55 protein-coding genes, 2 rRNA genes and 1 riboswitch are annotated in these 57,671 nt (G+C 39.0%); of the genes, 12 read left to right on the top strand and 45 right to left on the bottom strand.

Annotated elements, in window-relative coordinates:
- The first annotated feature begins 223 nt into the window (after positions 1-223).
- The 4 genes from ACFYKT_RS12280 (at position 224) to ACFYKT_RS12265 (ending at position 2,853) form a co-directional block, all read left to right on the top strand.
- Positions 224-718 carry a TetR/AcrR family transcriptional regulator gene (locus ACFYKT_RS12280; protein WP_389220327.1) on the top strand — a complete coding sequence of 165 codons (495 nt, stop codon included), beginning with the start codon at positions 224-226 and terminating at the stop codon, positions 716-718.
- 792 nt (positions 719-1,510) lie between these two features.
- Positions 1,511-1,678, top strand: coding sequence for a helix-turn-helix domain-containing protein (locus ACFYKT_RS12275; RefSeq protein WP_009790653.1), 168 nt, complete (start codon positions 1,511-1,513; stop codon positions 1,676-1,678).
- Positions 1,675-1,941 carry a hypothetical protein gene (locus ACFYKT_RS12270; RefSeq protein ID WP_009790652.1) on the top strand — a complete coding sequence of 89 codons (267 nt, stop codon included), beginning with the start codon at positions 1,675-1,677 and terminating at the stop codon, positions 1,939-1,941. The genes ACFYKT_RS12275 and ACFYKT_RS12270 overlap by 4 nt, the downstream gene beginning before the upstream one ends.
- A gap of 93 nt (positions 1,942-2,034) precedes the next feature.
- Positions 2,035-2,853, top strand: coding sequence for a hypothetical protein (locus ACFYKT_RS12265; RefSeq protein ID WP_035400728.1), 819 nt, complete (start codon positions 2,035-2,037; stop codon positions 2,851-2,853).
- Between the two features lie 360 nt (positions 2,854-3,213).
- Here ACFYKT_RS12265 and ant(6) read toward each other — a convergent pair whose 3' ends face one another.
- Positions 3,214-4,074 carry an aminoglycoside 6-adenylyltransferase gene (ant(6), locus tag ACFYKT_RS12260; protein WP_035400726.1) on the bottom strand — a complete coding sequence of 287 codons (861 nt, stop codon included), beginning with the start codon at positions 4,072-4,074 and terminating at the stop codon, positions 3,214-3,216.
- 106 nt (positions 4,075-4,180) lie between these two features.
- Here ant(6) and ACFYKT_RS12255 point away from each other — a divergent pair, with 106 nt between their 5' ends.
- On the top strand, positions 4,181-4,330 hold the full coding sequence (locus tag ACFYKT_RS12255) for a hypothetical protein (RefSeq protein WP_009790649.1): 150 nt from the start codon (positions 4,181-4,183) through the stop codon (positions 4,328-4,330).
- Entirely contained in the window at positions 4,330-5,820 is a 1,491-nt protein-coding gene (locus ACFYKT_RS12250) for a recombinase family protein (protein ID WP_009790648.1), read from the top strand. The genes ACFYKT_RS12255 and ACFYKT_RS12250 overlap by 1 nt, the downstream gene beginning before the upstream one ends.
- Positions 5,821-5,826: 6 nt before the next feature.
- On the opposite strand, the gene rlmD is transcribed toward ACFYKT_RS12250, so the two are convergent.
- The 7 genes from rlmD to ACFYKT_RS12215 form a co-directional block, all read right to left on the bottom strand.
- Positions 5,827-7,203, bottom strand: coding sequence for a 23S rRNA (uracil(1939)-C(5))-methyltransferase RlmD (rlmD, locus tag ACFYKT_RS12245; protein ID WP_389219858.1), 1,377 nt, complete (start codon positions 7,201-7,203; stop codon positions 5,827-5,829).
- A 310-nt stretch (positions 7,204-7,513) separates the two neighbouring features.
- Positions 7,514-8,458 carry a diacylglycerol kinase gene (locus ACFYKT_RS12240; protein ID WP_389219856.1) on the bottom strand — a complete coding sequence of 315 codons (945 nt, stop codon included), beginning with the start codon at positions 8,456-8,458 and terminating at the stop codon, positions 7,514-7,516.
- Between the two features lie 188 nt (positions 8,459-8,646).
- Entirely contained in the window at positions 8,647-9,564 is a 918-nt protein-coding gene (locus tag ACFYKT_RS12235) for a hypothetical protein (protein ID WP_389219854.1), read from the bottom strand.
- 48 nt (positions 9,565-9,612) lie between these two features.
- Entirely contained in the window at positions 9,613-10,692 is a 1,080-nt protein-coding gene (locus ACFYKT_RS12230) for a hypothetical protein (RefSeq protein ID WP_389219852.1), read from the bottom strand.
- Positions 10,692-11,165, bottom strand: coding sequence for a hypothetical protein (locus ACFYKT_RS12225; RefSeq protein ID WP_389219850.1), 474 nt, complete (start codon positions 11,163-11,165; stop codon positions 10,692-10,694). The genes ACFYKT_RS12230 and ACFYKT_RS12225 overlap by 1 nt, the downstream gene beginning before the upstream one ends.
- The gene (locus tag ACFYKT_RS12220; protein WP_389220324.1) at positions 11,162-11,737 is read right to left on the bottom strand and encodes an RNA polymerase sigma factor; all 576 of its coding nucleotides are present in this window, start codon (positions 11,735-11,737) and stop codon (positions 11,162-11,164) included. Before ACFYKT_RS12220 ends, ACFYKT_RS12225 begins: the two co-directional genes overlap by 4 nt.
- A 162-nt stretch (positions 11,738-11,899) precedes the next feature.
- Complete coding sequence (locus tag ACFYKT_RS12215; protein WP_389219848.1) at positions 11,900-12,091, bottom strand: hypothetical protein; 192 nt, start codon at positions 12,089-12,091, stop codon at positions 11,900-11,902.
- Positions 12,092-12,215: 124 nt separating this feature from the next.
- Between ACFYKT_RS12215 and plsY the strand changes: the two genes are divergently transcribed.
- Positions 12,216-12,842 (top strand): glycerol-3-phosphate 1-O-acyltransferase PlsY, encoded by a 627-nt coding sequence (plsY, locus tag ACFYKT_RS12210; RefSeq protein ID WP_389219846.1) that lies wholly within the window; start codon positions 12,216-12,218, stop codon positions 12,840-12,842.
- A gap of 39 nt (positions 12,843-12,881) precedes the next feature.
- Here the strand turns inward: plsY and ACFYKT_RS12205 are convergent, their stop codons facing one another.
- Positions 12,882-13,637 carry a metallophosphoesterase family protein gene (locus tag ACFYKT_RS12205; protein WP_389219844.1) on the bottom strand — a complete coding sequence of 252 codons (756 nt, stop codon included), beginning with the start codon at positions 13,635-13,637 and terminating at the stop codon, positions 12,882-12,884.
- Between the two features lie 260 nt (positions 13,638-13,897).
- On the opposite strand from ACFYKT_RS12205, the gene ACFYKT_RS12200 reads away from it, so the two are divergent.
- A complete protein-coding gene (locus ACFYKT_RS12200; RefSeq protein WP_389219843.1) occupies positions 13,898-14,830 on the top strand; it encodes a manganese-dependent inorganic pyrophosphatase in 933 nt (310 codons plus the stop codon).
- Positions 14,831-14,989: 159 nt separating this feature from the next.
- Complete coding sequence (locus tag ACFYKT_RS12195) at positions 14,990-15,511, top strand: DIP1984 family protein (protein WP_389219841.1); 522 nt, start codon at positions 14,990-14,992, stop codon at positions 15,509-15,511.
- A gap of 227 nt (positions 15,512-15,738) precedes the next feature.
- On the opposite strand, the gene ACFYKT_RS12190 is transcribed toward ACFYKT_RS12195, so the two are convergent.
- From ACFYKT_RS12190 to ACFYKT_RS12095, 20 genes are all read right to left on the bottom strand, one after another.
- The gene (locus tag ACFYKT_RS12190) at positions 15,739-16,791 is read right to left on the bottom strand and encodes an NAD(P)H-dependent flavin oxidoreductase (protein ID WP_389219839.1); all 1,053 of its coding nucleotides are present in this window, start codon (positions 16,789-16,791) and stop codon (positions 15,739-15,741) included.
- A gap of 24 nt (positions 16,792-16,815) precedes the next feature.
- The gene (locus tag ACFYKT_RS12185; protein ID WP_389219837.1) at positions 16,816-17,370 is read right to left on the bottom strand and encodes a thioredoxin family protein; all 555 of its coding nucleotides are present in this window, start codon (positions 17,368-17,370) and stop codon (positions 16,816-16,818) included.
- Between the two features lie 307 nt (positions 17,371-17,677).
- Entirely contained in the window at positions 17,678-18,385 is a 708-nt protein-coding gene (locus ACFYKT_RS12180; RefSeq protein ID WP_389219835.1) for an ABC transporter permease, read from the bottom strand.
- A complete protein-coding gene (locus tag ACFYKT_RS12175; RefSeq protein WP_389219833.1) occupies positions 18,382-19,230 on the bottom strand; it encodes an ABC transporter ATP-binding protein in 849 nt (282 codons plus the stop codon). Before ACFYKT_RS12175 ends, ACFYKT_RS12180 begins: the two co-directional genes overlap by 4 nt.
- Before the next feature lie 178 nt (positions 19,231-19,408).
- Positions 19,409-20,473: a LytTR family transcriptional regulator DNA-binding domain-containing protein gene (locus ACFYKT_RS12170; protein WP_389219831.1), complete on the bottom strand. Its 1,065-nt coding sequence runs from the start codon at positions 20,471-20,473 to the stop codon at positions 19,409-19,411.
- Between the two features lie 231 nt (positions 20,474-20,704).
- A complete protein-coding gene (gene gatB, locus ACFYKT_RS12165; protein ID WP_389219829.1) occupies positions 20,705-22,132 on the bottom strand; it encodes an Asp-tRNA(Asn)/Glu-tRNA(Gln) amidotransferase subunit GatB in 1,428 nt (475 codons plus the stop codon).
- A gap of 13 nt (positions 22,133-22,145) precedes the next feature.
- Positions 22,146-23,603 (bottom strand): Asp-tRNA(Asn)/Glu-tRNA(Gln) amidotransferase subunit GatA, encoded by a 1,458-nt coding sequence (gene gatA, locus ACFYKT_RS12160; RefSeq protein ID WP_389219827.1) that lies wholly within the window; start codon positions 23,601-23,603, stop codon positions 22,146-22,148.
- A 13-nt stretch (positions 23,604-23,616) separates the two neighbouring features.
- Positions 23,617-23,907 (bottom strand): Asp-tRNA(Asn)/Glu-tRNA(Gln) amidotransferase subunit GatC, encoded by a 291-nt coding sequence (gene gatC / locus ACFYKT_RS12155; RefSeq protein ID WP_389219825.1) that lies wholly within the window; start codon positions 23,905-23,907, stop codon positions 23,617-23,619.
- Positions 23,908-24,189: 282 nt separating this feature from the next.
- Entirely contained in the window at positions 24,190-25,014 is an 825-nt protein-coding gene (locus ACFYKT_RS12150) for a VanW family protein (RefSeq protein WP_389219823.1), read from the bottom strand.
- Positions 25,015-25,210: 196 nt separating this feature from the next.
- Positions 25,211-25,663 (bottom strand): YueI family protein, encoded by a 453-nt coding sequence (locus ACFYKT_RS12145; RefSeq protein WP_389219822.1) that lies wholly within the window; start codon positions 25,661-25,663, stop codon positions 25,211-25,213.
- Between the two features lie 352 nt (positions 25,664-26,015).
- A complete protein-coding gene (gene aceA / locus ACFYKT_RS12140) occupies positions 26,016-27,308 on the bottom strand; it encodes an isocitrate lyase (RefSeq protein WP_389219820.1) in 1,293 nt (430 codons plus the stop codon).
- A 499-nt stretch (positions 27,309-27,807) separates the two neighbouring features.
- Positions 27,808-29,355, bottom strand: a complete 1,548-nt coding sequence (gene pruA / locus ACFYKT_RS12135) for an L-glutamate gamma-semialdehyde dehydrogenase (RefSeq protein WP_389219819.1) — start codon at positions 29,353-29,355, stop codon at positions 27,808-27,810.
- A gap of 219 nt (positions 29,356-29,574) precedes the next feature.
- Positions 29,575-30,723 (bottom strand): CamS family sex pheromone protein, encoded by a 1,149-nt coding sequence (locus ACFYKT_RS12130; protein ID WP_389219817.1) that lies wholly within the window; start codon positions 30,721-30,723, stop codon positions 29,575-29,577.
- Positions 30,724-30,736: 13 nt separating this feature from the next.
- Entirely contained in the window at positions 30,737-32,743 is a 2,007-nt protein-coding gene (ligA, locus tag ACFYKT_RS12125; RefSeq protein ID WP_389219815.1) for an NAD-dependent DNA ligase LigA, read from the bottom strand.
- A 282-nt stretch (positions 32,744-33,025) separates the two neighbouring features.
- Complete coding sequence (gene pcrA, locus ACFYKT_RS12120; protein ID WP_389219814.1) at positions 33,026-35,251, bottom strand: DNA helicase PcrA; 2,226 nt, start codon at positions 35,249-35,251, stop codon at positions 33,026-33,028.
- Positions 35,252-35,380: 129 nt separating this feature from the next.
- A complete protein-coding gene (locus ACFYKT_RS12115) occupies positions 35,381-36,064 on the bottom strand; it encodes a heptaprenylglyceryl phosphate synthase (RefSeq protein WP_389219812.1) in 684 nt (227 codons plus the stop codon).
- 268 nt (positions 36,065-36,332) lie between these two features.
- Positions 36,333-36,722 carry a hypothetical protein gene (locus ACFYKT_RS12110; protein ID WP_389219810.1) on the bottom strand — a complete coding sequence of 130 codons (390 nt, stop codon included), beginning with the start codon at positions 36,720-36,722 and terminating at the stop codon, positions 36,333-36,335.
- A gap of 133 nt (positions 36,723-36,855) precedes the next feature.
- Positions 36,856-37,167, bottom strand: a complete 312-nt coding sequence (locus tag ACFYKT_RS12105; protein WP_389219808.1) for a YerC/YecD family TrpR-related protein — start codon at positions 37,165-37,167, stop codon at positions 36,856-36,858.
- Between the two features lie 27 nt (positions 37,168-37,194).
- Entirely contained in the window at positions 37,195-38,259 is a 1,065-nt protein-coding gene (locus tag ACFYKT_RS12100; protein ID WP_389219806.1) for a DUF3048 domain-containing protein, read from the bottom strand.
- A gap of 99 nt (positions 38,260-38,358) precedes the next feature.
- Positions 38,359-40,101: an adenine deaminase C-terminal domain-containing protein gene (locus ACFYKT_RS12095; protein ID WP_389219804.1), complete on the bottom strand. Its 1,743-nt coding sequence runs from the start codon at positions 40,099-40,101 to the stop codon at positions 38,359-38,361.
- Positions 40,102-40,267: 166 nt separating this feature from the next.
- On the opposite strand from ACFYKT_RS12095, the gene ACFYKT_RS12090 reads away from it, so the two are divergent.
- Together ACFYKT_RS12090 and ACFYKT_RS12085 are read left to right on the top strand one after the other, a co-directional pair.
- Positions 40,268-40,549, top strand: a complete 282-nt coding sequence (locus tag ACFYKT_RS12090) for a YgaP family membrane protein (RefSeq protein WP_389219802.1) — start codon at positions 40,268-40,270, stop codon at positions 40,547-40,549.
- A 66-nt stretch (positions 40,550-40,615) separates the two neighbouring features.
- Positions 40,616-40,729 (top strand): EYxxD motif small membrane protein, encoded by a 114-nt coding sequence (locus ACFYKT_RS12085; RefSeq protein ID WP_389219800.1) that lies wholly within the window; start codon positions 40,616-40,618, stop codon positions 40,727-40,729.
- Here ACFYKT_RS12085 and purD read toward each other — a convergent pair.
- From purD to ACFYKT_RS12015, 14 genes are all read right to left on the bottom strand, one after another.
- Positions 40,707-41,978, bottom strand: a complete 1,272-nt coding sequence (gene purD / locus ACFYKT_RS12080; RefSeq protein WP_389219798.1) for a phosphoribosylamine--glycine ligase — start codon at positions 41,976-41,978, stop codon at positions 40,707-40,709. The two genes, ACFYKT_RS12085 and purD, sit on opposite strands and share 23 nt — an antisense overlap.
- A gap of 33 nt (positions 41,979-42,011) precedes the next feature.
- A complete protein-coding gene (gene purH, locus ACFYKT_RS12075) occupies positions 42,012-43,547 on the bottom strand; it encodes a bifunctional phosphoribosylaminoimidazolecarboxamide formyltransferase/IMP cyclohydrolase (protein WP_389219796.1) in 1,536 nt (511 codons plus the stop codon).
- A 35-nt stretch (positions 43,548-43,582) separates the two neighbouring features.
- Complete coding sequence (gene purN / locus ACFYKT_RS12070; protein ID WP_389219794.1) at positions 43,583-44,152, bottom strand: phosphoribosylglycinamide formyltransferase; 570 nt, start codon at positions 44,150-44,152, stop codon at positions 43,583-43,585.
- Complete coding sequence (gene purM / locus ACFYKT_RS12065) at positions 44,149-45,186, bottom strand: phosphoribosylformylglycinamidine cyclo-ligase (protein ID WP_389219792.1); 1,038 nt, start codon at positions 45,184-45,186, stop codon at positions 44,149-44,151. Before purM ends, purN begins: the two co-directional genes overlap by 4 nt.
- Positions 45,187-45,295: 109 nt before the next feature.
- Positions 45,296-46,711: an amidophosphoribosyltransferase gene (purF, locus tag ACFYKT_RS12060; protein ID WP_389219790.1), complete on the bottom strand. Its 1,416-nt coding sequence runs from the start codon at positions 46,709-46,711 to the stop codon at positions 45,296-45,298.
- Positions 46,696-48,912 carry a phosphoribosylformylglycinamidine synthase subunit PurL gene (gene purL / locus ACFYKT_RS12055; protein WP_389219788.1) on the bottom strand — a complete coding sequence of 739 codons (2,217 nt, stop codon included), beginning with the start codon at positions 48,910-48,912 and terminating at the stop codon, positions 46,696-46,698. Before purL ends, purF begins: the two co-directional genes overlap by 16 nt.
- The gene (purQ, locus tag ACFYKT_RS12050; protein ID WP_389219786.1) at positions 48,896-49,582 is read right to left on the bottom strand and encodes a phosphoribosylformylglycinamidine synthase subunit PurQ; all 687 of its coding nucleotides are present in this window, start codon (positions 49,580-49,582) and stop codon (positions 48,896-48,898) included. The genes purL and purQ overlap by 17 nt, the downstream gene beginning before the upstream one ends.
- Positions 49,579-49,833 (bottom strand): phosphoribosylformylglycinamidine synthase subunit PurS, encoded by a 255-nt coding sequence (gene purS, locus ACFYKT_RS12045; RefSeq protein ID WP_389219784.1) that lies wholly within the window; start codon positions 49,831-49,833, stop codon positions 49,579-49,581. The genes purQ and purS overlap by 4 nt, the downstream gene beginning before the upstream one ends.
- Entirely contained in the window at positions 49,821-50,546 is a 726-nt protein-coding gene (gene purC / locus ACFYKT_RS12040) for a phosphoribosylaminoimidazolesuccinocarboxamide synthase (RefSeq protein WP_389219782.1), read from the bottom strand. The genes purS and purC overlap by 13 nt, the downstream gene beginning before the upstream one ends.
- A 106-nt stretch (positions 50,547-50,652) precedes the next feature.
- Entirely contained in the window at positions 50,653-51,945 is a 1,293-nt protein-coding gene (gene purB, locus ACFYKT_RS12035; protein ID WP_389219780.1) for an adenylosuccinate lyase, read from the bottom strand.
- 3 nt (positions 51,946-51,948) lie between these two features.
- Entirely contained in the window at positions 51,949-53,103 is a 1,155-nt protein-coding gene (gene purK, locus ACFYKT_RS12030) for a 5-(carboxyamino)imidazole ribonucleotide synthase (protein ID WP_389220321.1), read from the bottom strand.
- Positions 53,090-53,578, bottom strand: a complete 489-nt coding sequence (purE, locus tag ACFYKT_RS12025; RefSeq protein WP_389219778.1) for a 5-(carboxyamino)imidazole ribonucleotide mutase — start codon at positions 53,576-53,578, stop codon at positions 53,090-53,092. The genes purK and purE overlap by 14 nt, the downstream gene beginning before the upstream one ends.
- 178 nt (positions 53,579-53,756) lie before the next feature.
- Positions 53,757-53,858, bottom strand: a riboswitch (purine riboswitch).
- 90 nt (positions 53,859-53,948) lie between these two features.
- On the bottom strand, positions 53,949-54,155 hold the full coding sequence (locus ACFYKT_RS12020) for an NETI motif-containing protein (RefSeq protein WP_389219776.1): 207 nt from the start codon (positions 54,153-54,155) through the stop codon (positions 53,949-53,951).
- Positions 54,148-54,693 carry a DUF2179 domain-containing protein gene (locus ACFYKT_RS12015; protein ID WP_389219775.1) on the bottom strand — a complete coding sequence of 182 codons (546 nt, stop codon included), beginning with the start codon at positions 54,691-54,693 and terminating at the stop codon, positions 54,148-54,150. Before ACFYKT_RS12015 ends, ACFYKT_RS12020 begins: the two co-directional genes overlap by 8 nt.
- 351 nt (positions 54,694-55,044) lie before the next feature.
- On the opposite strand from ACFYKT_RS12015, the gene ACFYKT_RS12010 reads away from it, so the two are divergent.
- On the top strand, positions 55,045-56,868 hold the full coding sequence (locus tag ACFYKT_RS12010; protein ID WP_389219773.1) for a dihydroorotate dehydrogenase: 1,824 nt from the start codon (positions 55,045-55,047) through the stop codon (positions 56,866-56,868).
- 311 nt (positions 56,869-57,179) lie between these two features.
- On the opposite strand, the gene rrf is transcribed toward ACFYKT_RS12010, so the two are convergent.
- Positions 57,180-57,296, bottom strand: a 5S ribosomal RNA gene (gene rrf, locus ACFYKT_RS12005).
- A 202-nt stretch (positions 57,297-57,498) separates the two neighbouring features.
- Positions 57,499-57,671: ribosomal RNA gene (locus ACFYKT_RS12000) — 23S ribosomal RNA — on the bottom strand; the annotation flags it as partial.

The following is a 57,671-nucleotide window of genomic DNA, read 5'->3' as shown; positions in this document are numbered from 1 at the left end:
CAGTCGGTTTTATTTAAAATGATAAATTGTCGATTTCATAAATTCAAAAATTGGTTGTTATATGGAATAGAACGTTTTAATGTTTAAGAAATCCCTTCTAGAGTTCAAGAGGGATTTTTTTGCGCATAAAACTTGTATGTATGTATATTTTAGTATTAACCACTTTGGTCATTGTTTGTTAGAATAAAAATGACCAAAGTGGTCAAATTATCGACGGAAGGAGATTACGGTCATTAATCCAAGTTTCGATAAATTAAAAGCAGAGAAGAAAGAGCTTATTATTAACGCAGCCATTAAGGAGTTTGTCCAAAGCGAATTTGACAAAGCATCAACGACTGACATTGTAAGAGAGGCAAACATATCGAAAGGTTCACTATTTAATTATTTTAATAATAAGAAAGAGCTATACTTATACTTAATCGAATACAGTATTCAAATTATTGAAAGTCTATATGAACAATTTGATCTGAATGAAAAGGATATATTTAAAAGAATTGAAAATATTGGTTTACAGAAATTGCATATTCATCAAAAGTTCCCACTCGTATTTGATTTCCTCGCTACTTCTATTCATGAGGAATCGATAGAAGTGAAAGTTACGATTAAGCATAAAGTGAATACCATCTATGCTCAGCAGCTTCCCATAATCGTTTTTCAATACTTCCAATGTTTTCCATGCACATATACGCCTTATTTATGTAATTACTCTTGCTCTTAAAGTTATTGTATGTTACGTCTATTGTACCATAAATAAATAACCGGAAAATTTTGTTAAGATGTAACAGCCAAAAACTTTAGACCTGACTTTCAACCATTTATTTCCGCGTAAAATTTAGACCCCGGGGGTCAAAAAATCCCTCGAACCATTCGTCCGAGGGAACATAAAACACACTTCAATTTTCTGTTAAACACCACAAAACCTATTGATACCACGCTATTTTAACTCTATCAACGCTACGCACTCAACATGTGTTGTGTACTTTTAACAGACAAAAAAAACAATATTGGTGACTATACTACTTAACCTGTGGGGCGGTAAACATGAACCGCTCCATTTAATTTTAGAACTAAAAGACATCAAACTCACCTTTATAACCATACCCACTACCGAATGAATTGGTTATTTTCTAATCAATAACCGTAACCCTTGTTCCCTCCGCACCAAATTTTTACAAACTTGTTCTGTACGTCATCCCCTCACTATCTCAGTTAAAACCTTTAAAATAGGTGTCCCTTTTCTCTTCTATTCATTTTTTTCCAACTATCCTTTTTTGTTCCGCTAGTATCTATAAAGAAATATGCTTAGATACCTTCATTCTTCTTTATAAAATACCTACATTCGCCCTGCCCCAACGCCTAAAATATATTTTCTTATGACGTACAACTGACCTTATCAAGGCTAATTTTATCAGAATTAGGAAAATATATTCCGTTTTACGTACTTTGTTAGATTTTTTTATTTCTTTCTTATATTGATATTGAAGAAATAAAACTAGGAAGGTGAATTATTATGAAAATTCTAACCGTAAGCGAAGTCGCTGAACTACTCAAACTATCAAAATGTAAAGTCTATGCACTTGCTAAAAGCGGAGAAATTCCAACTAAAAAAGTTGGTGGGTCTATCAGAGTTGTTCAGGAAGAACTAGAGAACTTTTTAAAAGGTGGTGAGGTTAAATGACTATAAAAAATTTATCTCATACTCTTACCCTTGAACAAGCTGCGAGAGTTCTTGAGAAGTTTAGGATTGTTTTCACTGTCGAGGGGGTTAAGACAAAGATACAACTACAACAACTGACCGCCATTTCTAAACCATATGAGGATAGGAGATATTCAGGCTATCCTTATTTAGTTCTAATCAGTTCTTTAGTAGATTACCTGAAAGATAAAGGCTATACAGATGAGGATATAATGGACGCTTTACCTGATGGTATAGAAATCTAATCTCCCACCCTTTCGGTGGGTTTTTTTATGCAACAACTAGGACTCATGCAACGATTACTAAAAGGACTTCGACAATCACAGGAGGTTTTTGAAATGAGTATTCCAATGATAAACACAATTACAGGTGAGACGGTTAACGTAGCGACTTATTTGACAGAAGAAGGTAAAAGGGAAAGGGAGGAAAGACAAAGAAAAACCGCTTATAGGAATAATAAAGTTATTCCTTTTGTAGCATGTTATCTTGACCCTATCAAAGAGGTTACGCAACATCTATCATTAATCGAAGGTGGAGCGGTTATGAAACTTCTTCACTATTTAAAGCAAAATGGGAAAGGAAAGCTATCTAGAGAAGGTAAACTCTTAAATCAAAAAGACCTACAAACAATACTAGGTAGGGGAGCAACGCAGACAAAACAAATAGTAAAAAGGCTTGAATACCTTTCTATACTAATTCCAATAAAAGAAGGACGTTCCAAAGTCTTTTACATTAATGAAAACTTCCATTGTATGGGTAAACTATTAAATAAGCCCTTTACAAAGCTACTTAAAGGGCGGTTAAGTACGATTGTTGATAGGTTACCACTAAATCAATTAGGTTTTCTTTATAAGATTTTGCCCTATTTCCACTTTGAAAAATGCTTTCTTTGTCATAACCCTAACGAAGAGGACTTTAGTGTCATCAGGAAAATGAACAGAAGTGATTTAGCTAAAGCTATTAACCACGACCCTGATGAACTTACTAAAATTGTAAAGAGCCTGGCAAAAGAAGGGTTGATTATGACTACTGAAAGTCGTGGTAGTTTAATGTATTATGTACATCCTGACCTAATGTATAGAAAGGATAGTGACGGACAGGACGACTATACAAGCTGTTTAAGGGGAATGTTTGAGGAACATTTTAAAAATGAATAACCCTATAAAACAGGGTTCTGTACGTACGAGGAAAACCGACTGTATTAGGCATTCTATACAGGAAAAACCGCCCCTATTAAACTATGTAAAAACGTTTATTTGACCTAGAGCCACAAGGGGTTCTAGGTTTTTCTTTTTAACATAGACTCTTAATTCTTAGAAGGATAAAGGTAATAGGTTAAACTTGTGTGTATCCCTCCGCTTTGCTACGTGGATACACACCAATAATTAACAGGGTCGCTCCGCTCCCCTAATAATAAAGACTATTTTATTTTTCATATAGATAAAATAATTAGGGCACGAACGTAGTGAGTGACCTGTGCACCTTGACCGTAGCGTAGCGGAGGGGAAGTGCACCAATTAAAATTGAGTATATTTTTTACGTATACTTTCTATGTACATGCTCACTTTTTCATCATAATTAGGATATTTAAAACCAAATGTTTCTGCAATAAAGTGGGATGTTTCTCTAAATAATTCAATACTAGTATTAAGTGCTTCCCACATTTTTTTATAAGAGCCCATATCGTAAGTAGATAAAACTTTATTCCACATGTCTTCAGAAATATATTCTTTCAAGAACTTATCAGATTTTCCTATGCTTAAAGAAAAACCTGTTTCCATTCCAACTTTCCAACGCAACATGGTGTGCAAACTTGGACGAAATGCATTATTCATGATATCAATAGCAAAGAGAATTTCCCTTCTCGCAAGACCTTTTACAACATATGTAGATGTCATCCAAAACTCATTACAACAGTCATCAAATGATTGTTCGCTTGGTTTTTGAATGTGGTACATGCTATCTGTCGGAATAACTGAATTTTGAATTAGATTATCTTTATCCAATAACACTTCAACTAGTCCATCGCTATTTTTGAAATAGTCTTCATATTCATTAAGTGGAATAAGTGTTAGGTCAATTTTCGTACCGTCTTCAAAAATCATTAGATACGAGTACCAATTACCTAGTTCTGGAGGATACAATTCCATTGCTTCTGGTTTTTGCATAATTATCCTTTCACCAAAAGAACTTAACCAATCGTCACTTTTTTTGAAATAATCCATATCTGTAACAAAATAACTAAAATCATAATCTTGAAATTCGTCCTTCGGAATATTTGTATTTGTTAGTGAACCCTCAAGAGTAAAGAGTCTAATTTTTTCACAATTAAGAGCAAAATTCATTCCTAAGTCCATCATTTCTTTCTTACTTCTCAATATAATCACCTCAATAGATTGTTATTAAAATTATAATGCATTAAAAAAATTTATCGCAACTCTTTCAACCCATAGAACGATTGCTAGGGCGAAAGGAGAGATAACAATGAACATTCAAAGAGTGTATAAAGGGACACAAGACTTTAAATCTTTAATCATTAGCCAATTAGAAAAAGAAATTGAAAAACTGGTGGCTGCCGCTTACAATGATAGACAAGTAGATATAGTCGCCATTAATAATGGAGGGCGACAATAATGAAAATAGCGGGATACATTCGTGTTTCAACTAACAATGAGGGTCAAAAAGAGTCACCTGAAAACCAAAGGCATATGATTTTAGACTATATTACTGAAAATCAACATGACCTATATGACTTCTACACGGATATTCAAACAGGAACTACTGACAATCGTGAGGGGTTAAAAAGACTCATACAAGACGCTGAAAACAGGGAATTTGATGTCATTGTAGCAAAGGAATTAAGTAGATTAGGTCGTAATGTAGAGTTACTTTATCAACTAAAGCGAGTTGCCGACACTAAAGGAGTTCGCTTAATCACTTTAGATGGTAAAGTTGATACACAAGACTTTTCAAAACAAGCAATGTTCGGTCTTTATGCTTGGATTTATGAAAGTGAGAGCCAACGAATAAGTGACCGTATCAAGTCTGTTTATCATATGAAGTACAAAAGCGGGAAATTCATGGGGAGTATTGCTCCTTATGGTTATAAACTTCATAAAGGTAAACTATTTCTCAGAAATGATTACACCGTAGATATTGTTCGTGACATCTTTGACAGGTATCTAGAAGGTTGGGGTCATGACAAGATAGCAAGGTATCTCACTAATAGAGATATTCCGACGCCTTCACGAGTTGTAGGGAAAGCTAATGCAGGTTTGTATTGGCAAGGTTCTACTGTTAAGAAGATTTTACAGAACCCCCATTATATAGGAAACCTTGTACAAGGCAGAGAAACCACCATGAACGTGACAAATAAGACACGTAAGGTAAATGACCAAAACGAATGGATTACAATTCCTGACGCTCATGAACCTATCATTTCAAGGGATGTGTTTGAACAGGTACAGAGGTTACTTGAACAAAAAGCTAGAAGAGGTAGGGGCGGTACTAGAAAGAAGAAACACCTTTTTACAAATATCGCTTATTGTTCTGAATGTGGGAATGGCATGTGGTATCGTGCTAACCGCAAAGGATACATTTGTGGAACATATGCTAAACATGGTAATAAAGCGTGTTCTAATCATGCAGTTAAGGAACTAGAACTAACTGAAATAATCCTTGATGACCTCAAAAATATGTCTAGTAGATTAGACCATCCAAACCTAGAAAGTAAGATTGAAAAAAAGGTCAAGGCTACCACAAAAAAGAACGAGTCTAGACTAGAGTCTATTGAAAAACAAGTTCATAAACAAATGGAACTAAAGCGGAACGCCTTACAGAAGTTTATTAGCGAGGATATATCTAAACAGGATTATGATGACTTTGTAAGTATTGTACAAGAAAAGCTGCAACAACTAGAATTAGAAAAAGTAGAGATAAAGAAGGAGATGGCAGAAAGCCACGAAACAAGTAAAATCTCTGCCATCATAGAACAACTTAAAGGGTTTTTACAGTTCAATCAGTTAACATCCGAGATGTTACTACGTTTTGTTGATAAAATCGAAGTAACCGAAAACAAAGATGTTAAGATTTACTACAAGTTTGCACAGGTTGAGGGGTTATAATCCCCCTCAATCATTTTTTAAAACTAACTGTGAAATGCACTCCACATGCATGGTTTGCGGAAACATATCTACCGGCTGCACCTCAACCGTCCGATACCCGCCATCCTCCAATATCCGCAAATCCCTGGCCAATGTCCCTGGATTACAGCTGACATAAACAACTTTTTTCGGCTTCATATCAATTATCGTTTGCAAAAGAGCTTCATCACAGCCTTTTCGCGGCGGGTCAACGACTAGTACGTCGGCTGAATTGCCTTCGTTATACCATTTAGGAATGACTACTTCCGCCTCTCCAACAGCAAACTCAGCATTTGTGATGCCGTTGAGTGCTGCATTTCTTTTTGCATCCTCAATGGCTTCTGGGACGATTTCAACACCGAATACTTTTTTTGCTTTTTGTGCGAGGAATAGAGAAATCGTGCCGATTCCGCAGTAGGCGTCGATGACATTTTCTTCTCCGTTTAGGTTAGCGTACTCCAAGGCTTTTTCGTATAATACTTTTGTCTGTTCTAGGTTGACCTGATAGAAGGAACGTGCAGAAATGGCAAATTTAATGTCCCCGATGAAATCGTAAATGACTTCTTCTCCCCACAGAACTTTCGTTTCGTCACCGAAGATGACATTTGTTTTTTTCGAATTGATGTTTTGGCAAATCGATTTTACTCCTTGAATACGGGAGGCAATTTCTTCAATAATCTTATTTTTATTCGGCAAATCCTTTGTTCTTGTAACAAGGACGATCATTACTTCTCCTGTTACAAGTCCATAGCGAGCCATTATATGACGCAGGTCGCCTTTATTTCTTCCTTCATCATAGGCACGTACGCCATAACGGCCGCAAATTTCCTTCACTTCTTGGACAACCTCATCATTCTTTTCCTGTTGGATGAGGCATTCCTTCATATCGATAATTTGATGGGAACGCTGCTGGTAAAATCCACCGATTAGTCCACCTTCATGCTCTCCTACAGGTACTTGTGCTTTGTTGCGGTAGCGCCAAGGTTCCTGCATGCCTAGCACAGGATGAACTTTGACGTTCTCGAGCTTGCCTATGCGTATCAACACATCTCTTACCTGCTTTTCCTTTGCTTTCAGCTGTCCTTCATAGCTTAGATGCTGGAGCTGGCAGCCGCCACATTCTTTGTAAATGGGACACGGTGCCTCAACACGATAAGGACTTTCCTCGTACATTTCAATAAGCCGTCCAAAGCCATAGCCTTTATTAGCCTTAATGACTTTAATCTTTGCTTTTTCTCCCGGGAGGCCATTCGGTATGAATAATGGATAACCATCAACCTTCGCTACGCCTGCCCCTTCATGGGTTAGATCTTCAAACACAACATCTATATAATCGTTTTTTTGAACTGGTATAGTTTTATTCATTATTTTCTTCCTTTGCTGATAAATGACTAGAAAAAGTGTATCACAAATTGGGTAGGAATACGAAATGCCGTTAAAATTCCTCTCTATTATTTGGAGCATTTTATCATTTGCAAGTATATTTAATAATTTGCAAAAAAGTATCAACCTTTTGCAAGAAAAATATATTTTATGCAAAATTGCTTAGGTTTTTACAAAATAAAGTCTCCTTTTTGCAAAAATAGCTTAAATTGCCCGTTTTTTTGTAAATAAACGCTGCGTTTTTACAAAGTTTTGCAAACAAATATTGTTTTTTACAATGAAAAACTCGCTCCTACTCGGAGCGAGCTTCGTCTATTTTCCAATCGGCAGGGATGTCTTGCTCACGAATTTTATTAATCGGAACGTAGACATCTAAATGTCTGTACAGATTTACGAATTCTGCAGGCAGTAGTCCACCGAATTCACCATCCAAATTGAGCTGTACCTTTTCGTTGGATTGTACTTTAATCCGGTTTGCCTGGGTGTAGATGACATGAGGATCATTCACATGCTCCCCGCGTATTGCTAATGTAGCAATTCGAATAAAATCAGCTAGATTTGTCTTTTTTAATATTAACAGTGAGAACAGCCCATCATTGATCGAGGAATCAGGAGCCAGTTTTTCAAAGCCACCGATTGAGTTCGTTAACCCGACAAGGAAAAGCATCGCTTCTCCTTCAAATAATTTTCCATCATATTCGATACTCACCTCTGTTGAGCGAAAGGACGGAAGCATCTCAATCCCCTTTAAATAATAGGCGAGCTGGCCTAGCATCGTTTTCAGCTTGCTTGGCACTTCATAAGTAAGCTCGGTTATCCTGCCACCGCCTGCAATATTAATAAAGTATTTGTCATTAATCCGTCCAATATCTACAGGAATGGTATCTCCCTGAACAATTATTTCTGTTGCTGCTACAACATCTCTCGGTATGTGAAGTGCTCTCGCAAAGTCGTTTGTTGTTCCTGTAGGGATAATCCCAAGCTTCGGACGGTATTTCTGTTCAGCAAGTCCATTGACCACCTCATTGATCGTTCCGTCTCCCCCTGCTGCAATGACAAGATCATACCTTCGTTCTACCGCAACACGAGCTGCCTCTGTTGCATCCCCTTCACATGTCGTTGCATGACAAGAAGCTTCATACCCCGCGATCTCCAGCTTTTGCAAAACTTCTGGCAAATGTTTCTTAAACAGCTCGCGACCTGAAGTTGGATTATAAATTATTCTTGCTCTTTTCATCGCCCATCATCCTATTACTCATCTTAATGTTTTTCTTCAATACCGTTTTCCCATCATTTAACATCATAACGAAATGGCATGAACTTATCAATTCATATGCTATTTGGCCATAAAGAGAATTATACCCCAAATCGCCGCAAAAAAAACTCATTAGAAAATACCCGAATCTACATCCGGGTACCTCTCTGCTAATCAACTGTACTAAAGCTCAACTGATAACTATTTGTGATAGTCAGGTTATGCTCACCTTTACCTGTTTGGAATGTACCAAGCTTAATGACAGGCACTTCGCTATGTGGTTCTTCTGTCATCTGCCACTTTTCACGGTTGCCTTGAAAATCTTGTATCTCTGTCGCTGTCACTTTCACATCACTGCTGTTCGGAAGCTGTACAGACAGATGAGATGTTTGATCAATAGTCCAATCGCTTATAAGCGTACGAGGCTTAAGGGTGATTGAATTATCATTCCCATTAACTTCGAGCTTTACATCACTCGGGACGAGTAGTGTAGCAGATAGATCAGCATATCGATCAAAAGGTCCAGCCACTTCATTCGGCAATCCTTTTACTTTCACATAAATGGTGTCGCCCTTCTCATGAATGGATACATACTCTTCAGCATTCGTTAGTAACGTTTCCTTTTTCCCTAATAAAGCTCTGTATGTTCCAAACATCGTCATTTCTTTCGTTGATGTGCCTTCAATCGTGAGCGGATAGTGTCCAGTATCTACCACTACTCTTTTCACTTCATCGCTCAATTGCTTTTCTAAAGATGGCAGATCTATCGTACGCTCTTCACGTTTTAACACATTATCCATCTTGTCCATAATACCTGTTGAACTAAGTATTGCAAAGCCAATGCCAATGGTACCGATAATGCCGACAAAGAAAATGCTAAGAAAATCATATTTTAAAAATGGCTTTTCCTGCCGAGACAGAAATAAGAAAACTAATATTTCAATCCCGAGTACAATCAATATAATTGGCCACCAGGAAATCATTACGTGCATTAGGTCCATTCCGAAAAGTTGAGATAAGAGAAGAAAAATACCGAGAAAAAGGAGCGAAGCCCCCATAGAAAACGTCCCGACACGCCATGTCCTCATGATAATACCGCCTTTCTATATTCAAATAACCCGCCTACGTTCAAAGCCCTACTCATCTTGTAATTCCACTTCCTTCTCCCGCTTGCCAAGAAGAAGCTTTAAGCCCCCGCCAATTAGGAGAATACAAACGACACCCGTTTGGAAGTAACGATCAAACCAATATCTTATATCAATATCAATCATGTCATAAACCATTGGTGAAATAACTGGCAGCAAAATACTTGTTGTTAAATAATATAATCCAAGCAGCACAAGTCCGATGCCAATCCATTTTTGCTGGTTGATAAAATAAGAGATAATTGGTGTATCATCCATCGGCTCATCACCGTATTTTGAAGCTTTCTGCAAGCCATCAAAGAAGCTATAGAACCAAATGATAGGAATTAAGAACAAGAAAATCCCTAAACGCAATATATCTAATATATAAATTGAGAATAGAAAAGCTGCCATTAATTGAATGCCACGGCGCTGCAGCCCAAGATAAAGATGACCGGCTCCAGGGAAAATCGATAAGAACGTCGCAATTGCTTTGCTTTTCTTGCCATCCTCTCTTCGTGTTTCAAAGTCGTCAAGGATCGTACGGTCAATAAGCGTTTCCCCTAGCTGCTTGCGATTCAATTGCTGCATGGCATCGAAGAAGCCATATACCCAAATGACTGGGAGGATTGCTAGAAATACTAAGAATTCTCCACGATGAGTTAAAGCCGTTACAAATAGTACCATAACACCTAAACCAAGGAATGCAGTCAGCAAAGTCATCCCGCGATTCAACAGTCCTAATTGGAAGTGTCCAATTCCCGGAATAAATGATAGGAGCAGCGTACGGAATCTTTCATATTCGAAATCATCTGCTGGTACCGCACTTGGTTCTGTCAGCACAGTTTTATTTTGTAGAAGCTTCGAGGCAGTAATGCCTGTATCAACTAAATTAATAATATAGAGAACTACTCCTAATATAAAAATGGCAAATCCAGCTTCCCCCTCTCCATTTGCAAATGCTAAAAAGAAAGCGGTGATCAGGATAAATTCCCCGAACATATAAGCAATTCCACGTAAGATCTTCCTTAAATAGAGCAGCCCGCCACCTGGGAAAAATGCCAATAAAAATGCGATAATTGGATTTTTCATTATTTATCTACCTCCTTCTTTTTTCCTTCTAAAGAATCCATCCAAGCAAAGGTTTTATCAACTAATCCTTCTGTTAAAGAAGTTCTCTGCTCCTGAAGATTTGGATTTTGTACATTCTCAGCATATTGTGTAATGGACTGAAATACGCCCGTCGTCATTAATAGAATTGTCACTGCTGCTGCAATTGAATAATGGAAAAAGGCTGATTGATAGATGGATTTTTTCTTCTTCCCTATCTTTTGCTTTTGTGGTTTATCCTTCTTTGTCTCTGCAATTTGAGCCATGACAAGATTAGTAAAGTCAACCTCATTTGAAATCACTGGCAACTCCGCTTCCTCCACCTCAACCGCCATTAGATAAACTTCCAGACATTGGTCACAGCTATAAAGATGGTCCTCATACTCCTCCCGGACATCTTTATCCAACTCATTCTTCACATATTTCATCCACTCTTGCTCTGAATAATGCATCATGAAAAGTCGTCCTCCTTCCAATGCTTTTTCATCCATAAACGGGCACGGTATAGCTTCGTCTCTATCGTTTTGATTCCAACATTTTGTTCCTCGGCCATTTGCTGATAACTCTTTTCAGCAATATAGAAATCATAGATCACATTTCGATAATTGACAGGGAGCTCATTTAGCTTTTGATGAACAAGCCTTCGTCTTTCTTTATGAATAAGCTCAGTTTCCACACTAACACTCTCGCTGTCCTGAAAATCGTATTCTACTGTTTCCAATGTATCTTCTTGCCTTCGATCACGTTTTCTTTTCACATCTATCGCATGATTGACAGCAATCCTTGTTATCCATGTCTTAAAGCCTTGATCCTCATATTGGGGGAGAGAGGTATAGATCTTTAAAAACACTTCTTGTGCAGCATCTTCCGCTTCTTTTTGGTCTCTTAGTACAGCATAAATCGTCCGGAACAAATCATTGCGATACTTTTCAACCAGCAAGCGAAAGGCATGGTCGTTGCCACTCTTTACTTTTTGGATAAGAACTTGGTCGCTAATCTCTCTCTCCCCCTTTCTAACAGCTTCCACCCTAATAGACGAAAGAACTCTCAACAATCCCTACACAAAAAAAGTAGTTTTTTTATTTTTTTGCTTTAAACAGCAAAAAACGCTTGGAATCAGATATTCCTAAGCGCTCATAAAAAGCAATAGTCAAAGGGAGGATCGATGCGATCAAAACTTTTCAACCTACTATGTCAACCAAATGTAAAAACCTAAGGCAATTAATGATATTATTATTACTACGACATATATTAGAGAAAGATTTGTTGTATTTCTTTTTGAGTCATTCCCGTAGTTCTCATCACCTTTACCCATAAATATAAGAGTAAACACAACTGCAAGAACCGTCAAAAGGATCACTAATATAATTGCTGCACGCATAGCTTCACCTCTTAATATTTATATTTTAATCTTTATTATAGTAGTAAGTTTCCATTAAAGAAAGGTTATCTGATGTTAAATCTTACCTATTCCATATATTACTCTTAACTGAAAGGATGATAGGATGACGTTATTACTCTTTCTGCTAGCTTATTTAATTGGTTCGATCCCTACTGCACTTCTTGTAGGAAAATTTGCCTTTCATATCGATATTCGTGAGCATGGCAGCAATAATCCTGGTGCCACGAATACATTAAGGGTACTTGGGAAGAAAGCTGCAATTATTGTCCTGCTTGTTGATGTCAGCAAAGGGGTTCTAGCCGCTTCCCTTCCTAGCTTGATGGGAATAGATATCGATCCTCTATTCCCTGGACTAATCGCTGTTATTGGTCACTGCTTCCCCATTTTCGCAGGTTTTCGCGGCGGAAAAGCAATTGCAACAACTGCTGGTGTACTTCTAGCCACGAATATCGGGATGTTCCTAGCTGCTTATCTTGCCTTTATTTTTATTATCTATGTAACAAAATATGTTTTTTACGGATCATTAACAGTTGGTCTTACCATGCTTATTTATTCATTTTTTACACCAGGTCGCGAAGAGGAACTTATATTTTCTATCTTTCTTTTATTATTAATTTTTCTGCACCGCTCTAATATTATCAATTATATTCATCATATGGAGCCCAAGATTAATGACAAGAGCCTTAAAGATGACCGAATCCCACCGAAAAATAAGGCTAGACGAGCTTAATCTGCGCCCGAATATTGGACAGCCAGTATTCGGGTTTCTTTATTCTTTTGCCTTATAAGCCCCTCGGTATTTAGCTTCACGCAGTTCGAACGCATATGCTTCCCAGTTCGGTAAACCCATTTCTTTTGCAATCCTTAGTTCTTTTTCTACATCATAAGGAACCCGGACAATTTCAATTGAAAAAGGGGCAGGGTCAACCGACAAGTATGTCCCATGCAAAATGGCATAAGTCGCCTCCGGAATATCAAGTGAATTTCCTACACTTCCAACATTGAACAGCGTTTTTTGCGGATGAATCGGTTCAATCAATGCAGCATGGATATCCCCATACCCCACAACATCAGGTGTCTTCCCCTCTTTACTTTCCGTAATCCACTCTGTATTTTCAAACATCACTCGTTTTTCTTCGTAAGAATCTCTCATCGGTACAACCCGGTGATAGATGCTTTTCGCAGATGCATGAAATAATCTTACATATTTCCCACTCATATGAAAATCATAATGAAACGGGAGTGTCCCTAAATAAGCTAAAGATTCTTCACTTAACTGATCCTGATGCCACTTTACTTCTTCAAACTCTACTGGCTTCTGAATAAAGTCATCCCAATTGCCAAGAACCACGACCTTACATGTTTCTCTTATTCGTTCAACTGATTTTTGCGAATTGGGGCCCTTTCCAACAAGATCTCCAAGACAAATAATTGTTTGGATTCCTCGTGCTTTCGTATCTTCTAAAACAGTCTCCAACGCAGTCATATTTCCATGAATATCTGAAATTACAGCGATACTATCCATCTTTTTTTCCTCCCCGCCTTTTCCTTATATCTTCTCTATTTACATACTCACTCCCTTTATTTTCTCTATAAAACAAAGGGCTGGTCTGATTAATTGGACAATCCTATAGGCAGGCCGACATTTACATAATAAGTTGTGAGCATACGCTCATGATTATTTTAGTGAAAGAATAGGAAAAGTTGATTTTTTCTAGTATGGTATATATGGTAAAATAACAACAGGCTTTTTTGCCCTATTCTATTTATTCAAGGAGAAGGATTATGTCAAAAGTATTTATATTCGGTCATAAAAACCCTGACACAGATTCCATTTGTTCAGCCATTGCTTATGCAGAATTAAAAATGAAACTAAGCGTGGACGCAGAACCTATTCGCTTAGGACAAATAAATGGAGAAACAAACTATGCTTTAGAATACTTCCAAAAAGAGGCACCACGTTTCGTTGAGGCTGTTTCTACAGAGGTTAGTGAAGTTATTCTAGTAGACCATAATGAATTCCAGCAAAGTGCAGATGATATCCGTGATGTAAAGATTCTTGAAGTCATTGACCATCACCGCATCGCAAACTTTGAAACAAGCGATCCGTTATATTACCGCGCAGAGCCAGTAGGCTGTACGGCTACCATTTTGAAAAAGATGTATAAAGAAAATGGAGTGGAAATTAGTAAAGAGACAGCTGGATTAATGCTTTCTGCTATCATCTCTGATTCCCTGCTATTCAAATCGCCAACATGTACAGAAGAAGACGTGGCTGCTGCTCGTGAGCTTGCTGAAATTGCTGGTGTAAATGCGGATGAGTACGGATTAGCCATGCTTAAAGCAGGTGCTGACCTTAGCGACAAGACTCTTGAACAGCTTATTTCTCTAGATGCCAAGGAATTCCAAATGGGCAGCTACAAAACAGAGATCGCTCAAGTAAATGCGATTGATTTAAATGATGTATTAAGCCGTAAAGAAGAACTTGAATCCATTCTTTCAGAAGTAGTAGCTAAGAAAGAATTAGATCTATTCTTATTTGTTCTAACTGATATCCTTAACAGCGATTCTGTTGTTATCGCTATCGGAAACGAAACGAAGGCAGTAGAAGAAGCTTATCAAGTAACGCTTGAAAATAATAGTGCTCTATTAAGAGGCGTCGTGTCCCGTAAGAAACAAATTGTTCCCGTTCTTACGAAAGTATTGTCTGAAAAGTAATAGACAAAGGAAGAAATCGTCGAACACTAAGAAACGCATGGATAATTATATACATCCATGCGTTTTTAATTTGATTGTTTTCTTTAAGTAAGAAACTATCAAGTAATTTCAAATATATGTTAAGATAGTTCATATGGTTTTGATGAAAGGATTGATTGTATGAAAATAACATTAGCACAAGCTATTAATCTTCTTTCTAGTCTTCATAAAAAAGTTGGAGAATTACAGGGCGAATTTTTTAATGTTCATGTAATTGAGATTCCAAAAGGAGAAACATACACACCATATGAAATCACCGTTGAGACTGTGTTGGAAGAGTTATCAGAAGTTCAACGTGACATATTAGATTTAAAAGAAATCATCCAACAAGCTAATTTAATTAATTTGGTTGAATGGGATGGTGGCTCAATCTCGATGATTCGCGCGATTGAAACAGCTAAGCAGCTACGAGAACGACATAATCTTCTCAAAACGCTTGCGACTACTAAAAAACGAGAATACAATGTGCATCATCACTCAGGCACAATAATGGAACAAATTGCTTTATTTGACCCTGCTGAATTCAAAAAACAGGCTGCTAAAATAATTCGTCAAGTTGAATTATTATCTAGCCGTATTGATAAAGTAAATTATACCGTTGAAATTGAAGTTCCGCTTGCAAATAAGTATTTAGAGGCATAAGTAGCTTTGAGGGTATTATCTAGATACCTTCATGGGTGCTTATGCACCAAAAATGAGTTGGGAAGTGTTAGCGCCCCTTTGCTTTGTGGGTAACAAAGTATTTAAATTCTTCCAATTAGTGTAGCGAACGGTTTCGCTTTACGCTTTTCGATCTAACGACTAACAAATAACGAACGGAATATATAGATAACTCAAATAAATGCTACGTTCCCAAACTCATTTCATTTCTATTTTCCCTCTATAAGTTCCTGCATCAATTGCTTGACTGTTGTTTCCTTCACCATTCTTATCCCTTGTCCTGCCCATAGCGACATAAAATCTGACTGCTTCTGTATTGCGGCTTTTTTTCTAATCGAAGTTGTCAGATCATTTTGAAGCGGAAAAGGTATAGTCGTCTGTTGGGCCATTTCTCTAATAAACCGATTGCTAATTCCTCTTGCAAGCTTTCCTGAAAAAGCCTTAGTGAAAGCAGTTTGCTCTTCTGAGCTATTAAGGAGCATTTGTTTATAAATTTCAGCTGCTCCACTCTCTTGACATGTAAGAAAAGCCGTTCCAAGCTGAGCACCTTTCGCTCCAAGAGCCACTGCAGCAGCAATTCCACGTGCATCCATGATACCCCCCGCTGCAACAACAGGTATGCGGACCGCATCAGCTACTTGAGGAATGAGTGCCATAGAACCGATCAAACCACTTTCTTCCTTGTGAAAGGTCCCGCGGTGCCCCCCTGCTTCACTCCCCTGTGCCACTATAATATCCACACCACTCTCTTCAAGCTCCAATGCTTCTTTTACATTTGTGGCTGTCCCGATAATAGTCGAGCTTTGCTTCCGAAGTTCCTTTATAACCTCTACATTTGGAATGCCAAATGTAAAACTTACTACTGGCACCTTTTCTCTGAGGACTACCTCTATTTGTTTTTCAAATAGGGCCTTGTAGTTCTTTTCTTGAATGACTATTGGTTCTTCAATCCCTAGTTCTTTTTCGTATTTACTTAACGTATTCGTCATTTCTATTAAATCTTTTTCATCGGAGTAGACTTCGCTCCCATTTGGAATAAATAAGTTCACTCCGAATGGGTTATTTGTTAAGCTTCTAATCTGTCTAATTGCTTCCTTAATTTCCTCAGGACCCATATACCCTGCACCAAGATTGCCTAGTCCGCCACAGTTAGATGTTTCGCTTATTAACTCAGGTGTTGTGATTCCTCCTGCCATCGGTGCTTGAAAAATGGGATAAGGAATTTTCAGCATTTCCGTCACTTCATTTTGCTGCCAGACCAATGAATACACACCTCACAACTTGAATTATTTCACTAATTTTTCACAGATACTATTTGCTACCATATGCCATAGATTTTCATCGACCTTATAAGAGTCTACTAAACTTTTGTACATTGCCTTTTGTTTGTCATTGAAATCAGGATCATCCTGTGAAGGAAGCTTGCTCCGTTCTTGAACGACAAGGTCTTGAAGCTGTTGCGCCCGCGGTCCCCATACAGCCAGTTCTTCTCCGTCCTTGTTAAGGAAAACATAAATCGGAATTGCCCGTGACGTTCCATTTGTTAAGTATTGATCCATTAATTCAAGATTTTGATCTCTTAGTAAAAATCGAACTTCCATTCCAATTTCATCTGCCATTTTTAATAGGATTGGATTGTTTAAAAGCGCATCTCCACACCAGTCCTCTGATAAAGCAATAACCTTTAATCCCTTACCCTTAAGGGGAGCTAATCTTTCCTTTTCTTCAGTTGATAAAGAAAATTGTTCAAGAATCTGATTCATTGATGCTTGATTTACACTCATTCCAGAAATATATTGATCAGCTGTTAAGCCCTTTTCAAACCATTGATTTAAGTTCATTAATAGCCCTCCATTTCGAATATGTATCACTTCCTTATTATTACATATTCCTTTTCTTAAAGCGAAGGATCGAACCCTAATAAATTCAATTATGACCTTGTCGAAAAACACTGTCCTTTCCTAGGAAATAAAAGGATATAATGGAAAATAACAAAATAATAGTCGAAAGGCTGATGAAAGGATCCATCAGCCTAATTTATCTATTTAATCATTAAATTGTATGACACAAGGAATAATCAGCGCAGAGAAGTATGTCAGTCAACATTTACAAACTTTATTTTAAATAGATACCTATGCTTATTGCATATTAATCTGTCATCCGTTTTCGATAAACAACAACGACAATTACATATATAACCGCTATCCATGCAAGAATGACTGCTAGCTGAAACCAAACATCTAGTAAACTAGCACCCATTTGTACATCATTTGCTAAATGAATCAGCTGTGCATTTGGCATGTACTCTGCCGCTTTTAGAACTGGATACTTATCTGCCAAAACAGTTAAATATGAACCGAATGAGAAGATACCCATGAATGGCAAGATAACAACGGATGCTTCCATGACTGATTTTGTTACAAGACCAAGCACCGTGCCCAACCCGATATAAAAAACAGCAGACAGTGCAATAGCAACAGAAATCACAAGAATGTTTTCTGGCTTATATTCTACTAAAATTGCAGCAAAAGCAATAACGAGGATGGTGCCAATAAAGCTTAATAGACTTTTTCCTGTGAGAATTTCTAGTGTGCTTGCTGGTGAAAGCATCAGCCCACGTAACGTATTTTTCTCTTTTTCTTCTGCAATAAGCGAACATTGCACAAAAGCAGCAACTAAACAAAAGGTCATATTGAAAACAAGATACTGCTCATTAATCGTTTCAACCCCCATTCTTCCATAGAGGGCAGCCATAATTAACGGCATGAAAACTGATGAACCCACAAATAAATTTTTTGAAACATCTTTATAATCCTTTTGTAGAATCGCAATCGAACGTTTGATTGAAAATGTCATGATAATTTCCTCCCTGTTACCTCTACAAAAATATCTCCAAGTGTAGGTTCGTTCGAATAAATAGAAACGACTTGATTTTCTGACATATAATTATACATTGCTTGTGCACCTTCTGGACCGCAATCAACAATTTCCTTGGTGCCATCCGCAAGTTCGACTGTTAAAGTGTGATCAGCATATTTTTGCCTCAATGCTTTTGGCGAATCGAGCAGCTGGATCGTTCCTTCATTTAAAAAAGCCACGCGGTCACACAGTGTTTCTGCTTCATTCATATCATGTGTCGTTAAGAATATAGTTGTCCCTTGCTCCTTAAGTTTTTCCAATCCCTTATATATATGCTTTGTATTGACTGGATCAAGTGCAGATGTTGGTTCATCTAAGAACAGCAGCTCAGGCTTGTGCAAAAATGCCCGTGCTAATGTAACACGCTGCAGCATCCCTTTTGAAAGCTTGGAAACAGCCTTTTTCCTCGCATCCTTTAGATTCACCATGTCTAGCACTTCATCTATACGTGTATATTGAACTTCGTAGAGGTCACAGTATAGTTTTAAATTATCGAAAATGGTCAGACGAGTATAAAGTCCGCTATTATCTGTCAGCACACCGATCTTTTTACGATAACTGGCTTCCTTTAACTTTGAAGCTGGCACGCCAAAGATGGTGGCATCTCCATCTGTCTGGGTTAATTGTGCAGTTAAAATTTTTATCGTTGTTGTTTTACCGGACCCACTTGGTCCTAGAAATCCAAATGTCTCCCCTTTTTTCACTTTAAAGGAAACATCTTTTAATGCTGGTTGATTTGCAAACATTTTCGCTAATCCGCTTACCTCAATAATATTCTCCATTTTCATCCTCCACACCTATTTGATTTGTTTGTTGTCATGTTTTTCTTCAGCCTCTATTAAGATGCCTTCGCTTTCTTATGACCTAATCTTATGAAACAAATCATGGCCGCGCATTATTATTTGGATGAAAAGAGAATACATCAGGGTGAATGGTGCGTTATTTACATGGAATGGAGCATTATTTAAGGCCCAACATCCCTTTTAATTCTGCCATTTTCGTTTTCGATAACGGAATAGAAGATTTTTTCGCATCAGCCAATACTAAAGTAAAGCTATTTCTTGTCCAGGTGACAACCTCACGGACCTTTTGAAGATTGACAATGTAAGAACGGTGACATCTGAAGAACCCATAAGGATGCAGGCGATGTTCCAGCTCCACCATTGTAAACACACTTGGATAAGCTTCTCCCTTAATATAAATAGTGGACTGCCCTTCGTTACTCTCTATGTAATCAATTTCTGTCGGATCAAATAAAACGATTTTATCATTTACCTTTGTTGGGATCTTTTCAAAACGAACAGGCTGCACAATCACTTCATCTTCATTCATTTGATCCTCTGATTTAAGCTCTCCTTCTGATAGTGCATCCGCAGATTCTTCGTCAGAAACGACATCAAGTATATGCAATCCTGTTTCATCTAAGCGAAAAACCTTATTTGTTACAGCAAGTGCACTTTCCATGTTTCCAGTTAGAATGATAACACCTTTGCCTTTTTCACTCAGTTTTCTAACAAGCTTCAAAAATACACGTTTTGTTTCTAAATCTGCATTTTGATCTGGCTCTTCAAATAGAAGCAGGGCTGGATTTTGAAAAAGCAATCGTCCAAAATGAACTCTTCTCTTTTCAGATGCGGTTAGTCTGCTAATCGGTACATTTCGTTTAGCCTCGAGCTGAGTCATGCTCAATCCCTCATCAATTGATAGCCCTGAGCTGTACAATTTTTTGTAAAAAGAAAAATGATCCTTCACACTCAGCCTTTCATATAATCCATCGTTCAAAAGGAATAAGCCAACTTGGGAGAAATAAGCCTGTTTAGACTTTGTAACTACTTGCTCATTAATACGTATTTCCCCGCTTGAAGCAGAAAGCTCCCCTAGAAAAAGCTTTAATAATGAAGCCATTACGTTCGTACTCGAATGTATAGCAATCACATCCTTTTCCAATACTTCAAGGCTAAATGCTGGAAAAACTACTGAATGCTCCTCATGTTTTTCTAACTCATTGATTTTCAATATGCTCACTGAGATCACCTAAAGTTCAAATTATATTATTTAAAATCAATTATAAAAATACAAAAAAGATATATCTTTGCCATTTTAATGTTAAACCTTATTATACAACATTCCACTATTATCCTATTAATTACTATTCCTTTTCATACATATTTTGTAGAATGCTATCTTTTCCTAGGAAATATAAAGAGAAATTGTCGAAAAAGAGCTGGTGGGAGTATCCACCAGCTCTTTACACATTTATCTTTTCTTAATTTCTTCCATTAGTATTTTGTTTACCAATGGCGGGTTAGCTTGCCCTTTTGTTGCTTTCATGATTTGACCAACTAGGGAGCCCGCTGCTTTTTCTTTTCCATTTTTATAATCCTCAATGATTTTTGGATTATTATCTAATACTTCTGTGACAATTTTTAAAAGTGCGCCTTCATCTGAAATTTGGACAAGACCTTTTTCCTTTACAATCTTCTCCGCATCTCCGCCGTTCTCGATGAGCTCTTTTAACACTTTCTTAGCAATATTAGAAGAAATTGTTCCGTTTTCAATCAGCTTGATCATTCCAGAGAGTCCCTCAGGTGTCAATGCTGTTTCTACTAGCTCTTTTTGTACAGTTTTCAAGTAAGCGGAAACTTCGCCCATTATCCAGTTTGATGCCTGCTTAGCATCTGCACCGTTATGAACTGTTGCTTCAAAGAAATCAGCTGTTTCCTTTGTCACTGTTAGAATCGCAGCATCATAAGCAGGCAAACCAAGTTCTTCAACATAACGTTTCTTCCGCTCATCAGGAAGCTCAGGAATTTCAGCACGAATGCGCGCTTTCCATTCCTCATCAATATGAATATCTAATAGGTCAGGCTCTGGAAAATAACGATAATCATCCGAACCTTCTTTTACCCGCATAAGAATGGTTGTATTTGTCGCTTCATCATATCTTAATGTTTCCTGGCCAATAACACCGCCTGATAGGATTACCTGCTCCTGACGTTTCTCTTCATACTCAATCCCTTTGCGGACAAAGTTAAAGGAGTTTAAGTTCTTCAATTCTGTTTTTGTGCCGAACTCTTCCTGACCTACTGGCCGAATAGAAATATTCGCATCACAGCGGAGTGATCCCTCTTCCATTTTACAATCGGAGACACCTGTATATTGAATAATTGATTTCAGCTTTTCAAGATAAGCGTAAGCCTCATTAGCTGTTCGAATGTCAGGCTCTGAAACAATTTCAATCAGCGGTGTACCTTGACGATTATAATCAACTAATGAATAGCCATTTCCATGTGTCAGCTTTCCAGCATCCTCTTCTAAATGGATACGGGTAATCCCAATCTTCTTCTTATACCCATCCACTTCAATTTCAATCCAGCCATGCTCACCGATTGGTTTATCAAACTGGGAAATCTGAAAAGCCTTTGGATTATCAGGATAGAAGTAGTTTTTTCTGTCGAACTTTGTCACTGGTGCGATCTCACAGTTTAGTGCCATAGCCGCTTTCATCCCGTACTCAACGACTTTCTTATTTAGAACTGGCAGTACTCCTGGGTAGCCAAGGTCAATGACTGTCGTATTGGTGTTAGGTTCAGCGCCAAAATGGTTTGGGCTCGCTGAGAAAATTTTTGAGTTTGTTTTTAATTCTACATGGACTTCTAGTCCAATAACTGTTTCGAAATTCATTTAGTATCCCCCCTTACAGTGCCGGTTTCTGTTTGTGATATTCTGTTGCCTGTTCGAATGCATGTGCCACACGATAGATAGTCTGTTCATCAAAATGTTTGCCGATAATTTGCAGTCCAAGCGGCAGCCCTTTATCAAATCCACACGGAATAGAAATTCCCGGTACACCAGCAAGGTTCACAGGAATAGTAAGAATATCATTGGCATACATTGTAAGCGGATCTTTTGTATTCTCCCCAATCTTAAACGCAGGTGTAGGAGTTGTTGGTCCAATAATTACATCATATTTGTTAAATACATGCTCAAAGTCATTCTTAATTAATGTACGTACCTTTTGAGCCTTTTTATAGTAAGCATCATAATAACCTGAGCTTAATGCAAAAGTTCCTAGCATGATCCGGCGTTTAACTTCATCACCAAATCCTTCTGCCCGTGTTTTTTTATATAAATCAATTAATCTTTCCGCGTTCTCTGTCCGATAGCCGTAACGAACGCCATCAAATCTTGCAAGATTTGCAGAAGCTTCTGATGAAGATAATAAATAGTAAGTGGCTAACGCATATTTTGAATGTGGCAGGGAAACCTCTTCCCATGTTGCCCCAAGACTTTCTAGCACCTTTAAGGCATCCAAAACAGACTGACGCACTTCTTCATTAACACCTTCACCTAAATACTCCTTAGGAACGGCAATTTTCAAGCCTTTAATATCACCAGTCAGTGATTCAACAAAATTTGGAACAGTGACATTTGCAGAAGTAGAGTCCATCGAATCAAGACCTGCAATTGACTGTAATAAATAAGCATTATCCTCAACCGTTCTTGTGATTGGGCCAATTTGGTCGAGTGATGAAGCAAATGCAACAAGTCCAAAACGAGATACACGGCCATATGTAGGCTTCATTCCGACAACGCCACAAAAGGAAGCTGGCTGTCTGATAGAGCCGCCTGTATCTGATCCTAGGGAGAATAAAACTTCACCAGCCGCAACAGAGGCAGCTGATCCACCTGAAGACCCACCTGGCACCCTATCCAGATCCCATGGATTTCTTGTCTTCTTATAAGCAGAATTTTCATTAGATGATCCCATCGCAAATTCATCCATATTCAATTTGCCAATTGTAATCGTCTCTGCATCATGCAATTTATTCACAACTGTCGCATCATAGATTGGATCAAAGTTATGTAATATTTTACTAGCACAAGTCGTGCGTAATCCCTTTGTGACAATATTATCTTTTACACCGATTGGCATACCAAATAGAAGACCCTTTGATTCATCTGTATGGAGCTTTTCATCCATTGTTCTAGCAGTTTCGCGGGCTTTTTCCTCATCTAATGTCAAAAAAGCTTGCACCTGATCCTCAACTTCACTAATACGCTTGTACGATTCATCGACAAGGTCTGTAACTTTCAGTTCTTTTTTATGTAGTAACTCATGAAGCTCTGATACTTTATGATCAAATAAACTCAACTTATTTTCCTCCTTACTCCATAATTGATGGTACTTTTATTTGTCCATCCTGATGATCTGGTGCATTTTTTAGTACCTCGGATTGAGGGAGCCCCTCCTCAGATTTATCCTCTCGCATAACATTTTTCATATCTAATACATGAGAAGTCGGTTCAACATCATCCGTATTTATTTCATTCAACTGTTCCGCAAAAGAAATGATTGCATCTAGTTGATTTGTAAACTTTTCTGTCTCTTCTTCTGTAATTGCCAGCCTTGCCAAGTTTGCTACATGCTTAACCTGATCGGCAGAAATTCGTGACATATAAGCCACCTCCAAATATGTTCTTTTCTTCACACAATATGATTAATCATATCAAACTTTCACGCGTTAAACTACTACCTGATTTGATATATTATCCAATCCTTTTGCCTATTTTAACATGATTTGCAGTCAATTCGCAGTTCATACTCTATATATTGAAAAAACAATGGTGAGAACCGTAAATATAAATGTTTTGCCGAGGTAACAATTCTCTCTGCTAACCGGACGACCATTTTCTTTACACAGAAAAAGCCGTACCCTAGTGGATACCGCTTCATATGATTATAGACTTTCTCTGCTCTCTAATAGTGGCTCATACATCATGATTGCATGATTTTCAGTCACGAATTCATCACCGACAAGCTGATTTTGTCTATTATACACTTTTCTATAAATCTCGTTATGACGAAGATAACCACCCCAATAGGCAGGGGTGATTTCATGATGCTTCTCATATACCTCATATGTATAAAGGGCAGGCTCTTTTGCTCGCCATTCACCAACTAGATGCGTATCTGTTAGTTGAAGATGTAATTGATAGGGCATGTTCGTTTCATTTTTAATTTGCAAGTCGAGATAATTGTAAGCACATGTAGCTCCACTTCCAAACGGCTGTGTGCGGTTGGAATCTGGAAACACATCATAGCTATGCCGGTGTCTTTCTACGACAGCCAGCGGACTATGCAAGGTCATCCAATAAATCAAATTGGATAACTGACATAATCCTCCTCCAACACCTGTTTTATATTTTCCATAGTAAAGAACCATCCCATCCACATAACCCTTTTTATAGGTTGTTTTTCCAATAAGCTGCCAATAGGAGAACGTTTCACCTGGGTGAATGATTACCTTGTTGATTCTCGGCACAGCTTTTTGTAAATTGATAATTTTATTATGCTGTAAGCTCATCTCCACATCTTTTAGCTTCCGAAGAAGAATGGTTTGATGCTTTGCTATCGAATAAGGAAATGGTTCATCACTTTTCTGCTTGGCATATTTTTTCCCATCTGTTAACCATTCTATATATCTCTTAATCGTGTAAAACCATGTACCAGCACGAACTCTGCTTTTTGACCTTTGTTTCGGTCTTAAATCGACTGGATTCATCCTTTTCACCGCCAACTGAGCCATTTTATCTTTAAATTACCATGATTTTCAGTAATTTGGCAGTTTTTTTGCAAAATTCTCATTATTTTTGCAGGATTTCCCTTTATTTTGCGAAACTCCTAGTTTTTTTTCAAGTTTCCATATTTTTTTGCGAAAGTTCTAGTTTTTTTTGCAAATGCAAAAAACAGAAGGAGTCTTATTGACTCCTCCGCTTAAACACATTTGAAAAAATCGTGAAGACACCTTTTTTCTCCTTACCTTTTACTGCCATTGGATTTTCCATTACTTTTTTCACATAAATTTCCTCTCTATCTATTGCATAATCATATGCAAGGACAAGTCCGATTTCCGAATTGTGATCCTTATTGGTTACAATTGTATACTCAATCCTGTTATCTCCTGCAGCCTTCGTATATTTCGAAAGCTCTGAATAGCTCATATTTCCATTCAAGTAAAGATGGGCCTTTCCGTTTTCTTTGAATGCATCCTCTACCTGCTTATAAATTCCTGTTTCTCTAACTTGCGACTGTGTAAGTGCAATGACAATTCGTTCTCTCAATGTCCCAAGAAATTTCCTGCGTTCATCCGGATTGGTTTGTTTATCTCCATGAATTCCCTGCTGAATATAATCATCAATATCTTTATGCATAAGAACACCTCCTTCTGATATAAGAAAGACAAAAAAAGAAGAGCTATTTACTATGTATGTATCTATATTATCACTTGTGCCAGTATAGTCATTTCCTTTCTTAACAAAAAACATTCATGATCATCTTCTTACAACCAAGTATAAATATCTCTGCCTTCCTTCACTGCTCTGTTTACATAAATAAAGGCTTGTTCAATTAATCAGACTGGAAAATTTTTACAAAAAAATACCTCTCTTCATAGGAAGAGAGGAGCCATTTAGGAGAAAAAATTTAAATCACGATAGAATGGATGGATTCAAATGAAGACGCTGTATCCTTTATACGACATGCATGATATAAAGGATACGGTTGTTACGCCTCCTGCTTTGACGCAGTAAATTGTTCCTCTTCCGTTGACCCTTTAAGAGCAGTAGTTGAGGAAGTTCCGCCAGTAATTGTCATGGAAACTTGATCGAAATAGCCTGTACCCACCTCCCTTTGGTGTCTTGTTGCCGTATAGCCATATTCCTCGCTTGCAAATTCAGCTTGCTGTAATTCTGAGTAAGCAGCCATGCCATAATTTTTATAGCCTCTCGCTAATTCAAACATGCTATGATTAAGCGCATGGAATCCGGCAAGTGTCACGAATTGGAACTTGTAGCCCATTTTTCCAAGCTCCTCTTGGAATTTAGCAATGGTTTCATCATCAAGCTTCTTCTTCCAGTTAAATGACGGAGAACAGTTGTAAGCTAATAGCTTTCCAGGAAACTTCTCATGAATTGCTTCCGCAAAACGTCTTGCTTCGTCTAAATCTGGCTCTGACGTTTCACACCAGACAAGGTCTGCATATGGAGCATAGGCCAAACCTCTTGAGATCGCTTGATCCAGACCAGCATTTGTTCGAAAAAATCCTTCTGGTGTACGATCTCCAGTAATAAATGGTACGTCATAAGGATCCACATCACTTGTAATTAAATCTGCCGCATTTGCATCTGTACGGGCAATAATTAAAGTAGGTACGCCCATTACATCAGCTGCTAATCTAGCAGCAATTAAATTCTTCACTGCTGTCTGTGTTGGAAGCAGAACTTTCCCGCCAAGATGCCCGCATTTCTTCTCAGAAGATAGTTGATCCTCGAAGTGGACACCCCCCGCTCCAGCTTCAATCATTCCCTTCATCAATTCAAATACATTGAGCTGGCCGCCAAATCCTGCTTCAGCATCTGCCACAATCGGTGCAAACCAGTCAATCGATTGATCTCCCTCCATATGGTGAATCTGGTCAGCACGCTGCAATGCCTGATTAATTCTTTTCACAACATTCGGTACACTATTGGCTGGATACAGGCTCTGGTCTGGATACATATTACCTGATAGGTTTGCATCTGCTGCTACTTGCCAGCCACTTAAGTAAATGGCCTTTAATCCCGCTTTCACTTGCTGCACAGCTTGGTTTCCTGTTAATGCACCTAAGGCATTGACGAAGTCCTCTTCATGTACAAGCTTCCATAGTTTCTCTGCCCCTCTACGTGCCAATGTATATTCAATGTCAATGGATCCTCTTAATTTAATCACTTCTTCTGCTGAATATGGCCTTTCAATTCCGTTCCAGCGCTCATCCATTTCCCAGCTTTCTTGTAATTGTTGCACTCTTGCACTTGTCATAAAAAATTCCTCCTTTAAAATTTTTATCGATTCATAAATGAAGGTTATGTGCACTCTATATGAAGATCTTCTTCGTTGTTATAATACAGATTGTCGACTACGATAATTATTGTATAACAACATATCGGATATTGGAACAATAATTTTAAAAATTATCAGAAATTTCATTCGACAATTTCCAGCATTTTATTATGTATGGTCTCTAGAGTTTGTGAACTGGAACAGGCTAATTCCATTCATAAAGCTGATGAAGGACAAAATCCTGCTGGTTTCAGGAAAACTATCCTTCATAGGGTCGATGAAAGACAAAATCCTGCTAATCTCAGAAAAGCTGTCCTTCATAAGGCTGATGAAAGACAAAACCCTGCTGGTTTCAGAAAAACTGTCCTTCATAAGGCAGATGAAAGACAAAACCCTGCTAATTTCAGAAAAACGGTCCTTCATAAAAAAAGTGATCTGCCTATAAAGACAGATCACTTTCAAGAACATTTATTTAAAATTAGTACATTTCAGAAGTTGTTTTTGCTTGCATGTGAAGCTGGATGTAGTCAGGGCCGCCTGCTTTTGAGTCTGTTCCTGACATGTTGAATCCACCAAATGGCTGGTATCCAACGATAGCGCCTGTACAGCCGCGGTTGAAGTATAGGTTTCCAACATGGAAGTCTTCACGTGCTTTTTGGATGTGTTCACGGTTTGTTGTGATAACAGCACCTGTTAAGCCGTACTCCGTGTTGTTCGCAATTTCAATCGCATGGTCGAAATCTTTTGCTTTTGTAAAGCCGACTACTGGTCCGAAGATTTCTTCCTTCATGATGCGTGCTTCTGGATCAAGGTCAGCGAATACTGTTGGTTTAATGAAGTAGCCTTTGGAATCGTCTCCTTCTCCACCTGTCATTAGCTTTCCTTCTTTTTTGCCGATTTCAATATAGCTCATAATTTTATCATATGCACTTTGGTCAATTACAGTAGCCATGTAATTATTCGGATCTACTGGGTCCCCTTGTGTTAATTCATTCGTTAATTCCACGACACGATTTAACACTTGATCGTACACATCTTCAACAATTACTGCACGTGAACATGCAGAGCATTTTTGACCTGAGAAGCCAAATGCAGAGGCAACGATTGAAGTAGCAGCTAATTCAAGATCTGCTTCTTTATCGACAACGATTGTGTCTTTTCCGCCCATTTCGGCAATAACACGCTTCATCCAGACTTGTCCTTCAGATAATTTAGACGCGCGTTCGAAAATACGAAGACCAACATCGCGAGAACCTGTGAAGCTGATGAAACGAGTGTCTTTATGGTCAACTAAGTAGTCGCCCACTTCTGCACCGCTTCCTGGAACGAAGTTAAGTACACCTTTAGGTAGTCCTGCTTCTTCCATTACTTCAACGAATTTCGCTGCGACAACTGGAGTAGTTGAAGCTGGTTTTAACAGAACTGTATTTCCTGCCACGATTGCTGCAACAGTCGTTCCAGCCATGATCGCTAACGGGAAATTCCAAGGAGAAATGATGATTCCAACTCCTAATGGAATATAATCATAACGGTTAAATTCATTCGGACGGCTGTTTACTGGTACACCGTCTTTAATTTTCAATATTTGACGTGCATAGAATTCAAGGAAATCAATTGCTTCAGCAGTATCTGCATCCGCTTCATTCCATGGCTTTCCAGCTTCTTTCGTTAAAAGAGCAGAGAACTCATGCTTGCGGCGACGGATGATCGCAGCTGCTTTGAATAATACATCTGCACGTGTTTCTGCTTTCACCTTTTTCCATGTTTTAAATGCTTCAACAGCTGCTTGCATCGCTTTTTCAGCAAGATCGCGGTTTGCCTTTGATACGCTTCCAATCACTTCTGTTTTATTCGCAGGATTATAAGAAACGATTTTATCTTCAGTTGAAATGCGCTCGCCATCGATGACTAGATCGAAATTTTGACCTAAATAGCTTTCAACTGTTTTTAATCCAGCTAAATACGCTTCACGATTTGCTTCTTCTTTAAAATTCGTGAATGGTTCATGTCTGTATGCTTGTACCATGTTTACCGCCTCCTATGTATCTAACTTTACTTCTTTTTAAGCTAAAAACCTTAACAATTATGATACAGATTGCTTTATTATCTTCAAAAACTCATCCGTACCCCAACCCTTATATCTTAACATGTTTCATTTCACTTCTTCAAACATTCCGAGCAATTGAATACTATTTTAAACTAATAATTAGAGATAAAATTTTGGAAACTTTTATCTCTATTTAGCCTACTGGTAAATATGAACAAAAGGCTCATTCTGGTCTACTTTACGAACAATGAGTGCTTCTGGACCATTTACGGAGGAAATACTCACTTGAACAGAAATATATTCAGGAAAATACTTAATAACAAGACCGGTCACATATTGTGTAAACCCTACTGCTTCGGCTTTCCCATAAAACTGAATAGGAATATTAATACTTAACTCCTGTAATTGGCCCCGTGCATAGAATGCCTTTCCAATTACACCGTTAAAGTTAGGGAAATACTTTTCTACATCCTGTTTAAAGTTAAGGAAAGATGTAACATCATCTCGATGGCTTTCTGTTGCCTCTGTTGAGGGGAATTGAAGATATTTCTCATCAACCTTCTCCCAGCCTCCCAGTTCTGAACTCCCTTTTGCTGCGTTCGCATAGGCAAAGAAAGTACCCGGAACAACGGACGTCTTGCTCTGCTGTTCAAATAAAGCAATAGTTATAGGAACATCCTTTAATTCATCCATCTTCCGTAAGCGATTCAGAACTTCTTCAGCGATTTTCTTGCCTTCTTTCTCTAATTCCGGATGATCAATTTTCGTTTCATACGTAGCACCAAATTTGACCTTCTGGTAATAATAGACCGAGTTCAAACCTAAGCCAATTACAACTCCACCTAACTTAACTTGCCCCTCATCATTCTTCACTAAATAATTATGCTCTAAAATATGGGCAAGATATTTAGGATTCTCTTCATTCCCATTATCGAGAGGATTTAAACCAATATTTTCATCCTCTTTTAATCCCTTTTCATTTAATTGCTCAGGTGTAAATTTACGATTCAGCCATTGGCTCACTACATCACTTTTTATATATTGTCCTTCTTGAAATAAATATTTATCTGGATCAAAAGTATTTTGGGCAACTCTCATTAGCCCAGTTTCAAATTCAGTAATATTATATTTCGAATTGATGTTATTAACGACAAGTCCTCTTGACTCACTTGGTTTAAAGGGCAAGATCGTTTGATAGTAATTATCAGAAATTTTGTAGTTTGGAATGATCGCTTTCTCTTTTGCATCTTCTTTATCCTGAACGACTTCCTCCTGCTTATTAAAGTTTGGCGCACAGCCAGAAAGCAGCAGAACAAGAGACAGAGCTAGCATGATCGTTTTCTTCATGGTATTTCACCTCTTACACATTTAATTCTTCAACCAGTCTCTCTTCGTCCCAAATCTCAAGGCCTAATTCCTGTGCTTTTGCAAGTTTCGAACCAGCATCTTCTCCAGCGATGACAATATCTGTTTTCTTGCTGACACTTCCTGACACATTACCGCCTAAAGCTTCGATTTTTTCCTTTGCTTCATTTCTTTTTAGCTTCTCTAATTTTCCTGTTAGAACCACTGTCTTCCCAGCAAAAATTGAATCCGAACTCTCAATAGGAATAAGCTTTGGCCCTTGATATTCCATGTTAACACCAGCAGATTGCAATTCACCAATCAAGGCTTTCGCTTCTTCTAATCCAAAATAGTTAACAATTGAATCAGCCATTTTTTCGCCTATTTCATTAATAGCTGTTAATTGTTCATAATCTGCAGTTATTAACGCATCCATCTTTTCAAATTGCTGTGCCAGCGTTTTTGCCGCTTTTGCACCTACATGCCGAATCCCAAGGCCGAATAATAGCTTCTCAAGGGAATTGGCTTTGGATGCCTCAATGGCCAGTAACAGATTATTAGCTGACTTTTCTCCCATACGCTCCAATTGTATCAATTGTTCATAAGTCAACTTATACAAATCGGCTACATCTTGGATCAGGTTTTCTGAAAATAATTGACTGATTACTTTTTCCCCTAAGCCATCAATATTCATCGCATTTCGAGAGACAAAATGAATAAGTCCCTCCCGTATTTGTGCTGGGCATTTCGGATTAATGCAACGCAGGGCAACCTCTCCATCAAGGCGAACAAGATCACTAGCACATTCTGGACAGTGAGTGGGCATATGAAATTCAACTTCTTCACCTGTTCTGCGATCTGCAAGAACATTGACCACTTCAGGGATAATATCCCCTGCTTTTTTCACAACCACTTGATCACCAATTTTGATATCTTTTTCCCGAATAAGATCTTCATTATGAAGGGATGCACGCTGAACAGTCGTTCCTGCGACACGGACTGGCGTAAGGATTGCCGTCGGTGTGACCACTCCAGTCCTCCCTACACTTAAATCAATAGCTATTAATGTGGTGACGACTTCCTCAGCAGGAAATTTGTAGGCAATTGCCCAGCGTGGGCTCTTTGCCGTTGTCCCAAGCTGTTCCTGATCTTCAAGTGAATCCACCTTAATAACGATCCCATCAATATCATACTGAAGATTCGGCCGTTCATTTGTCCAATGTTGGATATACGTCATCACTTCTTCGATATTCGCACACTTTTGTCTTTCCTTGTTCGTCTTGAATCCAAGCGTATCCAATAAATCAAGTGCTTCACTATGCGATTGAACACCTGTTTCTCCTGTATCTGAGACACCATAAAGAAATACATCAAGATTTCGTGATGCCGCAATTCGGGGATCAAGCTGTCTTAATGAACCAGCTGCAGCATTTCTAGGATTAGCAAAGGCTTCTTCCCCCTTTTCTGCCTTTACTTTGTTCAATGCTTCAAAAGAGCTTTTTGGCATAAAGGCTTCCCCGCGTACTTCCATGGAAATGTCTCTATTCAGACGCAATGGAATTGAACGGATTGTTCGTAGATTTGCAGTAATATTCTCACCAGTAGAGCCATCCCCGCGTGTTGCTCCCAGAATAAATAGTCCATCCTGATAGCGAAGAGATACAGCTAATCCATCGATTTTCAGCTCGCATACATAAGAAACATTATCTCCAGCCGACTGTCGAACACGACGATCAAAATCTCTAAGGTCCTGCTCATTAAATGCATTCCCAAGACTAAGCATTTGTGATTGATGCTGAACTTTCTCAAACATTTCGAGGATCTCTCCACCGACACGCTGAGTTGGGGAATCGGCTGTTTTTAGTTTAGGAAACTGTTCTTCCATTTCATTAAGTTCCCTCAGCAGTGTATCATATTCCGAATCTGGGACAGATGGCTGATCAAGAACATGGTATTCATAATTATATTGATTGAGTAGCTTTTGTAATTCTTTTACCCTAATTTCAGCTGTCTGAAGGTCCATACATTCAATCCTTTCATTCAAAATAAAAACTATTTTCGCAAACATTGCTGCTTTTAACATGAATAGGTAGAGGTTGATTTCCGCTCCAGGGTGTTCCCTTTCCGCTGGGTGGGCGCTGAGCCTCCTCGGTGCAAAAGCACCTGCGGGGTCTCAGCTGTCCCACTACTCCCGCTGGAGTCTCACACCCTTCCGCTCCAATCAACAACCTTATTTGTAATTTATTTATTCGAAAACAATAATCTTTTAGAAAAAAAGCCAAAATAAGCAACTGATTTTCTGCTATTATCCTTTTGTAATGGGGGCAAATTTAGCCAATAATCGTTTAATGCCTGTTGGTTTTGGAAAGGCAATATCTAGTTCGATTCCTTCTCCTGATCCTTTTACGCTTACAACCGTACCTGTTCCCCATTTACCGTGTACCGCTTTATCGCCGACCTTCCAAGCAATTTCGTCTCCACCCGTTGTGTTTGTTGCTGGACGGATGACTGGCTTTCTTTGTGGCTGCCTAGTAGATGCAGCATCAAACGGCGAGGTTCCAAATGGAGAAGCTTTCTTTTGTACAGGCTGTAATCCATCTAAAAGATCTTCAGGAATCTCTTTTATAAAGCGTGAAGGGGCATTCATATTTGTTCGACCGTACAAAGTACGCATTTGTGCATTGGATAGGAACAGCTCTTCCTCTGCCCGAGTGATTCCCACATAAGCAAGCCGACGCTCTTCTTCCATTTCGGCTTCTTCCATTAAAGAACGGCTATGCGGAAATACCCCTTCTTCCAATCCGATTAAAAAGACTACCGGAAATTCAAGCCCCTTCGCAGAATGTAGTGTCATTAATACAACAGCATCCTTTTGTTCCCCATCTTCATCTAACTTATCGATATCCGCGACAAGTGCTAAGTCTGTTAAAAAGGCAATAAGGCTCTTGTCTTCACTGCCTTCTTCAAAGTTTTTCGTCACCGACATAAACTCTTCAAGGTTTTCAAGGCGGCTTTCTGCTTCAATTGATTTCTCCGCTACAAGCATCTCCCGGTAACCAGACTTCTCTAGAATTTCTTCTACTAATTCTGTGACAGAAAGGTATTCCTGCATCTGTGTATAGCTCTTAATTAAGTCTCTAAATTCAGCTGCCGCTTTCGTGATTTTCGGACTTAATCCAATCAGATCAATTGAATCCAATGCTTCAAACATCGTCATTTCATGCAATAATGCAAAATTAGCGATTTTATCAATCGAGCCCGATCCAATTCCTCGCTTCGGCACATTAATGATACGTTGGAGGCTAATATCATCATCCGGATTCGCAATTAAGCGTAAATAAGCAAGAATATCCTTAATTTCTTTCCGATCATAGAACTTGATCCCACCAACAATAGCGTATTCAATATTAGATTTTAACAGCACTTCCTCCATCACACGAGATTGAGCGTTTGTGCGATAAAGTATAGCTATATCCGATAGATTTCGATTGCTATCACGCAGCTGTTCTTTTATTTTTCCAACAACAAATTGAGCCTCACTCTGCTCACTATCTGCCCGGTAATAAAAGATTTTGTTTCCTTCTTGATTTTCCGTCCAAAGATTCTTCGGCTTACGGTTCGTATTCCTTCCAATCACTTCATTTGCAGCTAGCAGAATTCTTTTTGTTGACCGATAATTTTGTTCAAGCAAAATCACCTGTGCATTCGGGTAATCCTTTTCAAACGAAAGGATATTAGCAATATCCGCCCCACGCCAACGATAGATTGATTGATCAGAGTCACCAACAACACAAAGGTTTTTAAAGCGAGCAGCAAGAAACTTTACAAGCATATACTGTGCTCTGTTCGTATCCTGATACTCATCGACATGAATGTACTGGAATTTGCGCTGATAATATTCGAGTACTTCTGGTACACGTTGAAATAGCTGAATGGTTATCATGATTAGGTCATCGAAATCCAATGCATGGTTTCTTCGTAGTCTTTTCTGATATTCTGCATAAACATCACTAACCACTTGTTGGAAATACTCACCAGCAGTCTTCGCAAATTCCTCAGGAGTTATTAATTCATTTTTCGCTGAACTGATTGATCCCAGTATGGCTCGTGGATCAAACTTTTTTGGATCAATGTTTTTAGCTTTCAAAATCGACTTAATCACTGATTGCTGATCTGTCGTATCTAAGATTGTAAAATTGCGGTTGTAGCCAAGTCTGTCAATATCTCTTCTTAAAATCCGTACACACATGGAGTGGAAAGTTGAAATCCAAATTTCATCCGCTACTCCACCCATCATTTTATAAATACGTTCCCGCATCTCTCTTGCTGCTTTATTTGTAAATGTAATCGCTAAGATGTTATAAGGGTTCACACTTTTTTCTACCATTAAATAAGCGATTCTATGTGTTAGCACCCTTGTCTTTCCACTGCCCGCTCCTGCCATAATCAATAGAGGGCCATCGGTTGTCTTTACAGCAGTTTGCTGCTCAGGATTTAGTCCATTCAACAGTTTATCGCTTAAATAGTTCATTTCTTTCCCTCACCACCATACAAACATATGTTCCTTATTATATTAAAGCTTTCTCTATCATGAAAGCAAGTCATTCATAGACTAATAAATCTTTTTAATCTCAATTGATTGCTTATCCAACACTACAGACTATTCGACTGCCTTTACTGTTTTTAGTGCCATTTCTAAATCTTTATAAATGATATTTCCAACGACGATAACGTCTGCAAATAAAGCCATTTCTTTAGCTTGCTCTAATGTTTCAATTCCTCCACCATAAAATAAAGTTGTTTCCTCAAGTACTTTCTTAACTTCAGATACGGTTTCTTGATTCCCGTATTTCCCACTGTATTCAAGATAAAAAATAGGCAGTTGAAACATTTTTTCCGCCATCATTGCATAGGCTTTTATTTCTTCAATTGTTAATTCTGTCTTTGCATTTGTAAGCTTTGCTGCTTTACAATCTTCATTCAGGATACAGTAGCCTTGAACTAGAATTTCCTCCCAATTCATCACCTCACCAAATTCTTTAACAGCCTCATGATGAAGACCAGTAATCCATTTTGTATCCGTACTATTTAAAACAGTTGGGATAAAATAAAAATCAAATCCTGGTGTGATCGAATCAATAGCTGATATCTCAAGCACACATGGAACTGTGTACCTCCGAACTCTAGCCATTAAATCAAGAACCTTTTCTAAAGTAATACCATCTGTTCCGCCCACAATAATGGCATCTGTTCCCGATTCACAAATCCTTTCCAAGTGTTCATCAGAAATACTTTTATCTGGATCGAGCTTAAACACATGGCGCCACTCGCGAACATCGTACATCCATACTTCCCCCATTCTATCATTCCATTTCATCATTATATCATTAGTATAATGATTCAAAAAGAAAAGCGGAATCAGCTTGATCAGACCCGGCTAACATGGGACAAACCGGCATAAAAGTAGGACTTTAACCATTTGATGGATTAACTTATGACTCAAAAGTCTAGGCTTCAAAAATTTTGAGATAACGACTTTCGACCAAAGAAAAAACCATTGGATTTGATCCGAATGGCTTGGGTTTGATTGTCCTTCATGATGAAGAACCTTTTTATGTGCGTCCTGCTTCATTTTGTCCTTCATTGCTCTTATGAAGGACTTTTTCCTGCAGATCCTGTTCGTTTTGTCCTTCATTGCCCTTATGAAGGACTTTTTCCTGCAGATCCTGTTCATTTTGTCCTTCATTGCCTTTATGAAGGACTTTTTCCTGCAGATTCCGTTTGTTTTGTCCTTCATTGCCCTTATGAAGGACTTTTTCCTGCAGATCCTGTTCGTTTTGTCCTTCATTGCCCTTATGAAGGACTTTTTCCTGCAGATCCTGTTCGTTTTGTCCTTCATTGCCCTTATGAAGGATTTTTTCCTGCTGGTCCTGCTCATTTTGTCCTTCATTGCCTTTATGAAGGACTTTTTCCAGCTTGGCCAGCTCCAGTTTGTCCTTCATTCGCTGTTCCAACCAACTCCCTTGTTCAGACTCCGTTATCACGAGGAAATGCAAAAAAGCTTGGAATATGCTCCAAGCCTTTTTCGATTAATCTTCTATTAGATTTAGCTGTTGGGACAACATCACTATAAAGTTATTCTTCTGCTTCCGTAGACTCTTGCTTAATCCGATCTAATGCCATTTCATATGCATCATTCCCATAATTTAGGCAACGTTTTACACGAGAGATGGTTGCTGTGCTTGCACCCGTTTCGGTTTCAATCTTATGATATGTCTTTCCTTCACGGAGCATGCGGGCAACCTCAAGCCGCTGGGAGAGGGATTGAATTTCATTTACAGTACAAAGATCATCAAAGAAACGATAGCATTCCTCTAAATCCTTTAACGATAGAATTGAATTGAATAGCTGGTCGAGTTCTTTACCTCTTAATTTATCAATTTGCATTCATGATACTCCTTTATTTATGAAATACTATTCCTTTACTTCAAAAGAAACAGTTTGTTCTAAACCTGGGTTTGAAGGAATGACATTAATCCATGTTCTGCCTGGTACAAGTCCCACGTTCTTTCCGTTTAAGACAGGTAGAATCTTTCCATCAATATTTTCCCACTCTACTTCCTTCCATTTGCCCTTTTGCAGCAAATAGGCTTGGCCGCCTGAGGTTAAATCAATCGATCTGCGGCCTTCATCATCAATTATCTTATGGTCCGTTTCAACGATGAATATATTATCCAGTAGTACTGGATCACCTGAATCATAATCTGCTGTTAATTCCCCATTGGTATATCGTTTATACTTTCCAAGATCTTCATCATACTCATAGATGGAATTAAATAGGTTACTGTTAAAATAAGAAACCATAGCTGATGAAGCGATTTCTCCATCTACTTCATCTACTTCGCTTTTATTTAAAAAAGTAAGTGCTGATGGGGCTTCATCCATCTGATAGTCCCTTTTATCTGCACCCTTTAAAATATTTTCAAATGATATATAAGAGTTATGAGGGGCCTTCCGAAAACTAGCACGCTTAAAAAGCGTCCCATCGTATGTAATCCCATTTAAGTTATCGATATAGCCTTTATCAAGCATTGCCTTTGCTTCAGGACTATATCCGTGAGCAATATATAGACTGTCATACCCTTTTGCTAATTCAATAAAATAGTCCCTTGCACTTCGGACAGGACCAACTGTTTCTGGCTGTTCACTTTGAAAAATAGCAAGAAATCGGGTGATATTTCCTTCTGCTAATAATTCATAAACAATATCCGCTTTCTCTAGTCCTGATTGCGGGCGTGCTTTCGGATCATTATTAATCATAACGGCGATTGCTCGACCATCAGCTTGATCTTCAGTTCCAACTCCAGTTAACGGAAATTGAAAAGGAAGTTCTTTCTCTTCAGTTTCCCCATCTGATACAGCTTCTTCTGGTACCTCAATCACTTCATCTTCACTTTCTCCTGTGATTTCATCATTCTTACTGCATCCTGATACTAGGAGCAAAGCAACAGCAGAAGCAGCCATCCATTTGTTAAACATAAAACACCTCTGTAATTGGTTTCGTCTATTTACGGTAAGTGTGGCAAACAAAATGAATCAAATATGCTATCTTCATTAAACGTTAAACTCTTTTATATTTTAACGCATTATCGTTGGAAAGAGTACTGTTTTATTCATCACATCATACATTCCTCGCTGGGTCATCCGTATATATGGCAAGTGAGTAGACGAAAAGAATAGAAGGGAATAGATAGGATCCGCAAACTGGTAGCCTCTTTCTCTTAAGTAGCCTAACAATTGCTTTTCCTGTTCAATTAAAATTTCTACTTTTTGATCAGACATCACTCCTTTAAGCTTGAGTGGAATCTCTTGAACAACTTCAGCATTTTCAGAGATGATAATACCGCCTCCTAATTCCTTCATCCGCTTAAAAGCGATCATAATATCTGATTTGCTTTTGCCAATCAAAATGATATCGCCTGTATTTGAAAAAGAACTAGCTAGTCCGTCTACCCGATTGGCAAAACCCTTTAAAATTGTATTGATACGCCATTGACCATTTTTATCGATTAACATAAAGAAACTCTCATCATTCGAATAGGCTAACCGATCACTAGAAATATCAGTGGAGATTGAGTATGGTTTTGTTATCACAGCATTCTCCATTTTAATCCCAAAAGGCATTGAGAATTGCAAATCATTTGAACTAAGATCCCAATCAATACTTAAAGGTTCAAACCCTTTATCTTCCCACGAAATTGGCTGGGTGGTATCGACTGCTTTCCCATCCTTTTTTACCCATTTGCCTTTCGCCAACACAGAGACAGGAGTAGGGTTCGTTTCGGAAGTAAGAAAGTTTATATTAGCTACTCTTCCTGTAGCGATAGATCCATGCAGGTGATTGATATTATAGTAACGCGCGATATTAATCGTTCCCATATTATAGGCATCAATTACTGGAACGTCTTTTTCGATCGCTATCCGAATCATATGGTCAATCATTCCCTGTTCATAGAAAGAAGAGGAAGAACCATCTGTTGTAAAAATAATCTGATCATAATAATCAATGCCCAGTTTATGCATTTCATCTAATAACACCGGCAGATCTGGACGAATGGAGGAATAGCGTAATGATACAGTATATCCTTGCATCAATCGGTCATAAACTTCTTTTCCTGTCATCGATTCATGATCACAATCTGCTCCAAGCAGCATTAATTTGGCCAATGTTTTTTCCGATGCCCCGGGAAAATGGCCTTCTATTTTCTTTCTCATTCGCTTTGCTTCCTGCATCCAATGGAGCATTAAATCATCACCCGCTAATAACTTCGGCCAGCCGGTCAATTCTCCTCCCTGCAATACAGCATCATGTTCCAGCCATGATTTTACATTACTGTGTGAGAAGATGATTTCTTCATTTTGGATTTCAGTTTGAGCATCAAACCTGCACCACCAATACATCGTGGTTGGAAGATTCCTTAGTTCTCCCAAAAGAGAAAACGCTTTCTTTTTATCTAACTGCAAAGCAAGGACCATATTATCATTGATCAATGTTGTTGTTCCAAAATGAGATGCATAGCTGGCAAATGAATGGGGATTATATAATTGAAACGGATGGGCATGGGGTTCTATATAACCTGGAACAAGCAATAAATCTTCACATTCCATTATTTCACATTGCCTAATATTTTCAGGTAGCTTCTCCCCGACATAGATGATGCGATCATCGTATATCCAAATATTTGCCGTCATCCATTTGCGAAATGCTTGATTGAGATAACGTGCATTTTTCAGTAGTAATGTCGGTGAAAGTTTTCCGTCTAAAACGGAAACATGATCACGCAAGTGCTTATTTTTCCAACGGTAACGCTGTTCCAGCACATAAGTCCCTCCCTCTTTATCTAATTCATCCTGTTATTCCCTTTAAAGGGAAGTAAATCAGGTAAGAAAGCCCTTTCATAGTATGTTTTATATTACCATATTTCACTATTTAACGCATTAAAGAAAAAGGAAAATCAATAAAATATACCTAATAGAAGGTGAGAAAATGAATATCAAACCAAATATTGGAATGATCAATGCTTTAATCCGTATTACATGTGGATTGACAATATTAGCTTTCAGTACAGCAAAGTTTTCAAAAAAGCCTTGGTGTGAATCTTATATGCTATTGGCCTTTCTTGGTGCAATGAAAGTAGCAGAAGGGATTGTTCGTTTCTGTCCAGTCACAGCTCTTTTTGAAAATGGACAGGAAAAGCAAAGTGGGAATACACAGCAGGAGCATGAAGAAATAAAACTTACCGATATTCTTCCATATAACCCAAGTTGAGGAGAAGGAAGATGATAAATAAAGCCCCCATTATATTTGGGGGCTATACATAAAGGAGTGGCACAAATGTTTTGGGAATACCTCACAGATATGTCTTTTGTACTGATTGCACTTATTGGCAGTATCGTCGCTTTGCTCTTCGTTTATATCCGAAAATCTAATAAACGGCGTGCCCGATAGCTTTATATCCAATATCTTTACGATAAAAAATACCAGCACAATTGATTTTTCTTAATTCATCATAAACTTTCTCTTGCGCCTCTTGTAATGTTTTCGCTTTTGCACCTGCAAGCAGGACACGGCCGCCATTCGTAATAAATTCTTTAGCACGATTTATATCTGTTCCAGCATGAAACACATAAACATCTGAACTAATTTCTTGCAGTCCTTCTAATACTGCGCCTTTTCTATACTGTTCCGGATATCCAACAGAAGCAGCAACAACACCCAGCATGACCTGTTCATCCCAAATGATTTCAGGTCTTTCTCCACGAACCACAGCAAGCATGACTTCCGCTAGATCTGATTTCATCCTCGGTAGAATCACCTGTGTTTCAGGGTCACCAAATCGTGCATTGAATTCAATGACTTTAGGGCCAGCTTCGGTAATGATCAATCCGGCATAGAGTACACCGCAAAATTCTCTGCCTTCTTGCACAAGTGCTTTCGCTGTCGGCTGCAAAATCGTTTCCACAGCTGTTCTCACAATCGCATCACTAATATGCGGTACTGGAGAATAAGCACCCATTCCCCCCGTATTCGGACCTAAGTCACCATCGTATGCACGCTTATGATCCTGAGCAATCTCAAGTGGAACAACTGTTTCACCATTCACAAACGCCATTAGAGAGATCTCTTCACCCGTTAGGAATTCTTCCATAACAACCGTTGATGAAGCATGGCCAAACTGCTCATTCAACAACATTTCTTTAAGACTCTTTCTTGCCTCATCCATCGTCATTGCAACAGTGACACCTTTACCAGCTGCCAAACCATCTGCTTTAATAACAATCGGTGCACCTTTTTCCTCTAAATAAGCACTCGCTTCTTCATAGTTAGAGAAAACAGCATAATCAGCTGTTGGAATCTTGTATTTTTTCATTAATTCTTTTGCAAAAGACTTGCTGCCCTCTATAATCGCGGCCTCTTTTCTCGGCCCAAAAGCAACTAAGTCTTCTTCTTGAAAACGATTCACAAGACCCTCTAGCAATGGAACCTCTGGTCCCACAACTGTCAAAGCAATCTCATTTTCCTTTGCAAATTGGATAAGCTGTTCCTGCTCATGCTCCTGAATGGTTACAAGCGTTGCGACATCTTCCATTCCTGGATTTCCATGTGCGACAAATACTTGCCGAACTGCCTGACTCTCGGAAAGCTTTCGGCAAATTGCATGCTCACGTCCACCTCTGCCAATGACTAATACATTCATTATCTGCACACCTCCGATATTTTTACACAGTCCTTAATGTTTAAAATGCCTTACTCCTGTGAAGACCATAGCAATCCCATACTCATCTGCTTTTTTGATCGAATCCTCATCACGCACAGACCCGCCAGGCTGAATAATAGCTGTAATTCCTGCTTTCGCGGCAGCCTCAACCGTATCATTCATCGGAAAGAAAGCATCAGATGCCATGACTGCCCCAACCGCTTTTTCTCCTGCCTGCTCAAGGGCAATCTTAGCTGCTCCGACCCGGTTCATTTGTCCAGCACCAATCCCCAATGTCCTATCTGCATTATTGACAACAATGGCATTCGATTTCACATGCTTAACAACCTTCCAGCCAAGATTGAGCGCTTTCCATTCCTCTTCAGAAGGCTCTCTGCTTGTTGCTACCGATAGAGTTGCATCATCTATTGTGTACCCATCAGCTTGCTGGACGAGCAATCCGCCTTCAATGGAAGTAAGTTTCACTTCCGCTTTCTCATTTGTTTGAAAAGGAATCGTTAATAGGCGAAGATTCTTTTTCCCTGTTAAAATAGCTAAAGCTTCTTTTGTAAAAGCTGGAGCAATAATAATCTCAAGGAAGATTTCGTATAGCTTGTGAGCCGTTTCCTCATCCACCTCTCGATTAAAGGCAATAATTCCGCCAAAAATAGAGATAGGATCGGCTGCAAATGCCTTTGAGAACGCATCATAAACAGTTGTTCCGCTACCTACGCCACAAGGATTCATATGCTTGACTGCTACAGCGGCAGGTTCAGTAAATTCTTTCACAATCTGAAGGGCAGCATCTGCATCATTAATATTATTGTAGGAAAGCTCTTTCCCATGCAGTTGCTCTGCATTTGCAATTGAAAAGTCAGAGCCTAAAGGCTTGCGGTAAAAAGCTGCCTTTTGATGAGGGTTTTCTCCATATCTAAGCGATTGCTTTAATTCATATGTAACCGTCAGCTTTTCAGGTGCTTCTTCGTTCGTAAGCTTTGTCATATACTCAGCAATCATTGCATCATAGGCAGCCGTATGACGGAACACTTTTGCAGCAAGCTTTCGGCGCGTTTCTTTTTCCACTTCTCCTGTTTCCTTTAATTGGGCTAAAACGGTCTGATAGTCAACTGGATCAACAACAACTGTTACATACTCATGATTTTTTGCAGATGCCCGCAGCATTGCAGGTCCGCCAATATCAATGTTTTCAATGGCATCATCAACCGTTACATCTGGTTTCGCAATCGTTTGCTGAAATGGATATAGATTAACGCAAACTAGTTGAATTGGCTGAATTTGATGTTCTTCAAGCTGCTTCTTATGACTAGGCTCATTAAATTTTGCAAGCAGACCACCATGAATCATTGGATTTAATGTCTTTACCCGGCCTTCTAGAATTTCAGGAAATCCAGTTACATCACTAACTCCAACTACTGGTACACCAACTTCTTCTAAAGCCTTCTTCGTACCGCCTGTCGAAATGATCTCAAAGCCTAGCTCACTTAATTGCTGTGCAAATTCAGTTACACCATTTTTATCTGAAACACTAATTAGCGCTCGTTTTTTCATCTGTCATCCTCCTAGATCGTACGTAGATAGATGTTCTAATCTCTATTTATCAAACTCTGCAATACTGCCGGATATAGCTTATGTTCAACCTCATGTATTTTGGCTTGAAGACTTTCAAGGGTTTCCCCTTCACTAAGCAGAACAGATTCTTGAGCAATAATTGGACCAGTATCCATTCCTTCATCGACAAAATGAATCGTTACACCACTTACGCTTACATTCGCGTTAAGCGCTTGACCAATTGCATCCTTTCCAGGAAAAGCGGGTAAAAGAGAGGGGTGAATATTAATAATCCTGCCCTCGTATGCTTTTAGAAGTGTTGGACCAATGAGTCGCATATAGCCTGCTAGGACTACATAATCCACCTCAAGTTCTTTTAATTTCTGCAAAATCTCAGTCTCGTAATCTTCTTTACTCACATACTCTTTTGCAGAAAAAACAAATGGTAGAATCCCTTCACTGTTGGCTCTTTTAATACTGTAAGCACCAGGACGATCACAAACGAGCAGCTCAATTTCAGCGGAAAGCTTACCCGCTTTTACTTCATCCAAAATTGCCTGAAAGTTCGTACCGCTTCCAGAAGCAAATATAGCAATCTTTTTCATCGGTTCCCCCTACAAACTTCAACACCTGTTCCCTCTACTACTTTACCGATTATATAAGCTTTCTCACCTTGACGATTAAAATGGGCAATCACTTCATTTGCGATTTCCTCATCTACCGCAACAACCATCCCTGTTCCCATATTAAAAATATTGTACATTTCCTGACGGTCCAGTTCACCGATTTCCTCCATCAATCTAAAGACAGCAGGAACTTCCCAGTTACTCTCAATCAGTTCCGCACCAAGGCCTTCTGGGAGCATACGCGGGATATTTTCAATGAATCCGCCGCCAGTAATATGAGCCAATCCTTTTAATTCGAATTGTTTCATTGCTGATAAAATTGATTTCACATAAATTCTTGTCGGACGAAGTAATTCTTCTCCTAATGTGCAGCCTAGCGTATCTACATACTCTGTTAATTCCATATTCGCTTTCTCAAAAAATAGTTTTCTAACAAGCGAATATCCATTGCTATGGATTCCGTTAGAAGCTAAACCGATCAATACATCTCCGGATTTTATTTTCTTTCCGTCAATCAGCTTTGATTTCTCACAAGCACCAACTGAAAAACCGGCAAGATCATATTCGTCCTCACTATACATACCAGGCATTTCTGCTGTTTCACCACCAACAAGCGCACAGCCTGCCTGTTCACAGCCTTCTGAAATCCCCTTCACAATCGCTTCGATTCTTGTCGGATCTGCTTTTCCACAAGCGATATAATCTAAGAAATAGAGCGGTTCCGCCCCTTGCACAACAATATCATTTACACACATGGCGACTGCATCAATCCCGATCGTATCGTGCTGATCCATCATAAAAGCTAGCATTAGCTTTGTTCCGACTCCATCGGTACCCGATACTAGAACCGGCTCTTTTAAGTTTAAGACCGATAAATCAAACATGCCGCCAAAACCGCCTAGGCCGCCCATCACACCAGGACGCACAGTCTTTTGAACATGTTTCTTCATCCGAGATACCGCCTCATATCCTGCTTCAATGTTCACTCCGGCTTGTTTATAAGCATTCGCCATCTTGATCCTCCTCTTTTGTTGAAAACAAAAGCGACATCCTGCAATGCCGCTCTTTCTTTTTTATCGCAAATTAATAGGCTTTATAGCCCCCACTGACCTATGTTTCACTTTATCGAACAGTTTCAAAAGGTTCTAATGCATCGGGATAAATCTCTGTCGGATATTTACCGGTAAAGCAAGCAAGACAGGAACCGCGTGTTTCTCCATCTTCCTTTCGCCCGATCGCTTCAACCATTCCTTCTACACTAAGAAAGGTAAGGGAATCTGCCCCAATTAATTCTCTAATTTCCTCAACGGAATGATTAGCAGCAATTAACTCTTCCTTTTTCGATGTATCAATGCCATAGAAACACGGATTCTTAATAGGAGGTGAACTGATTAGCACATGTACCTCTGTTGCACCTGCTTCTTTCAGCATCGAAACGATTCTTCTGCTTGTCGTTCCACGAACAATGGAATCATCGACCATGACGACTCTTTTCCCTTCTACAACACCCCGAACAGGAGAAAGCTTCATTTTAACGCCCTGCTCCCTTAAAGATTGTGATGGCTGAATGAAGGTACGGCCAACATATTTGTTCTTGATTAGTCCCATTTCGTACGGAATGCCAGAGGCCTCTGCATAGCCAATCGCAACTGAAATACTTGAATCTGGAACACCCGTGACAACATCTGCTTCAACAGGAACCTCAATCGCCAATTGCTTACCAAGGTTTTTCCTTGCTGTATGAACATTAATGCCATTAATATTACTATCTGGACGGGAAAAATAAACATACTCCATCGTGCACATAGCAATATTTGATGCAAAGGCAAACATTTCTGAACGGAATCCATTGTCGTCAATAATGAGCAATTCACCTGGCAGTACATCGCGAACAAATTCTGCTCCGACGATATCAAAAGCACAAGTTTCCGATGCTACAACATAGGCATCTCCTATTTTACCTAAAGAAAGTGGTCTCATTCCGTTTGGATCGAGTGCTACCATCAATTCTGTTTCTGTCATTATGAGAAAGGCATAGGCACCCTTAACCATGGAAAGTGCATTTTTCACCCTATCCTTAAAGGAAGAAAATCCTCCTCTTTTAATTAAATGTGCCAACACTTCAGTATCCGAGCTTGTTTGAAAAATACTTCCTTGAGCTTCAAGCTGACTTCTTAGAGCAGTAGCATTAATCAGGTTGCCGTTATGACAAAGAGACAGACTTCCACTTTGAGAGTTAAATAGCAGCGGCTGGACATTCTCATAACCGCCACCGCCAGCTGTTGCATACCTGACATGCCCAATAGCCGCTTTTCCTTCAAGCTCCTGAATGACTTCCGAGGTAAAAATCTCTGTAACGAGTCCTTCGCCTTTTTTTCCGATAAGCTTCTTACCATCTGTTACGACAATACCTGTGCCTTCTTGACCGCGGTGCTGCAAGCTATGCAGCCCATAATAAGTAATTTGTGATGCTTCAGGATGTCCCCAGACACCAAAAATCCCGCATTCCTCATTCAATCCTTTTATTTCAGCAAGCATGGGATTGCTCCTTTCCAGGCTTTCTTCAGCACGGCAACCTGCTCAGTTAGCACAAGCCCTTCCTCTGAAGAAATTTGAAGAACAGGCAAATCAGTTACTTCTCCGATTAACTTCGCATCTACTAAACTTTCAAATGCTTGTTGATGCTCTTTTTTCACAGAAAGCACGAAGCGAGATTGCGATTCACTAAATAAAGCAGAAACTGTGTTACCAGCAATTTTTATATTGGCTCCAAGATTTTTCGAACCGATGAGGCTTTCGGCAACAGAAACGGCCAGCCCGCCTTCTGCTACATCATGTGCAGAAGCAACAAGACGCTCACGAATTGCTTTTAATACTTGGCTTTGGTAGGCAGCTTCTTTTTCTAAATCAAGCTCAGGTGCTTTTCCAAAAATCTTTCCATATGTCAGCTTTTGCAGCTCGCTGCCTCCAAATTCATCCTTCGTTTCGCCTAAAAGATAAATGAGATCCCCTGCTTCTTTAAAGCTTTGAGTTGTGGCATGCTCAATATCAGCAACAAGTCCGACCATTCCAATAACTGGTGTAGGATAAATCGCCGCTCCATTCGTTTCGTTATATAATGAAACATTTCCGCCAATGACAGGCGTATTTAACGTCCGGCATGCTTCACTTATGCCATCAGCTGACTTTTCAATCTGCCAGAAGATTTCAGGCTTCTCAGGATTGCCGAAGTTTAAGTTATCAGTAATCGCTAAAGGCTCACCGCCAGAACAAACGATATTTCTTGCTGCTTCTGCAACAGCAATCTTCCCGCCTGTCTCCGGATCTAAATACATATAGCGGGAATTACAATCCGTCGTCATCGCAAGCCCTTTTCGTGTACCGCGAATTCGAATGACAGCCGCATCTGAGCCTGGCGCTACAACAGTATTCGTACGAACCATATAATCATACTGATCATAGACCCATTCTTTGCTTGCAATTGTCGGCTGTTGAAGCAATTTCATTAATGTTTCCTTAGGATCATCGACTGCTGGAATATCATTTTCCATCATCTGAAACTCACGGTAATATTCAGGTTCCTGAGATGGCTTATGATAAACAGGCGCCTCTTCAGCAAGCGCATCTGCTGGAACATTTGCAACAATTTCTCCATTGTGGATAAGGCGCAGCATTTTATCATCTGTAACCGTGCCAATTGCAACAGCTTCCAAATCGTATTTAGAAAAAAGGTCAACAATCTCTTGCTCCCTGCCTTTTCTTACGACAATAAGCATTCGTTCCTGAGATTCAGAAAGCATCATTTCATAGGCAGTCATGCCTGTTTCCCTTTGTGGCACAAGGTCAAGATTCATTTCAATACCTGAGCCTGCTTTACTCGCCATTTCCGCGGATGAGCTTGTTAAACCTGCTGCACCCATATCCTGAATGCCGACAAGAGCATCTGACTTCACTAGCTCTAAACATGCTTCAAGTAAAAGCTTCTCCATGAAAGGGTCTCCTACTTGAACGGCTGGACGCTTCTCCTCTGATTGATCTGTTAGCTCCTCAGAAGCAAAAGTTGCCCCATGGATTCCGTCACGGCCAGTCTTCGCACCGACATACATGACAGTATTTCCGATACCATGAGCCTGCCCCTTTTGAATATCCTTATGGTCAATTAACCCGACACACATGGCATTGACTAATGGATTTCCTTCATAGGCTGATTCAAATTGAATTTCCCCACCGACTGTCGGAATTCCAATACAGTTACCATAACCGGCAATTCCAGCAACCACTTCTTTAAAAAGGTACTTCGTACGCGCATTATCCAGTTCGCCAAAGCGTAAAGAATTTAGCATGGCAACAGGACGTGCGCCCATTGAAAAGACATCACGAATAATACCGCCAACCCCTGTCGCTGCGCCTTGATATGGCTCAATTGCTGAAGGATGATTATGACTTTCAATTTTGAAAACAACAGCCTGCTCGTCACCAATATCAACAATCCCAGCACCTTCACCAGGTCCTTGAAGTACCTTCTCTCCTGTTGTTGGGAACTTTTTCAAGACAGGCTTCGAATTTTTATAGCTGCAGTGCTCTGACCACATGACAGAGAACAGGCCAATTTCTGTATAATTCGGCAGACGCCCGAGAATCTTTTCAATCATCGCAAATTCTTCATCCGACAATCCCATTTCTTTGTAAACCTGCTGTGCCTTTAATTGTTCTGGATTTGGTTCAAGCATTAACGACATGTGCTTCCCTCCATTGTTTTACGATCGATTGAAAAAGTTTCAAGCCATCTGCGAAGCCCAAGAGCTCATCTACTGCACGCTCAGGATGGGGCATCATTCCAAGGACATTTCCTTTTTCATTAATTATTCCAGCGATATCTGCTAAACTGCCATTTGGGTTGGTTCCACTGTATGTGAATACAATTTGATTATTAGCTTTCAGCTTTGCTAGTGTCTCTTCATCACAATAATAATTTCCTTCACCATGAGCGATTGGAATCGTAATCACTTCATTGCTTTCATATGCGGATGAAAACATCGTCTTGTTATTTTCCACTTGTAATTCAACTGAGCGGCAAATAAACTTTAAGCTTTCATTTCGTTTCATTGCTCCAGGCAAAAGACCTGCTTCTAATAAAATCTGGAATCCATTGCATACGCCTAATACCGGCTTTCCAGCCTCTGCCGCCTTCACGACTTCCTTCATCACATTACTAAAGCGTGCGATTGCTCCGGAACGCAGATAATCACCATATGAAAATCCACCCGGAAGAAGAATTCCATCAAACTCATCTAAGCTTTCTCTGTCATGCCAAACATATTCCACCTCAGCGCCAAGTTCATCCTTCACAGCATGATACATGTCTACGTCACAATTCGATCCTGGAAAAACAATGACCGCAAATTTCACTGAGCAACAGCCTCCTCAATTTCATAACGGTAATCTTCAATCACAACATTAGCCAAGAGGCGTTCGCACATTTCCTTTACAGCCTCTTCAACTGGGCGGTTGCTCTTTTCAATAGTAAGCTCCATATACTTACCGATACGTACATCAGATACTTCACTATAGTTCATGGAATGCAGAGAATTTTTTACCACTGTTCCTTGAGGATCTAAAACACTTTCTCTTAAAGTGACGAATACTTTTACTTTATACATACTGATTGGCCTCCCAGTCTCGCTAAAATAGTTTCATATGCATCTGTTAAATTCCCAAGGTCTCTACGGAATACATCTTTATCTAGCTTCTCATTCGTTTTGTCATCCCAAAGCCTGCATGTATCAGGTGAGATTTCATCTGCAAGCAAAATGTTTCCATTTTCGTCTTTTCCAAACTCCAGCTTAAAGTCAACAAGGCGGATACCAAGCTCTTTAAATAGTCCCGATAACACGGTGTTTACTTGAAGTGCTTTTTCTTTTAAAATTGCCACTTCGTCGATGTTGGCGAGCTGAAGGATTTCAATATGATCTTCTGTTAGCAGCGGGTCTCCCAGCGCGTCGTCTTTATAATAAAACTCGACGATCGGTCTTGCTAATTTGGTGCCTTCCTCTACTCCCAGCCTCTTGGCAAAGCTTCCCGCAGAAAGATTGCGAACAACGGTTTCAAGCGGAATGATTTCTACCTTTTTGACAAGCTGCTCTGTTTCTGAAACCTTTTTAATGAAGTGAGAATCAATTCCAAGCGCTTGAATCTTAGAAAATAGTAAACTAGTAATCTCATTATTTAAGCGGCCTTTTCCAGCAATACTGGCTTTCTTCTCTCCGTTAAAAGCTGTTGCTGAATCCTTATATTCAACCCAAACGATGTCATCATTATTTGTTTGATATACTTTTTTCGCCTTGCCTTCATATAACAATGTTCCTTTTTCCACTTGGAAACCCACCTCTTCAAGAAAATTGGGAATATTTTAACTATTTTTCATACTTTTTGGATATTTAATAAGAGGTAAAGTTTGAGCTTTACCTCTTATTTGATTGTTATAAGCCTAAACGCTCAAAAATTGTATCTACATGTTTAATATGGTAGTTGTAGTCGAAGCAATCATCGATTTCCGCTTCAGAAAGCTTAGCTGCAATGATTTCATCCTGTTCAATCAAGCTGCGGAAATGAACTTGCTTTTCCCATGCTTCCATTGCTCTTGGCTGTACTGTGTCATAAGCTTCTTCACGTGTTAATCCTTTATCAATTAAGGCAAGAAGGACACGCTGTGAGTAGATTAAGCCAAGTGTACGATCCATATTGCGCTTCATATTTTCAGGGAAGACCGTTAAGTTCTTCACAATATTGCCGAAACGGTTCAGCATATAATTTAACGCAATCGTTGCATCTGGAAGGATGATTCTTTCAGCAGATGAGTGGGAAATATCGCGCTCATGCCATAATGAAACATTTTCATATGCTGTCATCATGTAGCCACGGATGACACGCGCCAGGCCAGTCATATTTTCTGAGCCAATCGGATTGCGTTTATGCGGCATTGCAGACGAACCTTTTTGACCCTTTGCAAAAAACTCTTCCACTTCACGTGTTTCACTTTTTTGTAGGCCACGAACCTCAGTAGCAAATTTTTCAATGGAAGTGGCAACTAGTGCAAGTGCCCCCATATAATGCGCATGACGGTCACGCTGCAATGTTTGTGTTGAAATTGGTGCTGGCTGCAGGCCAAGCTTTTCACATACGTATTGTTCAACGAATGGATCGATATTTGCATACGTTCCAACTGCTCCAGAAATTTTACCGAATTCCACACCTGCTGCTGCCTCTTTAAAGCGGTCAAGGTTTCGCTTCATTTCTTCATACCAGAGGGCAAGCTTTAACCCAAAAGTTGTCGGCTCTGCATGGACACCATGTGTGCGCCCCATCATAACAGTATGCTTATGCTCTTTTGCTTTATTTTTCAAAATCTCAACGAAGCGTTCTAAATCTTTAAGAAGAATATTATTCGCTTGCTTAATTAAGTAGGAAAGTGCTGTATCTACCACGTCAGTTGATGTTAAGCCGTAGTGAACCCATTTGCGTTCTTCACCAAGTGTTTCTGATACCGCACGTGTGAATGCAACAACATCATGTCTTGTTTCTTCTTCAATTTCTTTTATGCGGTTAATATCAAATGAAGCTTTTTCACGGATTTTTTGAACATCCTCTTTAGGGATATCCCCCAACTCCGCCCATGCCTCACATGCTAGAATTTCAACCTCCAGCCAAGCTTGGAAGCGATTTTCCTCCGTCCAAATGGCCCCCATCTCGGGTCTTGTATAACGTTCAATCATGTTTTATCCTCCGATCTTTTCTGTTACATCAGACCATATAGCACTTTTCTCTATTTCAGCCAGTGCTTCTTCAACTGAATTACGTAAAAGCGTGACATGGCCCATCTTACGTTTATATTTGGCATCCCTTTTTCCGTACAAATGAATTTTCCAGTCGGTTAGTGAAGGAACATTTTCTATTATTCCCTGCTGATGTTCACCTAATATATTAACCATAACTGCTGGTTTTAATAGCGCAGTCTGACCGAGCGGCCAATTACAGATCGAACGAATATGCTGTTCAAATTGAGAGGTTTCACACGCTTCAATGGAATAGTGCCCTGAATTATGAGGCCGTGGAGCCAGCTCATTTATGTAAATTTGGTCATCCTTCGTCAGAAACATCTCTACAGCTAATGTTCCGACGAGACCTAGCTCACAGGCAAGCTGCTTTGCCGCTTGAATTGCCTTTTCCTCTGCATTCTTTGTTATTCTTGCCGGCACAATCGTCTGGTGAAGAATATTGTCTTTATGAATATTTTCTCCAACTGGGAAAACAGCGATTTCTCCATTGCTGTTTCGGCAAATAATAACGGAAATTTCTTGTTCAAAAGGAATCCATTGTTCAAGCACACAAACGCCCTTTTCGAGAAGCTCAGCTGCCTCATTTATTTCTAGCGTACTTTTAATAACATACTGCCCTTTACCGTCATAGCCGCCTCTGGAAGTCTTTAATACTGCTGGAAGCCCAAGCTTTTCTATATTATCATAAATTTTCTCTCGCGTTTCGATTACGGCATAAGGAGCAACCATTAAACCTGCCTTTTCGATAGCTGCTTTCTCCTTCATGCGATCCTGTGTTATTTCAAGTAATGCAGATCCTTGAGGCACATAGGCATTGCTGCAAAGCCATTCCAAGGCTCCTACACTAATATTCTCAAATTCATATGTGATCACATCACTTACTTTAGCCAATTCCTTAATGGAGATGATGTCATCGTAATCACCGACAATCCTATGGTCAGCCAGTTGTCCGCAAGGTGAATCCTCTGTTGGATCTAGAACAGCAATGCTAAAGCCATTCGCTTTTGCAGCAATGGCCATCATTCTTCCTAGCTGACCTCCACCAATGATGCCAATCGTTTGTCCGGGTAAAATAACTTGATTAGACAAGCTCATCACTACTTTCTAACACTTCCTGCATCGTTTGTGTTCTTTTTTTGTCCAATCGGGCGGCAATTTCGAGATCGTTCGTTCCTAAGATTTGGGCTGCAAGCAGTCCTGCATTCGTCGCACCAGCCTTACCAATAGCAACAGTTGCTACTGGAACCCCTCCTGGCATTTGCACAATGGATAACAATGAATCTAAGCCATTTAACGCTCTGGATTGAACTGGCACACCAATCACAGGAAGTGTTGTTTTCGCTGCAACCATTCCTGGAAGATGAGCAGCTCCCCCAGCACCGGCAATAATTACCTTGATTCCTTTTTCTCTTGCCTCTTCTGCAAATATAAACATAAGATCTGGTGTACGATGAGCAGACACAACCTTTTTTTCATAGCTAATTTCGAGTTCATCTAGAACAGCGCAAGCATGCTTCATTGTTTCCCAATCTGACTTGCTTCCCATAATTACAGCAACCTTCTCCTCCATAATTCCCCTCCAGTTCTCTAGTTATCTATATATATCTTTCATTTAGTTACTTGTAGAAAATATAAAAAGCCCGAACAGATTCTTTCTACTACAATGAGAGAAAGTAATCTGTCCGGGCAAAAATAAGCATAATAAATAGAATAATCCACTAAAGCAGGATATCTTCTTTCATTCGCCGGAAATATCTACTTTCCCTCATAGTCCAATAATTTACGGTTATCGGGTAGAAACTTATGGGCCATATTCCCATTATTATACGAGGGCTATTCAATTCGTTTTTAATTTCTACACTTATCTTAACAACTTTAAGTGAATCCTGTCAACCAATAAATCGAACAATACAAGAAGTCATACATCTATTGTTCGTGTTTTATTGTTGGATTGGTTTCCCTTCAAATATAATTTGCCGTCCTATTGGCTTATAAGTTACTGTGCCATCTTGTTTCACTTCTTCAAAAATAGGCTTTTCCGTCCTTCTCACTGGAATATAACCTGCTTTTTGAATACGATCGAGACAGTGATCAATCGTTTCATTTTCTTGTACTTCAAATAGCATTTTTTGTTTTCCTTTACTCACGAAACAACTTTCCTTTCTTTACTGATTTCACCCAGAAACCTCCATGGATTGTTTTCGGCTCATATGCAATAATAAATGCCTTCGGGTCTAACTCTTTAATTGTTTGATAAAGTTTTAACTCATATTTTCTTGGTGTAAGGATTTGTAATGCCATCCGATCACCTTCCAAGCCATTAGCTGCCCAATTTGTTACCCCATAACCCTTTTCCCGTAAAACTTTTGGTACATCTTTATCATATTCCTTCGTAATTACATTTACAGTAATGTACCCAAGTGCAAGCTTTTCTTCAATCTTCATTCCAACAATCACACCGATTCCATAGCCAAGTGCATAAGCAATCAGATTTTGGATCTCATTCAAATTATCAAGAACAAGTCCCAACCCGATTACATAAATAACGACCTCAATTGTACTAATAAATGCAGCAAGATATCTTTGTCCTTTAAGGGTCAGAATCATCCTAATTGTAAAAAAGGATACATACACAATATTAATGACAAGAATAATTGTGACCATAACAAAGCTGTTCTCAAGCAATGAAAATCCCCCTTTGTAAATGTTGAATTAGAGATGAAGTAAGAGAAATCATTATAGAGTCGAATCCTATTGATTCCTTATTTTACAGAATAAATTCCTTTATGCGAACCATTTATTTTAAATAACAGAAGAATTTTCTAATTACCTTTTATATTAACCTGAATAACAGATCGTTAATCCTTTTTGATCAGCGCCACGATAGCTCGAAAACATAAGTGAAACTCCAGAAGAGGACAGTTTATCCTTTGTATTTAAACATGCTAGAATTAAACTGGAAGTATTCAATACATTTATTTAGAGGGCGATATAGTTAAAAGAGCCACATCATTTTATGTTTAGAAGGTGTTATATATGCCAGACTGGTCTTATCATCCATTAAAAAAGCTTCTACTAAATAAAATGAGCCCAAAAACAAGCCGAGAGTTTATTCATAAATCCATGAGCACCATTGCATCCATTCCTGGCGGTCGAAATCTTATTGATTTTTTAGGACATATGAAAGCCCCACGGGAATTTCATAAGGAAATTCAGCATGCTAAATTTTCATCTCCAATTGGGTTGAGCGGCCATATTGACCCTAATTTGTCAGGTATGAACGCCTTCCAAGAGTTAGGCTTTGGATTTATAGAATTTGGACCCATCGTGTTAAAGGAACCTAAAACACAAAAAGAACCAAGAATTATAAATGGCCAAATTCTGTTTTCTGATCATTATGAGAGAGTTCCTCTCAAACTAGTGATAAAAAAATTAACAAATCTAAACATAAAAACACCTATATTTGCTAAGATAGATCAACAGGTTACGAGATATGAATGGGATATAATTGTGCAGCATTTAACACCTTTTGTGGATGCTTTTATCGGAACAAGTGAACAATTTAATTCGTTTGTTACTAATAGTTTAGAGCGTTCTTTCTATGTCTCATATTCTGCTGATGATAAGAGAAAACTAGAATTAAATATTGAGGAATTCATACACCACCCATGCATTGGCGGTATAGTCATAGATGCTCCTAAACGAACGGAGGACAGCTATTGGCATGAAACTGCAAATGCGAATGAATGCCTAGCTAATACAATTAAACAAGTTAAAGATCTTTACCCTGAACTAATAGTTATCACCTCAGGCGGAGTAGAGACACCAGAGGAAGCTTGTACTTTAGTTCATGCTGGTGCAGAGCTATTGATCCTAACAGATGGCTATGTAAAAGCTGGTCCAGGGTTACCAAAGCGAATTCATGAACGATTATTATATGAAGAAGTCCGACCAATTAAAAAGCAAAACTCGTCTTGGTCATTTCTATTTGGTCTCTCCATCCTAATCGGAGGAATCATTGCCTTATATTTTGCCTTTACGAGTATTATCCTCCCATATGATGAATCATTTATTGGTTTGACAAGAGCCGATCTTTTACAGGTAAACCCACTCATCTTATCCTTCATGTCACATGATCGAATGGCTCTAGCAGGAACAATGATATCTGGAGGAATATTATATATCCAGCTCGCACGGCACGGAATTAAGAATGACCTGCATTGGACTAGGATTGCTTTTCATAGTGCAGCGATCACAGGGTTTATTGGTATCTTTCTTTTTATCGGTTTCGGTTATTTCGATTGGCTGCATGGTTTATTTTGGCTTATTTTATTGCCGATCTATTACTTTAGCTTTAAAGAAGGAAAAAGAATTACAGGTGCCCCTTTTTCCAGCCATGGAAAGAATGATCGAGTGTGGCAATATGGCCTTTATGGTCAGCTGATGTTTATTATGCTAGGATTTTTGATATTAGCAGGCGGTATTGTTATTTCCACCATAGGTGTATCCAAAGTTTTTGTTTCAACTGACCTAAGCTTCTTATGTATGTCACCTCAAATGTTAGATAGCATTAGTAACAATTTGATTTCTGTTATCGCACATGATCGAGCAGGGTTTGGCAGTGCCCTTATAAGTGTTGGTTTACTTGTTTTAATGATTTCCTTGTGGGGTTTCAGAAAAGGGGAGCGCTGGATTTGGAATACTTTATGCTTAGGGGCATTACCAGCGTTTATAGCAGGGATTGGAACACATCTATATATTGGATATACAACTTTCATTCATTTACTTCCTGTTTACTTTTTAGTTATTTTATATTTGTTAGGCTTAGTATTATCTTATCCTTTTCTAAAAAGGAAATAAAGAAAGCCATATCAGCTTTATGAAGTACCATTTTCTTGTTGTTTGAACTCATTTAGGTCTTCATTGGCCTTATGAAGAACCTTTCTTCTCTTGCTTGGGCTAATTTTGTCCTTCATCGAACTGATGAAGGACTTTTTTCTTGTTGTTTAAGCTAATTTCGGCTTTCATCAACCTTATGAAGGCCTTTTTCCATGTTACATATTACAGTTTTGTCCTTCAATACCAAGGACCATTAGTCTCTTCTCACTTTGGCTATCAACGATATCATTTATACTAAAAAAAGAGTACCCACATGGGTACTCTTTTACTTTGCCTGGCGGCGTCCTACTCTCACAAGGGGACAGCCCCTAACTACCATCGGCGCTGAGAAGCTTAACTGCCGTGTTCGGGATGGGAACGGGTGTGACCTTCTCGCTATCGTCACCAGACTATTTTTTTACCTGAGGTTTTGTTCCCTCAAAACTAGATAATGCAGAAGAAGAAGATAGAGTAATCATTTATCGTTTTGTCCAGCTACGGCTCCTAGCTTTTCGGCCGTTTCAATCCATCCCTACAAATCCAAAAGCGGGATTTGCAGTGCTGGCTTTCCAACGTCTCTCAAAGCTGAACAGTCGCCTTCGCCTTTCGTTTTTGGTTAAGTCCTCGACCGATTAGTATTTGTCAGCTCCACGTGTCACCACGCTTCCACCTCAAACCTATCAACCTGATCATCTTTCAGGGGTCTTACTAGCTTGACGCTATGGGAAATCTCATCTCGAGGGGGGCTTCATGCTTAGATGCTTTCAGCACTTATCCCTTCCGCA

The organism is Cytobacillus mangrovibacter, from assembly GCF_042865275.1.
GTDB lineage: Bacteria > Bacillota > Bacilli > Bacillales > Cytobacillaceae > Cytobacillus > Cytobacillus mangrovibacter.
Note: the sequence above shows the minus strand (reverse complement) of the source record. Positions and strands in the feature narration are given on the sequence as shown.

Bases quoted from the DNA above. Each gene is read 5' to 3' on its own strand.
- ACFYKT_RS12185 (WP_389219837.1), bottom strand. From the start codon at position 17,370: ATGAACTTAAATCAATGGTTTGAAAAGGGCTTAACAGCTGATCAATAT.
- ACFYKT_RS12255 (WP_009790649.1), top strand. From the start codon at position 4,181: ATGAACATTCAAAGAGTGTATAAAGGGACACAAGACTTTAAATCTTTA.
- ACFYKT_RS12180 (WP_389219835.1), bottom strand. From the start codon at position 18,385: ATGACATTTTCAATCAAACGTTCGATTGCGATTCTACAAAAGGATTAT.
- purF (WP_389219790.1), bottom strand. From the start codon at position 46,711: ATGCTTGCTGAAATAAAAGGATTGAATGAGGAATGCGGGATTTTTGGT.
- gatC (WP_389219825.1), bottom strand. From the start codon at position 23,907: ATGTCACGAATTTCTGCCGATCAGGTTAAGCATGTAGCAAACTTGGCA.
- purD (WP_389219798.1), bottom strand. From the start codon at position 41,978: ATGAATGTATTAGTCATTGGCAGAGGTGGACGTGAGCATGCAATTTGC.
- plsY (WP_389219846.1), top strand. From the start codon at position 12,216: ATGACGTTATTACTCTTTCTGCTAGCTTATTTAATTGGTTCGATCCCT.
- purN (WP_389219794.1), bottom strand. From the start codon at position 44,152: ATGAAAAAGATTGCTATATTTGCTTCTGGAAGCGGTACGAACTTTCAG.
- ACFYKT_RS12200 (WP_389219843.1), top strand. From the start codon at position 13,898: ATGTCAAAAGTATTTATATTCGGTCATAAAAACCCTGACACAGATTCC.
- ligA (WP_389219815.1), bottom strand. From the start codon at position 32,743: ATGGACCTTCAGACAGCTGAAATTAGGGTAAAAGAATTACAAAAGCTA.
- purM (WP_389219792.1), bottom strand. From the start codon at position 45,186: ATGGCGAATGCTTATAAACAAGCCGGAGTGAACATTGAAGCAGGATAT.
- ACFYKT_RS12090 (WP_389219802.1), top strand. From the start codon at position 40,268: ATGAATATCAAACCAAATATTGGAATGATCAATGCTTTAATCCGTATT.
- ACFYKT_RS12145 (WP_389219822.1), bottom strand. From the start codon at position 25,663: ATGCATAAAGATATTGATGATTATATTCAGCAGGGAATTCATGGAGAT.
- rlmD (WP_389219858.1), bottom strand. From the start codon at position 7,203: ATGAATAAAACTATACCAGTTCAAAAAAACGATTATATAGATGTTGTG.
- ACFYKT_RS12110 (WP_389219810.1), bottom strand. From the start codon at position 36,722: ATGAAGGACAAACTGGAGCTGGCCAAGCTGGAAAAAGTCCTTCATAAA.
- purK (WP_389220321.1), bottom strand. From the start codon at position 53,103: ATGAGCTTGTCTAATCAAGTTATTTTACCCGGACAAACGATTGGCATC.
- ACFYKT_RS12130 (WP_389219817.1), bottom strand. From the start codon at position 30,723: ATGAAGAAAACGATCATGCTAGCTCTGTCTCTTGTTCTGCTGCTTTCT.
- ACFYKT_RS12175 (WP_389219833.1), bottom strand. From the start codon at position 19,230: ATGGAGAATATTATTGAGGTAAGCGGATTAGCGAAAATGTTTGCAAAT.
- ACFYKT_RS12265 (WP_035400728.1), top strand. From the start codon at position 2,035: ATGAGTATTCCAATGATAAACACAATTACAGGTGAGACGGTTAACGTA.
- ACFYKT_RS12275 (WP_009790653.1), top strand. From the start codon at position 1,511: ATGAAAATTCTAACCGTAAGCGAAGTCGCTGAACTACTCAAACTATCA.
- ACFYKT_RS12215 (WP_389219848.1), bottom strand. From the start codon at position 12,091: ATGCGTGCAGCAATTATATTAGTGATCCTTTTGACGGTTCTTGCAGTT.
- ACFYKT_RS12115 (WP_389219812.1), bottom strand. From the start codon at position 36,064: ATGTACGATGTTCGCGAGTGGCGCCATGTGTTTAAGCTCGATCCAGAT.
- pruA (WP_389219819.1), bottom strand. From the start codon at position 29,355: ATGGTACAAGCATACAGACATGAACCATTCACGAATTTTAAAGAAGAA.
- gatB (WP_389219829.1), bottom strand. From the start codon at position 22,132: ATGAATTTCGAAACAGTTATTGGACTAGAAGTCCATGTAGAATTAAAA.
- purE (WP_389219778.1), bottom strand. From the start codon at position 53,578: ATGGAGGAGAAGGTTGCTGTAATTATGGGAAGCAAGTCAGATTGGGAA.
- aceA (WP_389219820.1), bottom strand. From the start codon at position 27,308: ATGACAAGTGCAAGAGTGCAACAATTACAAGAAAGCTGGGAAATGGAT.
- ACFYKT_RS12235 (WP_389219854.1), bottom strand. From the start codon at position 9,564: ATGAGGACATGGCGTGTCGGGACGTTTTCTATGGGGGCTTCGCTCCTT.
- ACFYKT_RS12270 (WP_009790652.1), top strand. From the start codon at position 1,675: ATGACTATAAAAAATTTATCTCATACTCTTACCCTTGAACAAGCTGCG.
- ACFYKT_RS12240 (WP_389219856.1), bottom strand. From the start codon at position 8,458: ATGAAAAGAGCAAGAATAATTTATAATCCAACTTCAGGTCGCGAGCTG.
- ACFYKT_RS12205 (WP_389219844.1), bottom strand. From the start codon at position 13,637: ATGGATAGTATCGCTGTAATTTCAGATATTCATGGAAATATGACTGCG.
- ACFYKT_RS12225 (WP_389219850.1), bottom strand. From the start codon at position 11,165: ATGATGCATTATTCAGAGCAAGAGTGGATGAAATATGTGAAGAATGAG.
- purL (WP_389219788.1), bottom strand. From the start codon at position 48,912: ATGTCGTTAATGCTTGAACCAAATCCAGAACAATTAAAGGCACAGCAG.
- ACFYKT_RS12085 (WP_389219800.1), top strand. From the start codon at position 40,616: ATGTTTTGGGAATACCTCACAGATATGTCTTTTGTACTGATTGCACTT.
- purB (WP_389219780.1), bottom strand. From the start codon at position 51,945: ATGATTGAACGTTATACAAGACCCGAGATGGGGGCCATTTGGACGGAG.
- pcrA (WP_389219814.1), bottom strand. From the start codon at position 35,251: ATGAACTATTTAAGCGATAAACTGTTGAATGGACTAAATCCTGAGCAG.
- ACFYKT_RS12250 (WP_009790648.1), top strand. From the start codon at position 4,330: ATGAAAATAGCGGGATACATTCGTGTTTCAACTAACAATGAGGGTCAA.
- ACFYKT_RS12230 (WP_389219852.1), bottom strand. From the start codon at position 10,692: ATGAAAAATCCAATTATCGCATTTTTATTGGCATTTTTCCCAGGTGGC.
- ACFYKT_RS12105 (WP_389219808.1), bottom strand. From the start codon at position 37,167: ATGCAAATTGATAAATTAAGAGGTAAAGAACTCGACCAGCTATTCAAT.
- purH (WP_389219796.1), bottom strand. From the start codon at position 43,547: ATGAAAAAACGAGCGCTAATTAGTGTTTCAGATAAAAATGGTGTAACT.
- purS (WP_389219784.1), bottom strand. From the start codon at position 49,833: ATGTATAAAGTAAAAGTATTCGTCACTTTAAGAGAAAGTGTTTTAGAT.
- ACFYKT_RS12150 (WP_389219823.1), bottom strand. From the start codon at position 25,014: ATGAATCCAGTCGATTTAAGACCGAAACAAAGGTCAAAAAGCAGAGTT.
- ACFYKT_RS12010 (WP_389219773.1), top strand. From the start codon at position 55,045: ATGCCAGACTGGTCTTATCATCCATTAAAAAAGCTTCTACTAAATAAA.
- ACFYKT_RS12100 (WP_389219806.1), bottom strand. From the start codon at position 38,259: ATGTTTAACAAATGGATGGCTGCTTCTGCTGTTGCTTTGCTCCTAGTA.
- ACFYKT_RS12195 (WP_389219841.1), top strand. From the start codon at position 14,990: ATGAAAATAACATTAGCACAAGCTATTAATCTTCTTTCTAGTCTTCAT.